Annotated in this window: 49 protein-coding genes and 2 pseudogenes (1 of these 51 only partly in view); 29 read left to right on the top strand and 22 right to left on the bottom strand. The window is 72.3% G+C overall.

Annotated features, from left to right (window positions below; genetic code table 11):
* Together ACZ3I3_RS22730 and ACZ3I3_RS22725 are read right to left on the bottom strand one after the other, a co-directional pair.
* Positions 1 to 907, bottom strand: partial view of an FAD-dependent oxidoreductase gene (locus ACZ3I3_RS22730; RefSeq protein ID WP_467367765.1) — the 5' portion only. Its footprint begins 533 nt before the window's first position; the window shows 907 of its 1,440 coding nt (coding positions 1–907); its start codon is at positions 905 to 907; the stop codon falls past the left edge of the window.
* Between the two features lie 36 nt (positions 908 to 943).
* Positions 944 to 2,188 carry a polysaccharide pyruvyl transferase family protein gene (locus tag ACZ3I3_RS22725; RefSeq protein ID WP_467367763.1) on the bottom strand — a complete coding sequence of 415 codons (1,245 nt, stop codon included), beginning with the start codon at positions 2,186 to 2,188 and terminating at the stop codon, positions 944 to 946.
* A gap of 273 nt (positions 2,189 to 2,461) precedes the next feature.
* On the opposite strand from ACZ3I3_RS22725, the gene ACZ3I3_RS22720 reads away from it, so the two are divergent.
* Both ACZ3I3_RS22720 and ACZ3I3_RS22715 read left to right on the top strand, forming a co-directional pair.
* The gene (locus ACZ3I3_RS22720; protein ID WP_467367761.1) at positions 2,462 to 3,106 is read left to right on the top strand and encodes a phosphoribosyltransferase; all 645 of its coding nucleotides are present in this window, start codon (positions 2,462 to 2,464) and stop codon (positions 3,104 to 3,106) included.
* 84 nt (positions 3,107 to 3,190) lie between these two features.
* Positions 3,191 to 4,174, top strand: coding sequence for a TerC family protein (locus ACZ3I3_RS22715; RefSeq protein ID WP_467367759.1), 984 nt, complete (start codon positions 3,191 to 3,193; stop codon positions 4,172 to 4,174).
* Between the two features lie 40 nt (positions 4,175 to 4,214).
* Here the strand turns inward: ACZ3I3_RS22715 and ACZ3I3_RS22710 are convergent, their stop codons facing one another.
* From ACZ3I3_RS22710 to ACZ3I3_RS22690, 5 genes and pseudogenes are all read right to left on the bottom strand, one after another.
* Positions 4,215 to 5,405, bottom strand: coding sequence for a CaiB/BaiF CoA transferase family protein (locus ACZ3I3_RS22710; protein WP_467367757.1), 1,191 nt, complete (start codon positions 5,403 to 5,405; stop codon positions 4,215 to 4,217).
* Between the two features lie 76 nt (positions 5,406 to 5,481).
* A pseudogene (locus tag ACZ3I3_RS22705) lies at positions 5,482 to 6,162 on the bottom strand (helix-turn-helix domain-containing protein); the annotation flags it as partial.
* 366 nt (positions 6,163 to 6,528) lie between these two features.
* Positions 6,529 to 6,831 (bottom strand): annotated as a pseudogene (locus ACZ3I3_RS22700) (helix-turn-helix domain-containing protein); the annotation flags it as partial.
* A 98-nt stretch (positions 6,832 to 6,929) separates the two neighbouring features.
* Positions 6,930 to 7,904 (bottom strand): alpha/beta hydrolase, encoded by a 975-nt coding sequence (locus ACZ3I3_RS22695; RefSeq protein ID WP_467367755.1) that lies wholly within the window; start codon positions 7,902 to 7,904, stop codon positions 6,930 to 6,932.
* The gene (locus ACZ3I3_RS22690; protein ID WP_467367753.1) at positions 7,901 to 9,202 is read right to left on the bottom strand and encodes an MFS transporter; all 1,302 of its coding nucleotides are present in this window, start codon (positions 9,200 to 9,202) and stop codon (positions 7,901 to 7,903) included. The genes ACZ3I3_RS22695 and ACZ3I3_RS22690 overlap by 4 nt, the downstream gene beginning before the upstream one ends.
* 56 nt (positions 9,203 to 9,258) lie before the next feature.
* Between ACZ3I3_RS22690 and ACZ3I3_RS22685 the strand changes: the two genes are divergently transcribed.
* Entirely contained in the window at positions 9,259 to 10,245 is a 987-nt protein-coding gene (locus tag ACZ3I3_RS22685; protein WP_467367751.1) for an ArsR/SmtB family transcription factor, read from the top strand.
* Between the two features lie 4 nt (positions 10,246 to 10,249).
* Here the strand turns inward: ACZ3I3_RS22685 and ACZ3I3_RS22680 are convergent, their stop codons facing one another.
* Positions 10,250 to 10,480 (bottom strand): hypothetical protein, encoded by a 231-nt coding sequence (locus ACZ3I3_RS22680; RefSeq protein ID WP_467367749.1) that lies wholly within the window; start codon positions 10,478 to 10,480, stop codon positions 10,250 to 10,252.
* 116 nt (positions 10,481 to 10,596) lie between these two features.
* Here ACZ3I3_RS22680 and ACZ3I3_RS22675 point away from each other — a divergent pair, with 116 nt between their 5' ends.
* Positions 10,597 to 11,502, top strand: a complete 906-nt coding sequence (locus ACZ3I3_RS22675; RefSeq protein WP_467367747.1) for a LysR family transcriptional regulator — start codon at positions 10,597 to 10,599, stop codon at positions 11,500 to 11,502.
* A gap of 60 nt (positions 11,503 to 11,562) precedes the next feature.
* Here the strand turns inward: ACZ3I3_RS22675 and ACZ3I3_RS22670 are convergent, their stop codons facing one another.
* The gene (locus tag ACZ3I3_RS22670) at positions 11,563 to 12,141 is read right to left on the bottom strand and encodes a TetR/AcrR family transcriptional regulator (protein ID WP_467367745.1); all 579 of its coding nucleotides are present in this window, start codon (positions 12,139 to 12,141) and stop codon (positions 11,563 to 11,565) included.
* Between the two features lie 243 nt (positions 12,142 to 12,384).
* Here ACZ3I3_RS22670 and ACZ3I3_RS22665 point away from each other — a divergent pair, with 243 nt between their 5' ends.
* The 4 genes from ACZ3I3_RS22665 to ACZ3I3_RS22650 are packed head-to-tail and all read left to right on the top strand — an operon-like array spanning position 12,385 to position 17,195.
* Positions 12,385 to 12,927 carry a (2Fe-2S)-binding protein gene (locus tag ACZ3I3_RS22665; protein WP_467367743.1) on the top strand — a complete coding sequence of 181 codons (543 nt, stop codon included), beginning with the start codon at positions 12,385 to 12,387 and terminating at the stop codon, positions 12,925 to 12,927.
* On the top strand, positions 12,924 to 13,916 hold the full coding sequence (locus tag ACZ3I3_RS22660; protein WP_467367741.1) for an FAD binding domain-containing protein: 993 nt from the start codon (positions 12,924 to 12,926) through the stop codon (positions 13,914 to 13,916). Before ACZ3I3_RS22665 ends, ACZ3I3_RS22660 begins: the two co-directional genes overlap by 4 nt.
* Positions 13,913 to 16,027 (top strand): xanthine dehydrogenase family protein molybdopterin-binding subunit, encoded by a 2,115-nt coding sequence (locus ACZ3I3_RS22655; protein ID WP_467367739.1) that lies wholly within the window; start codon positions 13,913 to 13,915, stop codon positions 16,025 to 16,027. Before ACZ3I3_RS22660 ends, ACZ3I3_RS22655 begins: the two co-directional genes overlap by 4 nt.
* Positions 16,020 to 17,195: an XdhC family protein gene (locus tag ACZ3I3_RS22650; protein ID WP_467367737.1), complete on the top strand. Its 1,176-nt coding sequence runs from the start codon at positions 16,020 to 16,022 to the stop codon at positions 17,193 to 17,195. Before ACZ3I3_RS22655 ends, ACZ3I3_RS22650 begins: the two co-directional genes overlap by 8 nt.
* A gap of 167 nt (positions 17,196 to 17,362) precedes the next feature.
* Here the strand turns inward: ACZ3I3_RS22650 and ACZ3I3_RS22645 are convergent, their stop codons facing one another.
* A complete protein-coding gene (locus ACZ3I3_RS22645; protein ID WP_467367735.1) occupies positions 17,363 to 17,926 on the bottom strand; it encodes an NAD(P)H-dependent oxidoreductase in 564 nt (187 codons plus the stop codon).
* Positions 17,927 to 18,055: 129 nt separating this feature from the next.
* On the opposite strand from ACZ3I3_RS22645, the gene ACZ3I3_RS22640 reads away from it, so the two are divergent.
* From ACZ3I3_RS22640 to ACZ3I3_RS22630, 3 genes are all read left to right on the top strand, one after another.
* Positions 18,056 to 18,724 carry a TetR/AcrR family transcriptional regulator gene (locus ACZ3I3_RS22640; RefSeq protein ID WP_467367733.1) on the top strand — a complete coding sequence of 223 codons (669 nt, stop codon included), beginning with the start codon at positions 18,056 to 18,058 and terminating at the stop codon, positions 18,722 to 18,724.
* Positions 18,725 to 18,805: 81 nt separating this feature from the next.
* Positions 18,806 to 19,855: a LacI family DNA-binding transcriptional regulator gene (locus tag ACZ3I3_RS22635; protein ID WP_467367731.1), complete on the top strand. Its 1,050-nt coding sequence runs from the start codon at positions 18,806 to 18,808 to the stop codon at positions 19,853 to 19,855.
* A 644-nt stretch (positions 19,856 to 20,499) separates the two neighbouring features.
* Entirely contained in the window at positions 20,500 to 21,936 is a 1,437-nt protein-coding gene (locus tag ACZ3I3_RS22630; protein WP_467367729.1) for a benzaldehyde dehydrogenase, read from the top strand.
* On the opposite strand, the gene trxA is transcribed toward ACZ3I3_RS22630, so the two are convergent.
* A complete protein-coding gene (trxA, locus tag ACZ3I3_RS22625) occupies positions 21,933 to 22,325 on the bottom strand; it encodes a thioredoxin (RefSeq protein ID WP_020273887.1) in 393 nt (130 codons plus the stop codon). The two genes, ACZ3I3_RS22630 and trxA, sit on opposite strands and share 4 nt — an antisense overlap.
* Before the next feature lie 118 nt (positions 22,326 to 22,443).
* Here trxA and ACZ3I3_RS22620 point away from each other — a divergent pair, with 118 nt between their 5' ends.
* Positions 22,444 to 23,874 carry a dihydrolipoyl dehydrogenase family protein gene (locus ACZ3I3_RS22620; RefSeq protein WP_467367726.1) on the top strand — a complete coding sequence of 477 codons (1,431 nt, stop codon included), beginning with the start codon at positions 22,444 to 22,446 and terminating at the stop codon, positions 23,872 to 23,874.
* Between the two features lie 84 nt (positions 23,875 to 23,958).
* Here the strand turns inward: ACZ3I3_RS22620 and ACZ3I3_RS22615 are convergent, their stop codons facing one another.
* Entirely contained in the window at positions 23,959 to 25,551 is a 1,593-nt protein-coding gene (locus tag ACZ3I3_RS22615) for an ABC-F family ATP-binding cassette domain-containing protein (protein WP_467367724.1), read from the bottom strand.
* 141 nt (positions 25,552 to 25,692) lie between these two features.
* Complete coding sequence (locus ACZ3I3_RS22610; protein ID WP_467367722.1) at positions 25,693 to 26,337, bottom strand: peptide deformylase; 645 nt, start codon at positions 26,335 to 26,337, stop codon at positions 25,693 to 25,695.
* A gap of 132 nt (positions 26,338 to 26,469) precedes the next feature.
* Here ACZ3I3_RS22610 and ACZ3I3_RS22605 point away from each other — a divergent pair, with 132 nt between their 5' ends.
* A complete protein-coding gene (locus tag ACZ3I3_RS22605) occupies positions 26,470 to 27,879 on the top strand; it encodes a PepSY-associated TM helix domain-containing protein (RefSeq protein WP_467367720.1) in 1,410 nt (469 codons plus the stop codon).
* 64 nt (positions 27,880 to 27,943) lie between these two features.
* On the opposite strand, the gene ACZ3I3_RS22600 is transcribed toward ACZ3I3_RS22605, so the two are convergent.
* Entirely contained in the window at positions 27,944 to 28,234 is a 291-nt protein-coding gene (locus ACZ3I3_RS22600) for a tetratricopeptide repeat protein (protein WP_467368026.1), read from the bottom strand.
* A 226-nt stretch (positions 28,235 to 28,460) separates the two neighbouring features.
* Between ACZ3I3_RS22600 and ACZ3I3_RS22595 the strand changes: the two genes are divergently transcribed.
* Together ACZ3I3_RS22595 and ACZ3I3_RS22590 are read left to right on the top strand one after the other, a co-directional pair.
* The gene (locus ACZ3I3_RS22595) at positions 28,461 to 29,426 is read left to right on the top strand and encodes a pirin family protein (protein WP_467367718.1); all 966 of its coding nucleotides are present in this window, start codon (positions 28,461 to 28,463) and stop codon (positions 29,424 to 29,426) included.
* Positions 29,427 to 29,976: 550 nt separating this feature from the next.
* Positions 29,977 to 30,591: a GOLPH3/VPS74 family protein gene (locus tag ACZ3I3_RS22590; protein ID WP_467367716.1), complete on the top strand. Its 615-nt coding sequence runs from the start codon at positions 29,977 to 29,979 to the stop codon at positions 30,589 to 30,591.
* Between the two features lie 55 nt (positions 30,592 to 30,646).
* On the opposite strand, the gene ACZ3I3_RS22585 is transcribed toward ACZ3I3_RS22590, so the two are convergent.
* The 3 genes from ACZ3I3_RS22585 to ACZ3I3_RS22575 all read right to left on the bottom strand — a co-directional run bounded on the left by ACZ3I3_RS22585 (position 30,647) and on the right by ACZ3I3_RS22575 (position 35,433).
* On the bottom strand, positions 30,647 to 31,789 hold the full coding sequence (locus tag ACZ3I3_RS22585) for an acetamidase/formamidase family protein (RefSeq protein ID WP_467367714.1): 1,143 nt from the start codon (positions 31,787 to 31,789) through the stop codon (positions 30,647 to 30,649).
* A gap of 204 nt (positions 31,790 to 31,993) precedes the next feature.
* Entirely contained in the window at positions 31,994 to 34,216 is a 2,223-nt protein-coding gene (locus ACZ3I3_RS22580) for a cytochrome P450/oxidoreductase (RefSeq protein ID WP_467367712.1), read from the bottom strand.
* A gap of 134 nt (positions 34,217 to 34,350) precedes the next feature.
* Complete coding sequence (locus tag ACZ3I3_RS22575; protein WP_467367710.1) at positions 34,351 to 35,433, bottom strand: NAD(P)-dependent alcohol dehydrogenase; 1,083 nt, start codon at positions 35,431 to 35,433, stop codon at positions 34,351 to 34,353.
* A gap of 73 nt (positions 35,434 to 35,506) precedes the next feature.
* Between ACZ3I3_RS22575 and ACZ3I3_RS22570 the strand changes: the two genes are divergently transcribed.
* The 8 genes from ACZ3I3_RS22570 to ACZ3I3_RS22535 all read left to right on the top strand — a co-directional run bounded on the left by ACZ3I3_RS22570 (position 35,507) and on the right by ACZ3I3_RS22535 (position 46,309).
* Positions 35,507 to 36,955 (top strand): aldehyde dehydrogenase family protein, encoded by a 1,449-nt coding sequence (locus ACZ3I3_RS22570; protein ID WP_467367708.1) that lies wholly within the window; start codon positions 35,507 to 35,509, stop codon positions 36,953 to 36,955.
* A gap of 10 nt (positions 36,956 to 36,965) precedes the next feature.
* On the top strand, positions 36,966 to 38,156 hold the full coding sequence (locus ACZ3I3_RS22565; protein WP_467367707.1) for a PucR family transcriptional regulator: 1,191 nt from the start codon (positions 36,966 to 36,968) through the stop codon (positions 38,154 to 38,156).
* A gap of 254 nt (positions 38,157 to 38,410) precedes the next feature.
* Positions 38,411 to 39,433 carry a quinone oxidoreductase family protein gene (locus tag ACZ3I3_RS22560; protein WP_467367705.1) on the top strand — a complete coding sequence of 341 codons (1,023 nt, stop codon included), beginning with the start codon at positions 38,411 to 38,413 and terminating at the stop codon, positions 39,431 to 39,433.
* Positions 39,430 to 40,809, top strand: a complete 1,380-nt coding sequence (locus tag ACZ3I3_RS22555; protein ID WP_467367703.1) for an amidohydrolase family protein — start codon at positions 39,430 to 39,432, stop codon at positions 40,807 to 40,809. Before ACZ3I3_RS22560 ends, ACZ3I3_RS22555 begins: the two co-directional genes overlap by 4 nt.
* Before the next feature lie 737 nt (positions 40,810 to 41,546).
* The gene (locus ACZ3I3_RS22550) at positions 41,547 to 42,635 is read left to right on the top strand and encodes a BMP family ABC transporter substrate-binding protein (RefSeq protein ID WP_467367701.1); all 1,089 of its coding nucleotides are present in this window, start codon (positions 41,547 to 41,549) and stop codon (positions 42,633 to 42,635) included.
* A gap of 28 nt (positions 42,636 to 42,663) precedes the next feature.
* The gene (locus ACZ3I3_RS22545) at positions 42,664 to 44,220 is read left to right on the top strand and encodes an ABC transporter ATP-binding protein (protein WP_467367700.1); all 1,557 of its coding nucleotides are present in this window, start codon (positions 42,664 to 42,666) and stop codon (positions 44,218 to 44,220) included.
* A complete protein-coding gene (locus ACZ3I3_RS22540; RefSeq protein ID WP_467367698.1) occupies positions 44,217 to 45,398 on the top strand; it encodes an ABC transporter permease in 1,182 nt (393 codons plus the stop codon). Before ACZ3I3_RS22545 ends, ACZ3I3_RS22540 begins: the two co-directional genes overlap by 4 nt.
* The gene (locus ACZ3I3_RS22535) at positions 45,395 to 46,309 is read left to right on the top strand and encodes an ABC transporter permease (RefSeq protein ID WP_467367696.1); all 915 of its coding nucleotides are present in this window, start codon (positions 45,395 to 45,397) and stop codon (positions 46,307 to 46,309) included. The genes ACZ3I3_RS22540 and ACZ3I3_RS22535 overlap by 4 nt, the downstream gene beginning before the upstream one ends.
* Positions 46,310 to 46,452: 143 nt before the next feature.
* On the opposite strand, the gene ACZ3I3_RS22530 is transcribed toward ACZ3I3_RS22535, so the two are convergent.
* Positions 46,453 to 46,770 carry an aldo/keto reductase gene (locus ACZ3I3_RS22530; protein ID WP_467367694.1) on the bottom strand — a complete coding sequence of 106 codons (318 nt, stop codon included), beginning with the start codon at positions 46,768 to 46,770 and terminating at the stop codon, positions 46,453 to 46,455.
* A 131-nt stretch (positions 46,771 to 46,901) separates the two neighbouring features.
* Between ACZ3I3_RS22530 and ACZ3I3_RS22525 the strand changes: the two genes are divergently transcribed.
* Positions 46,902 to 47,354, top strand: a complete 453-nt coding sequence (locus tag ACZ3I3_RS22525) for a VOC family protein (RefSeq protein WP_467367692.1) — start codon at positions 46,902 to 46,904, stop codon at positions 47,352 to 47,354.
* Complete coding sequence (locus ACZ3I3_RS22520) at positions 47,339 to 47,734, top strand: nuclear transport factor 2 family protein (RefSeq protein ID WP_467367690.1); 396 nt, start codon at positions 47,339 to 47,341, stop codon at positions 47,732 to 47,734. Before ACZ3I3_RS22525 ends, ACZ3I3_RS22520 begins: the two co-directional genes overlap by 16 nt.
* Positions 47,735 to 48,004: 270 nt before the next feature.
* Here ACZ3I3_RS22520 and ACZ3I3_RS22515 read toward each other — a convergent pair whose 3' ends face one another.
* The 3 genes from ACZ3I3_RS22515 to ACZ3I3_RS22505 form a co-directional block, all read right to left on the bottom strand.
* A complete protein-coding gene (locus tag ACZ3I3_RS22515; RefSeq protein ID WP_467367688.1) occupies positions 48,005 to 48,523 on the bottom strand; it encodes a flavin reductase family protein in 519 nt (172 codons plus the stop codon).
* A 194-nt stretch (positions 48,524 to 48,717) separates the two neighbouring features.
* Positions 48,718 to 49,383 carry a nicotinamide mononucleotide transporter family protein gene (locus tag ACZ3I3_RS22510; RefSeq protein WP_467367687.1) on the bottom strand — a complete coding sequence of 222 codons (666 nt, stop codon included), beginning with the start codon at positions 49,381 to 49,383 and terminating at the stop codon, positions 48,718 to 48,720.
* Between the two features lie 177 nt (positions 49,384 to 49,560).
* Positions 49,561 to 50,670, bottom strand: a complete 1,110-nt coding sequence (locus ACZ3I3_RS22505; protein ID WP_467367686.1) for a sugar ABC transporter substrate-binding protein — start codon at positions 50,668 to 50,670, stop codon at positions 49,561 to 49,563.
* A 231-nt stretch (positions 50,671 to 50,901) separates the two neighbouring features.
* On the opposite strand from ACZ3I3_RS22505, the gene ACZ3I3_RS22500 reads away from it, so the two are divergent.
* Genes ACZ3I3_RS22500 through ACZ3I3_RS22485 form a run of 4 tightly spaced genes read left to right on the top strand, consistent with a single transcriptional unit; the run spans position 50,902 to position 54,114 of the window.
* Positions 50,902 to 51,762, top strand: a complete 861-nt coding sequence (locus ACZ3I3_RS22500; protein ID WP_467367684.1) for a fumarylacetoacetate hydrolase family protein — start codon at positions 50,902 to 50,904, stop codon at positions 51,760 to 51,762.
* Between the two features lie 34 nt (positions 51,763 to 51,796).
* Complete coding sequence (locus ACZ3I3_RS22495; RefSeq protein ID WP_467367682.1) at positions 51,797 to 52,960, top strand: amidohydrolase family protein; 1,164 nt, start codon at positions 51,797 to 51,799, stop codon at positions 52,958 to 52,960.
* Between the two features lie 27 nt (positions 52,961 to 52,987).
* Positions 52,988 to 53,761 (top strand): HpcH/HpaI aldolase family protein, encoded by a 774-nt coding sequence (locus ACZ3I3_RS22490; RefSeq protein WP_467367680.1) that lies wholly within the window; start codon positions 52,988 to 52,990, stop codon positions 53,759 to 53,761.
* Positions 53,758 to 54,114 carry a cupin domain-containing protein gene (locus ACZ3I3_RS22485; protein ID WP_467367678.1) on the top strand — a complete coding sequence of 119 codons (357 nt, stop codon included), beginning with the start codon at positions 53,758 to 53,760 and terminating at the stop codon, positions 54,112 to 54,114. Before ACZ3I3_RS22490 ends, ACZ3I3_RS22485 begins: the two co-directional genes overlap by 4 nt.
* A gap of 75 nt (positions 54,115 to 54,189) precedes the next feature.
* Here ACZ3I3_RS22485 and ACZ3I3_RS22480 read toward each other — a convergent pair whose 3' ends face one another.
* Positions 54,190 to 54,984 (bottom strand): IclR family transcriptional regulator, encoded by a 795-nt coding sequence (locus ACZ3I3_RS22480; RefSeq protein ID WP_020277388.1) that lies wholly within the window; start codon positions 54,982 to 54,984, stop codon positions 54,190 to 54,192.
* Positions 54,985 to 55,329: the final 345 nt, after the last annotated feature.

Here is a 55,329-nt window from a genome sequence, read left to right as displayed (position 1 = left end):
CGGCCCGGGTCAGGTCCCACACGCTGGTGCCGAGCACCCTGTTCACGCGGGTGCTGTTGACGCTGACCTCGCGCGGATGCGGCGTCGCGAAGAACAGGATGTCCTCGCGCGGCAGCCGCAGATCACCGTCCGCCCGGGCCTCCTCGACCAGGTCCCACAGGCCGTGCACCCCGCGCCACTGGTCGGGGTGCTCCCGCACGTACGCCGCGAAGTCCGGCCGGGCGAAGTCCGCGACCCGGAACATCAGGGTCATCGGCTGCACCAGCCCGTCCTCCGGCCGGCCGATCTCGTACGGCGCCCCGCAGGCCGCCGCGACATCGCCGTCGCCCGTGCCGTCCACGACGACGTCGGCGTCGATCACCACAGGCCCCGACTTGGTCTCGAACACCACCCGCCAGCCGTCGTCGAGGCGCAGCGCCGTGGAGGCGAAGGCGTGGAACAGCATCCGCACGCCCGCCTCGTCCATCATCTCCAGCAGGACCAGCTTGAAGAGTTCCGGGTCGAAGGGGACCGTGTACCCGGTCCTGGGGGAGGGCTTCAGACAGCCGCCACGGCCCATGAGCCGGTCCAGCAGCTGCCACAGCACGCCCTGGACGACCGGCTCGCCCTCGCCGTGGTCGGTGGGCAGCAGCCGGGCCTCGTCCCCGGACTCGGTGAACGTGGCCTGCTTGTGCTCGTTGTGGAACGACATCAGCGGCATGACCAGCGCCGCGGTCGCGTTGCCGCCGAGGAACCCGTAGCGCTCCACCAGGACGACCTCGGCCCCGGCGTCGGCCGCCGCGACCGCCGCGGCGAACCCGGCCGGGCCGCCGCCGACCACCAGGACCTGCGTCCGGCCGCCGTGCTGGGCGGGCCGTTCGGGCAGGGTGACGGTGCGGGGCTCGCGCGGTTCTTGAAGGATCGGCATCGGTGTCCTCCAGCGGGCGGGGCCTCGGCGTCGGCGTCACACGCCCAGCGGACGGGGTTCGGCGGTGGGCGGGTGCGGTGGTTCTGCCCGCGTGTCCAGGAGGGGAGCGCTGCCGACGGCCTCCTCCGGCCCGCCGTCGACCTCGTCCAGCAGCAGTCCGCAGCGTGCGCACGTCTCCAGGGCCTGCGTGGACAGCTCCCGGACGCGGGAGTGCAGCTCCTCCCGGCGCTGCGGGTACTCGTCCCACAGCCGGTCCACCTCCGCCAGCAGCAGCCCGGCCTGCTCCCGCGCCACGCCCACCAGGGCCGGAGCGCCCATCCGGCGTGCGAAGTCGAAGACCTTGCCGGAGTAGGGCAGCGGCAGCACCGGCAGCCCGGACAGCGCCGCGAAGATCACGAAGTGCAGGCGCATGCCGACCGCCAGGTCCAGGTGGCGCATGAAGCCGAGCACCTGCCCCGGGCTGTACGCGCCGTGCAGGATCCGCCCCTTGTCGGGAGCGGTCATGTGGGACAGCACGGCGTGCGCGTGCCGCACGTCGTGCCGCTCCATCGGCAGGAACACCACGTGCGCGTCCAGCCGGCGGACGAGGAAGTCGGCGACGTCGGCGAGCAGCGCGTGGTAGTCGCCCTCGTCCAGCTTCTCGGCCGCCCGGCCCGGCTCCCGGACCGACATCCCCACCAGACGCGAGTCGGTGGGCACGCCCTCGTGGCGCATCATCTCGTCGGTGAACGGCTCCGGCTCCAGGAGCAGGGCCGGGTCGGCGGTGACGACGACGTCGCGTTCGACACCGACCTCCTCCAGCACCAGCTTGGACTCCTCGTCGCGCACCACGACGTCGTCCATGTCGGCCAGCACCGTGCGCACGGCCTCCCGGTCGTCGGCCTCGCGCAGCGGACCGGCGCCGATGGCGTAGGCGAACGTGCGGATGCCGCGCTCCTGGGCGGCCCGGACCAGGCGCAGATAGCGGCGCGCCTCGCCGTCGAAGAGGAGCCCGCCGCCGCCCAGGACCAGCACGTCCAGCGAGGCCAGGGCGTCCAGGACGTGGTTGCGGCTGACGCCCTCCCAGTCCACGACCTCGTCGGCGCCCGGGTGATGGGCCCGGGTGTGCTCGGCGTTCCGGCTGAAGACGACCAGCCGGGCCTCGGGCCGCTGGGTGCGCAGACAGCGCAGGACACAGGTCAGGATCGACTCGTCGCCGATGTTGAAGCCGCCGTACGAACCCAGCACGCCGATGCGCGGGCCTGGCCGGGCGGGCTGCGGATGGGAAGGGGCCGTGGTCATCCGGGTGCTCCCGTCGCGTCGGAGTCTGCTCGGTGGACCGGTGCGCTGCGCCGGTGGTGCGGGGAGGGCCGTGCCCGTGCGTGCGATCCGTGCCGCAGGGGCACGGGTTGCCTGCGCCGCACCGCCGGAAACACCCCGCGTTCCGAGTGTGACGGAGGTCCGGAAGGTGCGCATTGTCCGGTAGGCGAGGTGTGCATTGTCCGGTGGGCGGGGGGTACGCGGGAGCCGGACCGGCGAAGGGTCCTCTCCGCGCGGGAAGCAGAGGTGACCGTCATGCGGTTCCGTGATCGTCGGCAGGCCGGCGGGGAACTGGCCGAAACGCTGCGCACCCGGCAGAGCGAGGGGGCGCTGCCCGACTCCCTCGTCCTCGCCCTGCCCCGCGGTGGGGTCGCCGTGGCGCGCGAGGTCGCCGCGGCGCTGGACGCCCCGCTCGACGTCCTGGTCGTACGGAAGATCGGGGCGCCTTCCCAGGAGGAGTTCGGCGTCGGCGCGATGGCCGGGGACGAGGTGCCGCTCCTCGACGAGGACGCCATGCGCCACCTGGGCCTGCGGGAGGCCGCCCTCGCGCCCGTCATCGAGCGGGAACGCGCGGAGCTGCGCCGCCGCGAGGCGCTGTACAGGCAGGGCCGTCCCGCACCCGACCTGCGCGGACGCACCGTGATCGTGGTCGACGACGGGCTGGCGACCGGTTCCACGGCCCGGGCCGCGCTGCGATTCGTCCGCCGCCAGGCGCCCGAACGGGTGGTGCTGGCCGCGCCGGTGTGCTCCCCGGAGGCGGCCGAGCTGATGCGCGCCGAGGCCGACGAGGTGATCTGCCTCTACCAGCCGGCCGCGTTCATGGCCGTGGGCCTCTGGTACGAGAACTTCGACCAGCTGACGGACCAGGACGTCCTGGAGGCGCTGCACGCGCAACTGTGATCGATTGTTCATCTGACAGGTGTGGCGAAAACCAGCCACGACGGACAACGATGTCCCATCCCCACACCTGCAACAGGAGCACCAGTGAACGTCTCTCTCTCCGTGTGGCTGCTGACCGTGGCAGCTCTGTGCGTGCTCGTCGCCGTCGATTTCTTCGTCGGCCGCAAGCCTCATGACGTGTCCGTGAAGGAAGCCGGGACGTGGACGGTGGTGTGGATCGTCCTGGCGGTGCTGTTCGGGCTGGGGCTGTGGTACTTCGGTGGGAGCGGACCCACGGGTGAGTTCTTCGCCGGTTACATCACCGAGAAGTCGCTGAGTGTCGACAACCTCTTCGTGTTCGTCCTGATCATGGGGAAGTTCGCGGTGCCCTCGCAGTATCAGCAGCGGGTGCTGATGGTCGGGGTCCTGATGGCCCTGGTGCTGCGGGCCGGTTTCATCGCGGCCGGCGCGGCGATCATCACCGCTTTCTCCTGGGTGTTCTACCTCTTCGGCGCCTTCCTGATCTGGACTGCCTGGAAGCTGATCCAGGACGCGCGCAAGCAGGACCACGAGGAGGAGTACCAGGAGAACAAGCTGCTGAAGATGGCGGAGCAGCGCTTCGGCGTGGCCGACCGCTATCACGGCACGAAGCTGTTCATCACGGAGAACGGCAAGCGGATCATGACGCCGATGCTGGTCGTGATGCTCGCCATCGGCTCCACCGACGTGCTGTTCGCCCTGGACTCCATCCCCGCGATCTACGGGCTGACGCAGGACCCGTACATCGTGTTCACCGCGAACGCCTTCGCCCTGATGGGCCTGCGCCAGCTGTACTTCCTCATCGGCGGCCTGCTGAAGAAGCTGGTCCACCTCTCCTACGGCCTGTCGATCATCCTGGGCTTCATCGGCGTGAAGCTGGTGCTGCACGCCCTGCACGAGTCGGGCGTCCACGTGCCCGAGATCAGCATCCCCTTCTCGCTGAGCTTCATCGTGCTGGTCCTGGCCGTCACGACGATCACCAGCCTGCGGGCTTCGAAGAAGCAGGAGGCCGCGGCCGAGGAGGCGGAGCGGATCACCGGGTCCCGGTAGGTTCCCCCGGTCGCCGCTCGGGGACGGTCGCTCGGAGGCGTCAGACGACGCCGTCCGTGCGCAGGGCCGCCACCTCCTCGTCGGTGCGGCCCAGCTCGGCGAGGATCGCCTCGGTGTGCTCGCCGACCGCCGGTACGGGGTCCATCCGGGCGGGCAGGCCCGCGAGGTCGGCCGGCGGGAGCAGGGCCTCCACCGTCGCCCCCGGCACCCCGACCTCGGTCCAGCGGCCGCGGGCGGCCAGCACCGGGTGGTCCAGGAACGCGGCGACGTCGTTGACCCCGGCGCAGGCGATGCCGATGGCCCCCAGGCCCTTCAGGATCTCCTCGGAGCCGGAGCGGGCGAAGCGCGCGGCGACGATCGCGTTGAGCTCCTCGCGGTGGGCGACGCGGTCGGACGCGGTGGCGAAGCGCGGGTCGCCGACCAGCTCCGGCCGGCCGAGGAACTCGGCGCACAGGGCCGTCCACTCCCGCTCGTTCTGGATGGAGAACAGCACCTCCTTGCCGTCGGCGGCCTCGTACGTCCCGTACGGCGCGATGGTGGCGTGCTGCGTGCCCAGGCGCGGGGGCTGGGTGCCGCCGTGTCGGGTGTAGTAGGCGGGCTGGCCCATCCACTCCGCCAGCGCCTCGAACAGGGACACGTCCACCGGGTGGGCCTCGCCGGTGACGGCCCGGGTGTACAGGGCCGTGAGAATGCCGCTGTAGGCGTACATCCCGGCGGCGATGTCGGCGACGGAGATCCCGGTCCGGGCGGTCCCCTCCGGGGTTCCCGTCAGGGACACCAGCCCGGTCTGGCACTGCACCAGCAGGTCGTAGGCCTTGCGGTCGGCCCAGGGGCCGGTCGTGCCCCAGCCCGATATCGTGCACGGGATCAGACCGGGGCGGCGGCTGGTGACGGTGGCGGCGTCCAGACCGAGCCGGCCGGCGGCGCCCGGGGCGAGGTTCTGTACGAACACGTCGGCGCCGTCGAGGAGTTCGTGCAGGATCTCGCGGCCCCGCGGATCCTTGAGGTCCAGCGTGAGGGACTCCTTGGACCGGTTGAGCCACACGAAATAACTGGAGTGGCCGTGCACGGTCGTGTCGTACCGGCGGGCGAAGTCGCCGCCACCCGGCCGCTCCACCTTGATGACACGGGCGCCCAGGTCGGCGAGCTGCCGGGTGGCGTAGGGCGCGGCCACGGCCTGCTCCAGGCTGACCACCGTGACCCCGGCCAGGGGATACCGCTGCACGCTCATGCCTCATGCTCCTGAACCTCGTACCGGACGGCGCCCGGACAGTCTCTCCCAGGCGGACGGCGGCGGCTGAGGACCCCTAGGCCCGGGCCAGACGCCGCATCGCCAGCGCCAGTTGCAGCCGGAGCCGGCCCTGCGGGGTGCGCACCGGCCAGCCGAGCAGGTGCTCGGCGTGGGCCAGCCGGTCCTGGAGCGTCGAGTGGTGGACGTTGATCTCGGAGGCGGCCGCCCGCAGGCTCGCCGTGGCCGCGACCGCGTGCAGGGTCGCCGCCAGCCAGGGCGTGCTCGCCGCGGCCGCCTCCAGGGCACGGACGTCCTGCGGCGGTTCCGCACCCGGTACGACGAGATCGGCGAGGAGGGCGATGCCGCCCAGCTCCTCGGCGTGCACGACGCGCGGCCCGGGGTCCTGCGGGGTGCCCTCGGCGGTGAACCGCAGGGCGGTCCGGGCCTCGGCCCACGACCGGGGGAGTTCCAGCACGGGCACGGCGGGCCCCACACCGAGCCGTCCGACCGCGTCGGCCTCCGTCCCGGCGGGTACGACCCGTGGGCGCCCGTTCAGCGGGGCGAGAGCCCGGGCCGGAACGCCGGGATCGAGGCCGAGGCGGCGTGCGGCATGCAGCCGGGCCGCTTCCGGGGCCGTGCCGTCGAGCAGGGTCTCGACCTGCGCCGGATCGTCGGCCGGGGCGCGTCCGCGGGTACGGTCGAGAACGAGCCGCAGCACACCGGCGGCCCGCTCGAGAATCACCGCGTCGACCACACTGGACGCGACCCGGTCGTGTCCGAGGTCAACTCTGCGGGCCGCCGCCCTGGCGTGGTCGGCGCCGACGAGGCGGGTCGCCGTCCCGGCAGGGTCCGTGGCGGGCACGGCGCGGGGTGCCGGCCCGGTATGGCCGGTGTCCGACATGTCGTGGGCCACTGCGGCTCGGTCCGTGTCCTTGGCGTGGGTCGCCGCTCCGGCAGGGTCGATGTCGACCAGCGGGGTCGCCGCTCCGGCACGATCGATGTCGACCAGGGAGGTCGCCGCCCCATCACGGTCGACGGTGACCACTGGGGATGCCGCCCCGGCACTGTCCGCTGTCACGGCGCCGGGCGCCAACCCGGCACGGTCCGTGCCCAGCGCGCCGGACGCCGTCCCGGACCGCTCCAGCCACAGGCCCGCCGTGCCGTCCGGCGACAGCCGTGCGGACGGCCAGGCGGGGTCCGGTGGCTCGTCCGTGTCCCGTCGGGTGCCGTCGGGCTCCACCCGTACGTGCACGCGCCGATCGGGGTCCACCAGCCGGGCGGGGCAGCCGGCCAGCACGGCGGCACCGCGTACGAGTGCCTCCACACCGGCCCTGGACTCGGCCAGGCGGTCGAAATAGGCGATGACCCGGACCGCCGCACCGGCATCCGGATCGAGCGCGGTCAGGCGCCCGGCCAGCTCTTTCATAGGCCCATGGTGCGGCATGCGGCCGCCGAACGGGCCCCGGCCGCCGTCGGCTGCCCGGTACGAGGGTCAGCCGGGCGGCACGCCGGACTCCCCGCCCGTCACGCGCTCAGCAGCCTCCGCAGCCAGTTCACGTGCGCCGCCCGCGCCGACTGGGAGAGCGCCGCCTGCGGTGCGAAACCGTCGAAGCCGTGGAAACCGCCGGGCCAGACGTGCAGCTCGGCCACGCCGCCCGCCTGCCAGATGCGCGAGGCGTAGGCGACGACCTCGTCCCGGAAGGTCTCCGCGGAGCCGACGTCGAGGAACGCCGGGGGCAGCCCGGACAGGTCCTCCGCACGGGCCGGTGCCGCGTACGCCGGCACGTCGGGACCGCCGCGCCGCGAGCCCAGCAGCGCCGTCCAACCGGTCTCGTTGGCGGTGCGGTCCCACACCCCGAGGCCCGCCATCTGGTAGGTCGACGGCGTGTCGTTGCGGTCGTCGAGCATCGGGCACATCAGGACCTGCCCGATCGGCTGCGGCCCCTTGCGGTCCCGCGTGAGCAGGGCCAGGGCCGCGCACAGCCCGCCACCCGCGCTGGCACCCGCGATGACGATGCGCTCGGGGTCGGCACCGAGCTCGGCGGCGTGGTCCGCCGTCCACAGCAGCCCGGCGTACACGTCCTCGACCGGCGCGGGGTGCGGATGCTCCGGCGCCAGCCGGTACTCCACGGACACCACCACCGCGTCCAGGGCCTGCGCCCACGCCAGCGGGACGTCGACGCCGACCCGGTTGTTCCCGATGACCATGCCGCCGCCGTGCACGTGGTAGATGACGGGCCGCGCCCCGGCGCTCGCCGGAGCGGTCGGCCGGCAGATCAGCAGCGAGATGTCGGGCTCCCCCTGCGGCCCGGGGACCCGCCGGTCCTCCACCTCGAACGTCCCGCCCATCGTCAGGTCCATATCGGCCAGCAGCTGTATACCCGGGCCCTGGCGCACCTCGGCGATCTCGTCCAGGGTGAGACCCGGGCTGATCATGTCCTTGATCAGCTCCAGGGCTCCGGCGAGTTCCGGGTCGAACGGGGGCGGAACATGCGTCATGACGTCTCCTCGGGTGAGGTCGTGGCGGCTCGTGCTGCCAGGATCGGTCCCGCCGAGCCGGACCCGGGCGCCGCCGTCCGGCGGAACCTCCCCGCCGTACGGCGGGTGGCGCACCGGTGGCGGACGAGGGCCACGGCCGTGAGCGCCGCGACCAGCGCGCACACCCCGAGCCACCCGAAGCGGCCGTACGCCCGCAGGCCAAGCCACGAGCCGACGGCGCCACCAAGATACGCGCAGGTCATGTAGGCGGTGGTGAGCCGGCTGCGCACCTCGGCGCGCAGTGTCTGGATCCGCACCGTGTTGGCGACCATCCCGGACTGCATGCCGACGTCGAGCAGCAGCGTGCCCACGACCAGGGCCGCCACCCCCGCCGCACCACCGAGACCGCCCAGCGCCAGCACGGCGGCCGAGGCGCCCACCACCAGGAAGCACACCCGGTTGACGGCGTCCGGCCCCCGCCGGTCCACCTGGCGGCCCGCGACCGGCGTGCACACCATGGTCACCGCGTTGACCAGGGCGAGCAGCCCCGCGGCCCCCGCGCCCAAGCCGTACACCGGACCGGTGAGCAGCAGCGCCACACCCGTCCAGACCGCGGAGAAGCCCGCGAACACCAGGGCCTGGTACAGGCAGGAGCGGCGCAGAGCGGGCTCGGCGCGCAGCAGCCGCAGTGGCTCGGCCAGGAGCGCGCCGTAGCTCTGGGAGGAGGACGGGGACGTCGGCGGAAGCAGGCGCGCCGACAGCGCGGCCACCGCCAGGGACAGCACGGCGGCCAGGACGTACGGGGCCCGCCAGCCCAGCCAGTCGCCGAGCGCGCCGCCGGCGGTGCGCGACAGCAGCATGCCCGCGAGGGAGCCGCTCAGCAGCGTGCCGCCGGTGACACCGCGCCGCTCCCGCGGCACCAGACCGGCCGCCAGCGGCCCGGCGAGCGGGGCCGCCACCGTCGTCACCCCCACCAGGGCACTGGCGACGATCAGCGGCACCAGCCCCGGCGCGGCACTCGCCGCCGACAGCCCGAGGCCGGTGAGCGTGAGGAGGGTGACCAGCAGCGGGCGGTACGGGAAGCGGTCGCCGAGCGGGACGAGCAGGCAGATCCCGGCCGCGTAGCCGAACTGCGTCGCGGTGACGACGCCGGCGGCCGCGTCGGGCGAGACATGCAGCCCGGACGCGATCAGGGGGCTGAGGGCCTGGGGGAAGTAGACGTTGCCCACGGCCGCGCCGCAGACGAGCGCCAGGGCCAGAATCACCCGGGGACTCGCGCCCTGGTGCGCTGTAGGCTGCCGTCGATCGTGATCCGTCATGGACCGAAGTCCACGCCATGGCAGGGCGGTTGCCAAAGGATGTAGCGGGGGCCTCAATGATCAGCTTCCGGCTCGACGCCGCGGACCTCGCCGACACCCGCTTCGCGATCTCGCCCCTGCGTGAGGTGATGGGCAGCCTGCGTGCCCTGCGGGCCCCCGCGCTCTACCCCCTGCACGTCCGGTGGCGCGCCACTGTGCTCCAGCAGCTCGACCCGGCCGACGCCCGGCTGCTCGCGGCCCTGGTGGGGGACACCCTGGCCCTGCCCGACTTCCTGACCCCCAGGCCGGCGTCCTTCTCACCCGCTCTCGACGAGCAGCTGACCGTCGTACGGGCCACGCCCGCGCAGACCGTACGCCGTGATCTGCTCGCCGCCCACGCGCCCAGGCCCCTGCCGCCGGCCCTGCGGGCGGTCACCGCGCCCGGTGACGCTCCCGTCGAGGAGTTGCTGGAGGAGCTGTGCGCACTCCTGCGGCGGTACTGGGAGTCGGCGCTGCTGCCGTACTGGCCCCGGATGCGGCTCGTGCTGGAGGCCGACATCACCCATCGGGCACGGCAGCTGGCCACCGGCGGCGCCCGGCTGCTCTTCGCCGACCTGCACCGCAACCTGCGCTGGGACGACGGCGTCCTGCACGTCGACCGGATGCGCGGACACCACCACGTGGACGGCTCCGGACGCGGCCTGCGCCTGGTGCCGTCGCTGTTCGCGCACCAGCCGGCGCCGCCGGTCAGCGCCGCGGAACCGCCGATGCTCGCCTACCCCGGCCGGGGCGCCGCCACCCTGTGGGAACCGGAGCCCGAGCCGGACGCCTCCGCCCTGACGGCCCTGCTCGGCGCGCCCCGCAGCACGCTGCTGCGGCTGCTGGCCGAGCCCCTGCCGACGGTGGAGCTGGCCCGGCGCCTCGGGGTGACCCCGAGCGCCGTGTCCCAGCATCTGCGCGTCCTGCACGCGACGGGCCTGGTCACCCGCGCCCGCGACGGCCGCCACGTCCTCTACCGGCGCAGCCCGCTGGGGGAGCGGCTGGCCCGGCACGGCTCGGCCTGAGCGCTCAGTGGCTCGCGTGACCCGACCGGGCCGGAGCGGACCCGGACGGCGGCCTGCTGCGTGAGACGACGCGTGTGCCGCAGCCGTCGGCGACCCGGACCTGGAGCGAGCCGCATCCGCAGCGCGTCCACTCCGTGCGGCCTGTCGCGGTGGTGTGCCGGGACAGCACCTGGAACGGCTCGCCTCCGTCCGGCCAGCCGCAGTGCGGGCAGACGGTGCCGGTGGTGCTGGTCATGTTTCGACTCCTCGTGTGTCGTGGCTGGTTGACCGTCGCGACACAGCCAGGGTGCGTCGAAAGATCTGTACACGTCCAGGTTGACTTTGTGGACGGCATTGTGAAGCGTGGACTTCATGATTGACCTGCGCCGACTGCACGTCCTGAGGGCGGTCGCCCACTACGGCACGGTCACCGCGGCCGCCCGAGCCCTGCACTTCACCCCGTCCGCCGCCTCCCAGCAGATCCGGCAGCTCGCCCGTGACCTGGGCGTCGACCTGCTGGAGCCGCAGGGGCGCGGCGTCCGCCTCACTTCTGCCGGCGAGAGCCTGCTCGCGCACGCCGACGCCATCCAGGCCCGCTGGGACCAGGCGGAACTCGATCTGCGGGCCGACCACGGGGCGCCGTCCGGGGTGCTGCGGGTGACGGGTTTCCCCGTGGCCATCTCGGTGCTGCTGGCGCCGATGGCGGCCCGGCTGGGGGAGCGGCATCCGCGGCTGTCCGTACGGATCACCGAGGCGGGCGTCCCGGAGAGCTTCGACCTCCTCTTCGAGGGTGACATCGACCTGGCGATCGTCGAGTCGACCCCGCACAATCCGCCGCTGAGCGACACGCGATTCGACCAGCAGCCGTTGCTCGACGACCCGTTCGACCTGGTCGTCCCCGACGGGCACCGGCTGGCCGGACGGGCCCGGATCGATCTCGCGGAGGCGGCACACGAGGCGTGGATCGCGCCGGTGGAGGAGAGCGCCTGCCGCCCGCACGTCCTGTCCGCCTGCGGCGCGGCCGGTTTCAGCCCGGACGTCGTCCATCACGCCCTCGACTGGAACGTCGCCGCCCACCTCGTCGCCCACGGGCTCGGCGTCGCCCTCATCCCGCGCCTCGCGCATCTGACGCCGCATCTCCCGATCACCCGGGTGCGCTGCGAAGGCGATCCCCACCGCAAGCTCCTGACCTGCACCCGCGGCGGCGGCCACGCCCGCCCGGCGGTGGCGACGGCCCTGCGGGAACTCCGGGAACTGGCCACCACGGCAGTCGCCTGAAGCGACTCAGGGGCGGGGGAACTGCGCGAACAGCCCCCACGCACCCGCGGACGGCGACGGTCAGGCCCGGGGTGCTCCCACCCGCAGCGCGTCCATCACCAGGTCCAGCAGGCGGTCGGCGCGTGGTTGCCAGTCGGTGTGCGGGTCGATCGTCCACAGGCCGCCGACGGTCAGGAAGAGATCGTCCGCGGTGATTCCCGGGCGGATGGTGCCGGCCTTCTCGTTGGCGCGCAGGAGGAGTTCGGCCGCCTCCATCAGCGGGGTGGGGGCCGGCTTCGCCGGTTTGCCCGGCCCGCCGGTGGCCTGGCGGATCGCGTCGGCCAGACCGGCCTTCGTCATGGCGAACTGCGCGCAACGATCCAGCCACTCGCGCAGCGCCCGGTCCGGTTCCCGGCACTCCAGCAGCGGTGCCGCGGTGTCGGCGACCTGCTGCATCTCGTACCGGTAGATCTCCATGACGAGCGCCTCACGGCTCGGGAAGTGGCGGTAGAAGGTCCCCTGCCCGACGCCCGCTTTCTTGGCGATCGCGCTCAGCGGGGCGTCCGCCGCACGCGTCAGTTCGACCAGCGCAACCTCCAGGATGCGCTCGCGGTTGCGTTGCGCGTCCGAGCGCAGAGGAACGTCCTTCTTCTGCCGCACTCGCCCCTCCTCGCGGTCCTTGGCCGAAACCCGATCCTTGTTAAGCGGACAGTTGTCCGTTACGTTTTTCGGGTAACGGACAAGTGTCCGTTTGCTCCATCGTATCGGCGGGACGTCCGTGCCGACAGCCCCGGACGGCCGTGCCGCGGCCGGACTGCCCCGCATCCAGCACCGTTGCGAACCGGCCCCGCCACCCACGAACCCCCTGCCGCCCGACCTTGCGACGCGAGAAAGAAGGCTTCCATGCCCCCATCGACGTCCAGCGACCTCACCCTGTCCGTCAACGGCGAGAAGTACACGCTGACCGTCGACCACCGCACCACCCTCCTCGACGCCCTGCGCGAGCGCCTGGATCTGACCGGCACGAAGAAGGGCTGCGACCAGGGCCAGTGCGGTGCCTGCACGGTCCTGGTCGACGGCCGCCGGGCCGTGTCCTGCCTCCAGCTCGCCGTGGCCGCCGAGGGGCGTGAGATCACCACCATCGAGGGCGTGGCCGAAGGCGATCAACTGCACCCGGTGCAGCAGGCGTTCCTCGACCTCGACGGTTTCCAGTGCGGTTACTGCACGCCGGGGCAGATCTGCTCGGCCATCGCCCTGATCGAGGAGCACGCGGCGGGCTGGCCCAGCGCCGCCACCGACGACATACGCCCCGACGCGGGACCACCACCGCTGACCCCTGAGGAGATCCGGGAGCGGATGAGCGGCAACCTGTGCCGCTGCGGCGCGTACGTGTCGATCGTCCAGGCCGTGGCCCGGGCCGCCGAGACCAAGGGAGCGGCCGCATGAGGGAGTTCGGCTACCAGCGCGCCTACGACGTCTCCGGCGCCGTGGCGCTGCTCGACGGCGACGAGGAAGCCCGTTTCCTGGGCGGCGGCACCAACCTCGTCGATCTGATGAAGACCGGCGTCGAGCGGCCCGCCCTGCTCGTCGACGTCCGGGAACTGCCCCTGGACCAGATCGAGCCGACCGGCGACGGCGGGCTGCGCATCGGTGCCACCGTCACCAACAGCGACCTCGCCGCCCACCCCGAAGTCCGGCTCCGCTACCCGGCGTTGGCGCAGGCGGTGCTGGCCGGGGCCTCCGGGCAGCTGCGCAACGTGGCCACCGTCGGCGGCAACCTGCTCCAGCGCACCCGCTGCGGCTACTTCGCCGATGTCACCTCCGCCTGCAACAAACGCAACCCCGGCAGCGGCTGCCCCGCGATCACCGGTGAGCACCACAATCACGCCATCCTGGGCGCCTCCGACCACTGCGTCGCGACGCACCCCTCCGACATGGGTGTGGCGCTCACCGCCTTCGACGCCGTCGTGTCCTACGAAACGGCCGACGGCCCGGGGGAGTTGCCGCTCGCCGACTTCTACCTGCCCGTGGGGGACACCCCGCATCTGGAGACGGCGCTGCCGCCGGGCGCGCTGATCACCGGCGTCACCCTGCCGCCCACCCCGGTCGCGGCCAACTCCCGCTACCGCAAGGTGCGCGAGCGTGCCTCGTACGCCTTCGCCATCGGCTCCATCGCCGCCGCCCTCGACGTCCAGGACGGCCGCGTGCAGGACGTCCGCCTGGCCTTCGGCGCGGTCGCCTCCCGGCCCTGGCGGGCCCGCGCCGCCGAACGCGCCCTGCTCGGGGCCCCGGCCGACGCGGAGACCTTCGCGGCCGCCGCGGACGCCGAACTGGCCGAGGCGAAACCGCTGCCCCACAACGGATACAAGGTGACCCTGATGCGCAACCTCGTCGTGGCCGGCTTGAGCGAACTCGCCGAGGAGGCCGCCCGATGACCACCGCCACCCAGGGCTCCGTCGGCACTTCCCACACGCGCGTCGAAGGCCGCGACAAGGTCACCGGAGCCGCCCGCTACGCCGCCGAGATCCCGTTCGCCGAACTCGCCCACGGCTGGCTGGTCCTGTCCACGGTCGCCCGCGGCCGCATCCGCTCCGTGGACACCGAACCCGTCCTCGCCATGCCGGGCGTCCTCACCGTGCTCCACCACCACAACGCTCCGCGCGTCGACAGCGATTACATCGGCCTGCTGGGCGTCCCGCCGGACCCGAGCGTCGCCCTCTTCCAGCACGACCGGGTGGCCCACATGGGCTGGCCGGTGGCGCTGGTCGTCGCCGAGACGTCCGAGCAGGCCAGGGAGGCCGCCGAAGCCCTAGTCGTGACGTACGACGAGGAACCGCACGACGTCGCGTTCTCCGCCGAGCGGCAGACCGAGGCGTACCCGGTCGACGGCCATGCGCCGGGCGTGACGGAGAAGGGCGACCTGGAGGCCCAACTCGCCTCCTCCGCCGTCGTGGTGGACGCGGAGTACACCACTCCGGAGGAGCACCACAACCCGATGGAGCCGCACGCGGCGACGGCCCTGTGGGAGGGCGGCCGGCTGGAGGTCGTCGACTCCAACCAGGGAACCATCTGGGTCGCCGGCGAACTCGCGAACCTGTTCTCCCTCGACCCCGCCTCCGTGCGGGTGCGCTCCGAGCACGTCGGCGGCGGCTTCGGCAGCAAGGGCGTCCGTGCGCACCAGGTGGCGGCCGTGATGGCCGCCACCGCCCTGCAACGCCCGGTCAGGGTCGTCATGACCCGCCGGCAGATGTTCTCGCTCGCCGGCTACCGCAGCCCCACGGCCCAGCGGGTCAGGCTCGGCGCCGACGCGGACGGGCGGCTGCGCGCCCTGGAGCACCAGTCCCTGAACATGACCTCGTCCGTGCACGAGTTCGTGGAGCCGAGCGCCGCCGCGAGCCGGGCGATGTACGACGCCGACGCGCATCACACGGCCAGCCGGGTCGTGCGGCTCGACGTCCCGACCCCCACCTGGATGCGCGCCCCCGGGGAGGCGCCCGGCTCGTTCGCGCTGGAGTCGGCGTTCGACGAGCTCGCCGAGCGGTGCGGCATCGACCCGATCGAGCTGCGCGTGCGCAACGAGCCCGCGGCCGGCCCGGTGTCCGGGCTGCCGTTCAGCAGCCGCAACCTGATCGCCTGCTTCCGGGAAGGCGCCCGCAGGTTCGGCTGGGCCGACCGGGACCCGCGGCCCGGTGTGCGGCGAGACGGCCGCTGGCTGCTCGGCACCGGCACCGCCGCCGCCTCCTTCCCCGCGGGAGCCATGCCCTCCACGGCGGCCGTCACCGCCGAGGCGGACGGCACCTTCACGGTGGGGATCAACGCCGCGGACATCGGCACCGGCGCCCGGACCGCGCTCACCCTGGTCGCCGCCGACGCACTGGGCGTGCCGACGGACCGCGTCCGGGTGCGCCTCGGCGACAGCGACCTCGGTCCGGCGATGATCGCCGGTGGTTCGATGGGCACCCGCTCCTGGGCGTGGGCCGTCACGACGGCCGCCGAGGAGCTGCGGCAGAGCCTCGCGCCGGGCGCCGACATTCCGCCGGAGGGCATCACCGTACGGTCGAACACGGCCGAGGCCATCGGTGCCCTCGCCCAGAAGGAACGGCATTCCTTCGGAGCGCAGTTCGCCGAGGTGGCCGTCGACCCGGCCACCGGCGAGGTCCGGGTGCGGCGCATGCTGGGCATCTTCGCGGCCGGCCGGATCGTCAACCCGCTCACCGCCCGCAACCAGCTGGTCGGCGGCATGATCTGGGGCGTCTCGATGGCCCTGCACGAGGAAGCCGTCCGGGACCGGGCCACGGGCGGTCTCTACGGCGCCGACCTCGCGGGCTACCACGTCGCCGCGCACGCCGACATCCCGCACGTCGAGGCCGACTGGGTCGACGACCCCGACCCGGACGACCCGGTCGGCATCAAGGGCATCGGCGAGATCGGCATCGTGGGCGCCGCCGCGGCGGTCGCCAACGCCGTGTGGCACGCGACGGGCGTCCGCCACCGGCACCTGCCCATCCGCCCCGACCGTGTCCTGATGGCGGACGGCGATGCTTGACCTCGCCGGGCAACTGCACGCATGGGCCGAGGAGGGCCGGGACTTCGCCGTCGCCACCGTCGTGGCGGTCGGCGGCAGCGCCCCGCGCCCTCCCGGCGCCGCCCTGGCCGTCTGCGCCGACGGCACGGCCATCGGCTCGGTCTCCGGCGGCTGTGTGGAGGGCGCGGTGTACGACCTGTGCCTGCAGGCCCTCCAGGACAGGGAGACCCGGGTCGAGCGGTTCGGCTACAGCGACGAGGACGCCTTCGCGGTCGGCCTGACCTGCGGCGGGGTCATCGACATCATGGTCACCCCGTACGACGCCGACGACGCGGCTCAGACCGCCGCACTGTCGGCCGCCGCCCACGACGAGCCGGTCGCGCTCGCCCGGGTGGTCCAGGGCCCGGCCCGCCTCCTCGGCCGGTCGGTGCTCGTACGCCCCGACGGCACCCACGAGGGCGGCCTCGGCGGCCACCCCGAGCTGGACCGCACGGCGATCGCCCAGGCCCGTGCCCTGCTGGAGGCCGGCCGCACCGGCACGGTCGAGGTGTCCGCGAGCGGAGCGAGATGGGGGTCCCCCCGGACGGAGTCTGGGGGAGGCTCGCACTGCCCGGGCGCACTCACCCTGCTCGTCGAGTCGGCCGTCCCGCCGCCCCGCATGATCGTCTTCGGCGCCATCGACTTCGCGGCCGCGCTCGTACGGGCGGGCAAGTTCCTCGGTTACCACGTCACCGTGTGCGACGCCCGCCCCGTCTTTGCCACCCGCGTCCGCTTCCCCGACGCCGACGAGATCGTCGTCGACTGGCCCCACCGCTACCTGGCGAGCACGGACACCGACGGGCGCACGGTGCTGTGCGTACTCACCCACGACGCCAAGTTCGACATCCCCCTGCTGACCGAAGCCCTGCGGCTGCCCGTCGCGTACGTCGGCGCCATGGGCTCCCGCCGTACCCACGAGGACCGCGGCCGGCGGCTACGGGATGCGGGCGTGAGCGAGCACGAACTGGCCCGGCTCAGGTCACCCATCGGCCTCGACCTGGGCGCCCGTACGCCCGAGGAGACCGCCCTGTCCATCGCGGCCGAGATCGTCGCCGCGCGGCACGGCGGCACGGGCCGGCCGCTCACCGGCGCGGACACCCCGATCCACCGGGACGAGCGGGCGGCCGGACCGCTGCCGCAGCCGGTCTGAGCGCCGACCACTCCAGCGACACGGCGGAGCCGGCGAGATGCCGGAGCCGGTGAGGTGCCGGAGCCGCCGACGGCCGGTGCCCCACCGACGGGCCGGTGCCGCCGACATGCCGGAGGGCCGCGGCCGTCACCGGCCGCGGCCCCTCCGTGGCACCGTGCGCGAGCGCGTCAGGCGGCGGCCGACTCCGTGGCGTGGCCGCGCAGACGGGCGATGACCTCGGTCAGCTGCGCGGCGACCTCGGCGTCGTCGGCCGGGTGCGTCTCGGCGAAGCGGGTCACCGAGCCGGGGATGGACAGCTTGACGTCCTCCAGCACCCTGCCGCCGGCCACGCCCACGGACTTGCGGGTCTCGTCGTGCGCCCAGACGCCGCCGTACTGGCCGAACGCGGTGCCGACCACGGCCACCGGCTTGCCGCTGAGGGCACCGGCACCGTACGGGCGGGACAGCCAGTCGATGACGTTCTTCAGGACGGCCGGGATGGTGCCGTTGTACTCGGGCGTGAAGAGGATCAGGCCGTCGGCGGCGTTGGCGGCCTCGCGCAGCCTCGCGGCGGCGGCCGGGACGCTGCCCTCGACGTCGATGTCCTCGTTGTAGAAGGGGATCTCCGCCAGCCCCTCGAACAGCTCGACCTCCGCACCCTCGGGGGCGAGCTTGACGGCGGCCTCGGCGAGCTGGCGGTTGTGCGAACCCGCGCGAAGGCTGCCGACGAGGGCGAGGATACGAACAGACATGCTGACTCCCACGTAGTGAAGGACGGCTCCGAAACACTGCCGTTACGATCCGGACCGAGGTCCGTTTAATGTTGTAGCACCTAACCGGACCGCGGTCCAGTTTTGTTCCCGATGCTTTACGCTGGCTTCATGGCCACCGTCCCGCCGCCCTTCCCGACGCCTCAGGAGTCCGTCGGCCCTCCCGAGCTGCTCCAGCTGGGCACCGCCCTGGAGCCCGACGAGCCCTGCCTGCGGGCCGACGCCGCGCGCAACCGGGCCCGGCTGCTGGAGGCCGCCGCGCGGCTGGTGGCGGAGCGCGGAGCGGACGCCGTCACGATGGAGGCGGTGGCCGCCGAGGCCTGTGTGGGCAAGGGCACGGTCTTCCGCCGGTTCGGCGACCGCACCGGCCTGCTGACGGCGCTGCTCGACCACTCGGAGAAGAAGTTCCAGGCCGCGTTCCTCACCGGGCCGCCGCCGCTCGGACCCGGAGCGCCGCCCGTGGAGCGGCTGCGCGCGTTCGGCCGTGCGATGCTGCGCCGCTCGACCGACGAACTGGAGCTGCAACTGGCGGCCGAGCCGGACGCCGGCCGACGCTTCACCGTCCCGGCCCGCCGGGTGCTGCGCCACCACGTGAGCATGCTGCTGCGGCAGGCCGTCCCGGAAGCGGACTGCGAACTGCTCTCCCACACCCTGATGGGCCAGCTCGACCCGGCCCTGATCCACCACCTGACCAGGCAGTGCGGGATACCCATGGCCCGTCTGGACGACGCCTGGGTCGACCTCGTCGACCGGGTGACGGGCACGGCCACGGGCGGCTGAGCGCCCCTCCGGGGCCCCGTGACCGCTCACGGCTTCCTCACAACTCCCCCGCCCGACCGGCGCATTGGGGCTTCTGCCAAGATGCCGTACGTCATGGTGCAGATACCCAAAACGCCCGCGCCCCCGTCGCCCGCACCGTTGCGCTCCGTGCCCACGAGCGCCGATGTGGCCCGCCTGGCCGGCGTCTCGCGCGCGACCGTCTCCTACGTCCTCAACAACACCAGCGCCGTACGGATCAGCGAGCCCACCCGCCGCCGTGTCCACGAGGCCGCGAAGGAACTCGGGTACGTCCCGCACGCGGCGGCCCGCAGCCTGCGCGCCGGGCACAGCCGTATGGTCCTGATCCCCGCGCCGACCTTCCCCGTCGGCCCGCTCTACAACCGGTTCCTCACCGACCTCCAGGGCTCGCTCGGCAGCCTGGACTACACGGTGGTGCAGTACGGCACCGGTGGCCCGCACGGCGACGAAGCCGCCCGCGCCTGGGCCGAGTTGCGGCCCGTGGCCGTGCTCGTACCCGGTTCCGGGCTCGGCCCGCGCGGGGTGGCGGTGCTCAAGCGCTCAGGGGCGCGGGCCGTGGTCACCCTCGGCCCCGAGACCATCGAGGGCGCGCACGCCCTGCTCATGGACCACGACGTGGTCGGCCACAGCGCGGGCTCTCACCTCTACGACCGGGGCAGGCGCCGCATCGGCGTCGTCGTCCCGCAGGAGCCCGGCCTGGAGGCGTTCTCCGCGCCCCGGCTCGACGGTGTGCGCCAGTCCGTGCGGGGCACCGACGCCACGGTGACCGAGCTGCCGCTCGCCTACGACGAGGAGGCCGCCGCACGCCTCGCCGCCCGCTGGCGGGACCTCGGTCTGGACGCCGTGTTCACCTACAACGACGAGTACGCGATGCTGCTCACGCGGGCCCTGAAGGACGAGGGCATCCGGATCCCCGAGGAGACGGCGGTGATCGGCGCCGACGACCTCATGCTCGGCCGGCTGCTCCGGCCGAGGCTCAGCACGGTCCGCCTGGAACTGCCCTCCGGCCGCGAACTCGCCGAACTGGTCGACCGAGCCGTGCGCAAGCCCGGTACTGAGCCGGAGACGCACAAGGTCCTCGGCGCGACGGTGCTGCACCGCGAGTCGAGCTAGCCGGGCCCTGCCGGGTGCGGCTCAGCGGCGGCTGGCAGGGCTCGGGTTCGCACGGCAGCCGGTCGGTTCGCGCGGCCTCCGATCCGGGCCGGGGCCACCGATCCGGACGGCGCGGCCCTCGATCCGCCCGGGGCCCCAGGCCGGACCGCGCGGCCTCCGATCCGGGCCGGGGTCCCCGGCCCGGACTGCGCGGCTCCGGCCGGGGCACCCGGCCTCGACCGCCCCCCGGCGGACCGCGCGGCCCCCGGTCCGGACTGGGGTCCCCGGCCTGGATCGCACGGCCCCGTCGCGGGCCGCATGACCCTGGCCTGGGCCGCACGGCCCCGTCGCGGGCCGCATGAACCCGGCCCGGACCGCACGGCCCCGGCCCGGACCGCATGAATCCGGCCTGGACCGCACGGCCCCGGCCCGCCCCCCGGGCAGGGCCGCGCGGCCTCCGCGGCGGCCGACCGGCCGCCGTGGAGGCCCGCGGGATGGCTAGGATGTTGCATGCTCAACAAAACGGGGGCGCGTACGCACGTCGCCGCGGTCCGCGTGGCTGCGGCCCGGTCGGCGCGTCCCGCCCTGTGACCGCCGAACCGGCCGCACACTCACGGGAGTCCCGCTCACCCGTCAGCCGGTGACCGATCGATCGGAGAGCCGTCATGCCCTTGCTCGACACCAGGACCTGGCAGCCCCAGACCCTGACAGGCCCCGGGTACACCGTCACCGAGCCCGCCACCGGCCAAGCTCTCGGCACCCTCGCCCTCGCAGGTCCGAAGGACGTCGAGGCCGCCGCCGAGGGGGCCGCCGCCGCACAGCGCGAGTGGGCCCGCGCCCCGCACTTCGCCCGGGCCGCCGTGCTCCGCAGGGCCGGCGACCTGTTCACGGCACACGCCGCCGAACTGCGCGAATGGCTCGTCCGCGAGTCCGGTTCCGTCCCCGGCAAGGCCGACTTCGAACTGCACGTCGCCGCCCAGGAGTGCTACGAGGCCGCCGCACTCGCCTCCCGCCCGGCCGGACAGGTCCTGCCCAGCGAGGCGCCGCGCCTGTCGTACACGCGCCGCGTCCCGGCCGGTGTCGTGGGCGTGATCTCCCCGTTCAACGCCCCGCTGATCCTGTCCATCCGCTCCGTCGCACCGGCCCTGGCCCTCGGCAACGCCGTCGTCCTCAAGCCGGATCCGCGCACCGCCGTCTGTGGAGGGCTGTCCCTCGCCGCGGTCTTCGCCGCCGCGGGCCTGCCGCAGGACCTGCTGCACGTACTCCCCGGCGGCCCGGACGTCGGACAGGCCCTGGTCTCCGACCCGCGCGTGCCGGTCATCTCCTTCACCGGCTCCACCCCGGCCGGGCGGGCCGTGGGCGAGGCCGCCGGCCGCCACCTCAAGCGGGCCCACCTGGAACTCGGCGGCAACTCGGCCATGATCGTGCTGCCGGACGCCGACCTCGACGCGGTGATCTCCACCGCCGCCTGGGGCTCGTTCTTCCACCAGGGCCAGATCTGCATGACGACCGGACGACACCTGGTGCACGCGTCCCTGTACGACGAGTACGTCGAGCGGCTCGCCGCCAAGGCCGACTCGCTCGCCGTCGGCGACCCGTACCGCGAACAGGTCCACCTGGGCCCGATCATCGACTCCGGCCAGCTCGCCAAGATCAGCGGCCTGGTCGAGTCCAGCAAGGCCGCCGGCGCCAAACTCGCCGCGGGCGGCACCCACGACCGGCTCTTCTACCGGCCCACGGTCCTCGCCCACGTCGGCGACCACACCCCGGCGTACACGGAGGAGGTCTTCGGACCCGTGGCGCCCGTACGCTCCTTCACCACCACCGACGAGGCGGCGGCCCTGGCCGCGCAGAGCTCCTACGGACTCGCCCTGGGCATCGTCACCCGCGACCCGGCCCGCGGCCTGGACCTCGCCGAGCGCATCCCGACCGGCATCGTCCACATCAACGACCAGACCGTCAACGACGAGGCCGTGGCACCCTTCGGCGGAGTCGCCGCCTCCGGCACCGGCGCCCGCTTCGGCGGCGAGGCCAACCTGGAGGCCTTCACCGAACTGCGCTGGACGACGGTACGCGGAGACGTGGCTCCGTATCCGTTCTAGCCCTGCGGCGCCTGCTGGCCCTCCTGGGCCTGCTGCTCGGCGATCGCCTTGCGGACCTCGTCCATGTCGAGGTTGCGGGCCTGCCCGATGACGTCCGTCAGGGCGGCCTCGGGCAGGGCGCCCGGCTGAGCGAACACGGCGACCTGGTCACGGACGATCATCAGCGTCGGAATCGACTGGATACCGAAGGCCGCGGCCAGCTCCGGCTGCGCCTCGGTGTCCACCTTGCCGAACACGAGGTCCGGGTTCTCCTCCGCCGCCTTCTCGTAGACCGGCGCGAACTGCTTGCACGGCCCGCACCAGGACGCCCAGAAGTCGATCAGGACGAACTCGTTGTCCGTGACCGTCTGGTCGAAGTTCTCCTTGGTGAGCTCCACGGTGCTGCTCATGGCGTAAATCCCTCTTCCTGGTGTGGGTCAAGCCGTCGGCACAACACGGCCGACCTGGCACGTATTCCGCGCCCCTACCCGTGTGGCCAGCACGCACACCACCCACCAGACTGACCCCATGACGGAAACGGAAACCAACACGTACGACGTCGTGGTGCTCGGGGCCGGGCCCGTGGGGGAGAACGTCGCCGACCGCACCCGCGCGGCCGGTCTGACCACCGCGGTCGTGGAGAGCGAACTGGTCGGCGGAGAGTGCTCGTACTGGGCGTGCATGCCCAGCAAGGCCCTGCTGCGGCCGGTCATCGCCCGCGCGGACGCCCGCCGCGTGCCGGGCCTGAGCCAGTCGGTGCAGGGCCCCCTCGACGCGTCCGCGGTCCTCGCCCACCGGGACTACTACACCTCGAACTGGAAGGACGACGGACAGATCGGATGGCTCGACGGCATCGGCGCCGACCTGTACCGCGGTCACGGCCGCCTCACCGGCCCCCGCACGGTGACGGTCACCGGCCCGGACGGCGGTGACCGCGTCCTGACCGCCCGGCACGCCGTCGCCGTCTGCACCGGCACCCGCGCCGCCCTGCCCGGGATGCCCGGACTCGACGAAGTCCGGCCGTGGACCAGCCGGGAGGCCACCAGCGCCAAGCACGTGCCCGGCCGCCTGATCGTGGTCGGCGGCGGCGTCGTCGCCACCGAGATGGCCACCGTCTGGCAGGCCCTCGGCTCGAAGGTCACCATGCTGGTGCGCGGCAAGGGCCTGCTGCCCCGGATGGAACCCTTCGCCGGAGAACTCGTCGCCGAAGCGCTCACCGAGGCCGGCGCCGACGTCCGCACCGGCACGTCGGTGGAATCGGTGACCCGCGAGAACGGCAGCGTCGTCGCCGTCACGGACAACGGCGACCGCGTCGAGGCCGACGAGATCCTCTTCGCGACCGGCCGCGCACCCCGCACCGACGACCTCGGCCTGGAGACGATCGGCCTGGAACCCGGCTCCTGGCTCGACGTCGACGACAGCCTCCGCGTCACCGGCCACGACTGGCTGTACGCGGTCGGCGACGTCAACCAGCGCGCCCTCCTCACCCACCAGGGCAAGTACCAGGCCCGCATCGCGGGCGCCGCCATCGCCGCACGGGCCACCGGCGAGAACCTCCTCGCCGAGCCCTGGGGCGCCCATGCCGCGACCGCCGACCACGCCGCCGTACCGCAGGTCGTCTTCACCGACCCGGAAGCGGCGGCCGTCGGCCAGTCACTCGCCGAGGCCGAGCAGGCCGGGCACCGGGTGAAGGCCGTCGACGTGGACCTGTCCACCGTCGCGGGCGCGGGCCTGTACGCCGACGGCTACAAGGGCCGCGCCCGCATGGTCGTCGACCTGGAGGACGAGATCCTGCGAGGAGTGACCCTAGTCGGCCCCGGTGTCGGCGAGCTCATCCACTCGGCCACGATCGCCGTCGCCGGCCAGGTCCCGATCAGCCGCCTGTGGCACGCCGTCCCGTCCTACCCGACGATCAGCGAGGTGTGGCTGCGGCTGCTGGAGGCCTACCGCGACGCCTGACCTCCGGCTCGTGTGCCCCCGGGGCGGCCCCGCCAGGCGCGGGACCGCCCCGGGTTTGCGGCGGCCGGTCGGAATCCGGCACGGTCACGCGTGCGCCGGCACCACCAGCTCCCGGTAGTCGTCGCTCCACAGGTCCTCCTCCGCCTCCGGCAGCAGCAGCACCCGGTCCGGCCGCAGCGCGTCGACGGCGCCCTCGTCGTGCGTGACCATGACGATCGCGCCCGGGTACGTGCCCACCGCGGCCAGGACCTCGGCACGGGAGGCCGGGTCGAGGTTGTTGGTGGGCTCGTCGAGGAGCAGCACGTTCGCGCCCGAGTGCACCAGGCCCGCCAGGGCGAGCCGGGTCTTCTCGCCGCCGGAGAGGACACCGACGCGCTTGCCGGCGTCGTCGCCGGAGAACAGGAACGCGCCCAGGACCCGGCGGACTTCGCCGTCGGCGAGGTGCGGGGCGGCACCCGCCAGATGCTCACGCACCGTCAGTTCCGGGTCCAGCGTGTCGTGTTCCTGGGCGAAGTAGCCCAGGCGCAGGCCGTGCCCGTGGACCACCCGGCCGCCGTCCGGCTCGTCCTGCCCGGCGAGGATCCGCAACAGGGTCGTCTTTCCGGCGCCGTTGGGCCCGAGCACCACCAGGCGGCTGCCCCGGTCGACGGCGAGATCGACACCCCGCAGGACGTGCTGACCGCCGTACGACCTGGTCAGGCTGACGGCGCCGAGCGGGATCCGGCCACAGGGCGCCGGCTCGGGCAGCCGGATCCTGGCCGTCTTCTCGGCGCGCCGGGCAGGTTCGAGGTCCGCGAGCATCCGGTCGGCTCGGCGGACCATGTTCCGCGCCGCCACCGCGGTCGCGACCCGGGCCCGCATCTTGTCGGCCTGGGCGTGCAATGCCGCCGCCTTGCGCTCCGCGTTCGCCCGCTCGCGGGCCCGTCGCCGTTCGTCGGCGTCCCGCTGGGCCAGGTACTCGTCCCAGCCTGTGTTGTGGACGTCGAGCGCGGCACGCCCCGGATCCAGGTGGAAGACCCGGTTCACGGTGCCGGCCAGCAGGGACGTGTCGTGGCTGATCATCACGAGCCCGCCCTGGTAGCTGGTGAGGAACCCGCGCAGCCAGGCGACCGAGGCCGCGTCCAGATGGTTCGTCGGCTCGTCCAGCAGCAGCGTGCCGTGCCCGGCGAACAGGATGCGGGCCAGCTCGACGCGCCGTCGCTGACCGCCCGACAGGGCGCGCAGCGGCCGGTCCATCAGCCCCGAAGCCAGTCCCACTCCGGCGGCGACCCGGGCGGCCTCCGCCTCGGCCGCGTAGCCGCCGCGCGCCTGGAACTCGGCCTCGGCCCGCACATAGGCGTTCATCGACCGCTCCGTCCCGTCGGCCATCGCGGCCTCGGCGCGGCGCAGCTCCCGTACGGCGTGGTCCAGGCCGCGCGCGGACAGGATCCGGTCGGTGACGGTGACGGACTGGTCGGCGGCGCGCGAGTCCTGCGGGAGATGGCCGACGTCACCGGTGCGGGCGACGGTCCCGGCGGCGGGCCGCAGGGCGCCCGCCAGGGTGTGCAACAGGGTGGTCTTTCCCGCGCCGTTGCGGCCGACCAGGCCGATACGGTCGCCGGGGGAGACGTGGAAGGAGACGCCGGACAGCAGCAGACGCGCGCCCACGCGCACGTCGACGTCACGAACGGTGATCATGAGAAAACGCTCCGAACAAGCAAGAGGACACACGGGTGGCGTGGAAGCGGGTCCTCAGCTAGGAAATTCGGGGCGTAGACATGGACGTCACGGTAACGGAGGCGCCTGCCGTGCGCCTCTGAATTTCCGCGGCAGTCGGCGTTACGGCAGCTCGAAGCCGAGTGCCCGCGCGGCCTCCTCCGGCGTCGGCTGGGCCCAGCGCTCCGTCACCGCCTGGTTGGACGACAGCGAGCGCGACTCGGCCCGGTCGAGATACAGGACCCCGTCGAGATGGTCCGTCTCGTGCTGGACGATCCGCGCGGGCCAGCCCGCGAACACCTCGTCCAGCGCGTGCCCGTGCTCGTCCTGCCCGGTCAGCCGCACCTCGGCGGGCCGCGCCACCACCGCCTGCCAGCCCGGCACGCTCAGACAGCCCTCGAAGAACGCGGCCCGCGCGCCGCCGACGGGCTCGTAGACGGGGTTGACCAGCACCCGGAACGGCTGCGGTACCCGTCCGCGCGCCAGCCGCACCTCCTCCGGTACCGGTGCCGGATCCTCGATCACCGCGATCCTGAGCGGCACACCGACCTGAGGCGCCGCCAGACCGACCCCGGGGGCCGCGCGCATCGTGATGCGCAGGGCCTCGACGAACCGGGCCAGCAGCGCGGGCCCCAGCTGACCGTCGTAGGGCTCGGTGCCGCGCCGCAGCACCGGATCGCCGGCCGCCACGATGGTCAACGGGCCGCCACCGGCGAGGAGTTCCTCGACCCGTTCGGCCAGGGGTGCGCGATCGCTCGGAGTTCCCATCGCGTCAGGATGACACGGCACCCCCCACCCTCGTGTGCGGCACGTCACACGCACTCCCCGGGAACTGGACGCCCCTTCCGTCCGACTACTGCACCGCAACGGCCACGAAGACGTCCCCGGGAGAACCCGCCGATGACCACCGCTCCCTCGACCACCACGGACGAGGCCCCGCAATCCGCCACCCCGCCCCCGACGAAGGGCGGTTGGGCCCTCTTGCGCCCGCTCGTCCTCCGCCTGCACTTCTACGCCGGGGTACTGGTGGCCCCGTTCCTCCTCGTCGCCGCCTCCACCGGCCTGCTGTACGCCGCCTCCTTCCAGGCCGAGAAGATCGTGTACGACCACGAACTGACCGTCCCCGCGGGTGAGCGGAAGCTGCCGATCAGCGAGCAGGTGGCCGCCGCCCGCAAGGCCCACCCCGAGGGCACGGTCTCGGCCGTACGCCCCTCACCCGAGGCGGACGCGACGACCAGGGTGATGCTGTCCGGTGTCCCTGGCGTCGACGAGGGACACACACTCGCCGTGTTCGTCGACCCGTACACCGCGCAGGTGCGCGGCTCCCTAGACCAGTACGGCTCGACCGGCGCGCTGCCGCTGCGCACCTGGATCGACGAGTTCCACAGGGACCTGCACCTGGGCGAGTCGGGCCGGCTGTACAGCGAACTGGCGGCCAGCTGGCTGTGGGTGATCTCGGCCGGCGGACTGGTGCTGTGGTTCTCCCGCCGCCGTGCCCTGCGCAAGGTGCGGGGCACGAACGGACGGCGCCGCACCCTCGGGCTGCACGGCAGCGTCGGAGCGTGGGCGGCGGCCGGCTTCTTCTTCCTCTCGGCGACCGGCCTGACCTGGTCGGCCTACGCCGGGGCCAACATCGACGAGCTGCGGACCTCGCTGGGTCAGGCCACCCCGTCGGTGTCGGCCTCGGCGGGCGGTGACCACGCGGGCCACGGCTCCGCCGCAGGGCAGGCGGGAGACGCCGCGCACGGGGTGGGCCTGGACAAGGTCCTGGCCGCGGCCCGGTCCGAGGGCCTGGGCGACCCGGTGGAGATCGTGCCGCCGGCGGACGCGGAGTCGGCCTACGTCGTCAAGCAGGTGCAGCGCAGCTGGCCCGAGAAGCAGGACTCCGTCGCGGTCGACCCGGCCAGTGGTGAGGTCGTGGACGTCCTGCGGTTCGCCGACTACCCGGTGCTCGCGAAGCTCACCAGGTGGGGCATCGACCTGCACACCGGCATCCTGTTCGGCCTGGCCAACCAGATCGCCCTGATGCTGCTCGCGCTCTGCCTGATCCTGCTGATCGTGTGGGGTTACCGCATGTGGTGGCAGCGTGGCCGCGGCGCCGCCTTCGGCCGCCCGATCCCACGCGGCGCCTGGCAGCAGGTGCCGCCACAGATCCTGGTACCGCTCCTGGCGGGGGTCGCCGTACTCGGCTACTTCCTGCCCCTGTTCGGCATCCCGCTGGCGGCCTTCCTGGCCGTCGACATCCTGCTGGGAGAGATCGCCTACCGGCGGGGACGGCGGGCGTACGGGGCGGGGACGCCGGCGCAGTAGCGGACTCGCCCACGCACAGGTGCCCGGCTCCGTGTGGAGCCGGGCACCGTCAGGTACGTACCGGTCAGCCCTGCTCGAAGTCACCCGCGAGCGCGGAGGCGATCCGCAGGTGCGACTCCGCCTCCTCGTGCCGGTTCTGCCGCTGGAGCGTGCGGCCGAGCATGAGCCGGGCGTAGTGCTCGACCGGGTCCCGCTCGACGATCGTCCGCAACTCGGCCTCTGCGCGCCCCAGTTGAGCCGAGTGGTAGTAGGAGCGCGCCAGCAGCAGCCGCGGCCCGGTCTGCTCGGGCACCTCCTCGACCAGCCCGCCCAGGACCCGCGCGGCGGCGGCGTAGTCCTTGGCGTCGAAGAACATCTGCGCGCGCTCCCAGCGTTCCGCCGGTGTCCCGTGGGCGTAGTACGTCGCATCGTAGGTCGTGTTCACTCGTGCCTCCTTCGAGGCCGACAACCGAACAGGTTGGTTGAATATTCCACTACAGAGCGGACCGTCACTCGGTGGGGGCGGCCGACCGACGCGGGCGCCCGGGCGCGACCCGAATGACGCGCGACGCGGGCCCTGCCACCGGACTAGGTTGTGAGCCATGAGCAATCTTGAGCGCGAGGCGGCTCCCTCCCTGTGCGGTGGCCGCGGCTTCGTCGTGGCCGAGCCGGTTCGCGAACTCCTCAGTCCTCGCCACGTCAAGCTGGGCGAATCCAGCGAGGTCCGCAGGCTGCTGCCCAACCTCGGCCGCCGTATGGTCGGGGCCTGGTGCTTCGTCGACCACTACGGCCCCGACGACATCGCCGACGAACCCGGCATGCAGGTGCCGCCGCATCCCCACATGGGCCTCCAGACGGTGAGCTGGCTGCACGAGGGGGAGGTGCTGCACCGCGACTCCACCGGCAGTCTCCAGACGATCCGGCCGCGCGAACTGGGTCTGATGACCTCCGGCCGGGCGATCAGCCACTCCGAGGAGAGTCCGCGCTCGCACGCCCGTTTCCTGCACGGCGCGCAACTGTGGGTCGCCCTCCCGGACGGCCACCGCCACACCGACCCGCGCTTCGAACACCACGCCGACCTGCCGGTCGTCACGGCACCCGGCGTCAAGGCGACGCTGATCCTCGGTGACCTCGACGGCGCGACCTCGCCCGGTACGGCGTACACCCCGATCACCGGCGCCGACCTGGCCCTCACCCGGGGCGCGGACGTACGCCTCCCCCTGGAACCGGACTTCGAGTACGCCGTCCTGTCCATGTCCGGCGAGGCCCACGTGGACGGCGTCCCGGTCCTGCCCGGCTCGATGCTCTACCTCGGCTGCGGCCGCAGCGAACTGCCGCTGCGGGCCGAGTCGGACGCGGGCCTGATGCTCCTGGGCGGCGAGCCGTTCGAGGAGGAACTGATCATGTTCTGGAACTGGATCGGACGGTCCCAGGAGGAGATCGAGCAGGCGCGGCGGGACTGGATGGAGGGGACTCGGTTCGGGGAGGTGAAGGGGTACGACGGGGATCCGCTGCCTGCCCCCGAGCTGCCGGCGACCCGTCTGAAACCGCGGGGAAGAGTCCGTTGACCCGCAGGAATACCTGAAGTCACGCGGTTGACGAGCGGGAGGCGGTCGGGCGCTGCTTCCCGCTTCTAGGTTGTTGGAGGGAGCGCGCAAAGAGGGGGTCGGGAGTGGTTTCAGGTGGCGGACGATTCCCACGGTGCACGTCGTCTCGGGTGCGGCGCGGGATGCCCTGGCCAAAGAGCTGCTCCGGGCCGAGGAGGAGGGGCGGACCTCCCGGGATTTCACCGATGCTACGACGAGGGCCTCTACCTGGACCGGGACGGCAGGAGGGCGGGGGTCCGCGAGAAGCTGGAGTTCTACGGCGCTCCCCATGCCGCCTTCCTGTTCATGCCGGCCCTCGGTGACGGGGTGCGGACGGCCGTACCAACCTGCACAGGGCCCGGCGTAATCCGTGTCCAGGCACGTTTTGCATACCGGGACGGTGTCTCGCATTGACGAAGGCGCTGCCTGACCTCCATAGTGCTGTCTCGGACCCTTCGGGGATCTGGTTCGGCTGCCCGGTCCGGAAGCACCCGGAAGCCCGAGCCGACGCGCCGCGAAGGGGAGAACGGGAATGAAAGCCGGTTCTACGACGAGCCTCGCGGGCGACTTCATGCTGGCCGTGTACCTGGACGGACAGGGGCGTGTGCCCAGCTATCGCACCGGTCTCGACTTCGGTCTGAGCGGTGCGATGCTGATGGAACTGGCTCTGGACGGCCTCATCCACACAGTTGACGGACACATTGTCGCCGCCCAGGGCGCGCAGTCGCGCGACCGGGTGCTCGGCGAGGTCCTCGTGCAGATCCAGTCGTCGCGCAGGCTTCGCACAGCATCGCACTGGGTCAGAGCCCTGAGCGGCAGCGCGCACAAGCGTCTCGCGGCCGGGTTGACCACTGACGGCATCCTTGTTCGCACGCCGCGGCGGTTGCCTTTGCCGACCGATTCGGCCCGTCGCTACGACATCCTGTGCGAGGAGCAACGGAGCGCTGCGGTCCGGTCTCTGCGCAGCGGGGCCGATGAGCGCTCCGCCGTGCTGGCCGCGCTGGCGACGGCCTGCGGAGTGACCTCTGGGGATCAGGGTGGGAGCGAGTACGGGCCGATGGGGCGGTCCCCGCGACCGGCCTGTACCCAGATCCTGGCCGCGGTCGCCGCGTGCGTGTTGCCCGTAGCGCTCTGCTCCTGGGCCTGAACGCACCGCCCCGGCGTATCCCCGTGCCGGGGCGGAAATCGGCGCGACCCACCGGTCAATCCGGTCGGCCGACCTCGCAGAAGTCCGACTTTCGGATCTTCCCGTGAACGCCCTTCACGCCGTCGACGACCTGGGAGACCGCGAAGTCACCTGCCGCGCTGAGGTACGCCATCGCCACATGGCGGTCGATGCCGTAGTCGGTCGCGAGCAGGTGCAGCGCGCAGCGCACGCAGTCGCGCATCGCCTCGTCCAGGTCCTCGTCCAGACCGATCGGCACGAGGTAGTCGTCCGTCTCGGCGAACGGGGCGACGCGGCCGTGACCAGGGCGCGCAGCCGCACCACCCGGCACCACCTCGAGCTTCACGGTGGCGCGCAGCGACGCCTCGAACGCTGTCAGGGCGACTTCACCATCACCCTGCGCGAAGTGGGGGTCCCCGAAGTAGACCAGCGCGTCGTCGACCTGTACCGGAAGGAACAGCGTGGCGCCCTCGCCGAGCAGGGAGACGTCGATGTTGCCCCCGTGCCGGCCCGGCGGGACCGAGTGCGGTCGCCTGTCCCCGGGCACCGCCACGCCCATGACGCCGAGGAACGGCCGCAGCGGGAAGCGCAGTGAGCCGCGGGAGGAGTCCGTCGGGTCGACCGCGATCCGGCCCCACGCGCCGTGGCGAGCCGCGTGTGCCGTCGCGAAGGTGAACACGGGGCCAGGCAGCGACGGCATCTCGCCGGGGAGCGCGCCGAAGCCGTGGCGTGCGGAGACCATGCCGTACGGGACTCGCGGGGTGAGGTCGAGGACGGTCACGGCGAGCAGATCGCCCGGCCTGGCGCTGGCCACGGCGATCGGCCCGGTGACGAGGTGCGGCCCGTCGTTGTCGAAGTCGTGCGGCATTCCGGATTCCGCCACCTGCTGGGCGTCGTCGAGCACGTGGCCGCCGCTGACGCCGTAGCGGCCGAAGAACTCGCGTGGGTTGCGGCCCTGGTCCTCCAGAACTCCCTCGTGACTGATCGTGTCGACCGTGATGACGGAGCCCGGTTGCACGACGGCACACGGTGAATCCGCCTCGCACGGAAGGCGACCCCACAGGGTGTTCCCGGGCGTGGCCGGGAGGTAGGTCGTCGACGCGATCGCCCCGCGACCGGGCTGGAGGATCGGGAAGCCGGTCGCGGCAACGTCGAGCAGGGGCGAGTCGGTTACGGACATGGCCCACCTTTTCTGTAAGCGATGCCCCGACGCTAGGAACGCCCTGTTGCCGTGGTGTTTCACCCAGAGGGCCAGGTGGTAAAAGGGTCTCGCATTGCAATATGCCATCTCGTCAAAGGGGATGACGGTGTTCGTTCGTCCGGCAGTGGGGCGGGCACACCGACGATGGGCCCCGACCGGTGTCCGGACGGAGCCCATGTGCCCTCAGAGGTCGAGGACGAGCCGTTCGCCCTGACAGCGGCCGACGCAGATCATCATCGTGCGTCCGGCAAGACGTTCCTCGTCGGTGAGGACGGAGTCCCGGTGTTCGGGTGTCCCGGCGAGGACACGGGTCTCGCAGGCGCCGCAGTAGCCCTTCTCGCAGTCGTAGGACAGGCCGCTGACGGCATCGCGCAGAACCTCGATGAGGCGGCGGTCGGCCGGCACGGGGAGCGTGACTCCCGTGCGCGCGAGCTGAACCTCGAAGGTCCGGTTCTCAGCGGCGTCGAACGCCGTCTCGAGGTCGTCCCCGGCGGCGAAGCGTTCCAGGTGCAGCCGGTCGGTGAGGTCCAGGCGGGCACACTCGCGCTCGACGGCCGCCAGCATCGGCCCCGGCCCGCACGCGTAGACGGCGGTGTCCGCGTCCAGGCGGCCCAGCAGCCGGGGGAGGTCCGGCAACCCGGCCTCGTCCTGCGGGAGCAGGGTGAGCGCGTCCCCGGCGATGGCGGCCAGTTCGTCGGCGAACGCCATCGTCGAGCGGGTGCGTCCGCCGTAGACGACGGTGAAGGGCGTGCCGCGTCCGGCGGCCTCGCGGACCATGGCGAGGATCGGGGTGACGCCGATGCCGCCGGCGAGGAACAGGTAGGACGACGCCGGCGTGAGCGGGAAGTGGTTGCGCGGCCCGCGCACCGCGAAGGTGACTCCGGGGCGGGCGAGTTCGTGGAGTTCGACCGATCCGCCCCGGCCCTTCGGCTCGTGCAGGACGCCGATGCGCCACGTCGCGGCGTCGGCGGGGTCGCCGCACAGCGAGTACTGGCGCAGCCTGCCCGAGGGCAGACGCAACTCGACGTGCGCGCCGGGCTGCCAGGCGGGCAGTTCCCCTCCGTCCGGCAGGCCGAGGCCGACGGCGACGACACCGTCGGCCGCCGCGCGCACCTCGGTCACCCGCAGCGGGGTGGGCGTGGTCAGCGCGCGGATCGATCCTGCCGCCGCGGTCGCCCGGGAACCGGACGTGAAGACCGCCGGGATCGCGTCCCAGCCGGACTGGTTGCCGCGCGTCGGGTAGGGAACGAGTCCCTCCTCGATCACCCAGTAGTCGGGCAGCCGGGTCAGGACCTGCGTCATCATCGCGCGGAACATGGCTCGGGCGAGGTGCGCGCCGGCGCACCGGTGCGAGCCGATCCCGAAGCTGAGGTGCCGGCTGGCGTCGCGGTCGAGTCGTACCTGCTCGGGGTCGGGGAACACGGCGGGGTCGTGGTTCGCGGCGACCCAGGGGATCAGCACGCGGTCGCCCGCGTGCATCGGACAGCCGCCGACCTCGACGTCCCGGGTGACCGTGCGCGCCATCGACTGCGACGGGGCGAACGCGCGGAGGAACTCCTCGGTCGCGGCGTCCAGCAGATCGGTGGAGTCGATCAGCTTCTGGCGCTGGTCGGGGTGGCGAGCGAGGTGAACGAGCGTCGACCCGGTCAGGGAGGTGGTGGTGTCGACGCCGCCGGCGATGAGCAGGCCGATCACCGACACCAGCTCGTCGTCACCGAACTCGCTGCCGTCGGCGCGCCGGCCGGCCACCAGCGTGCTGACCCCGTCGGGCCGCGGCTCTGACCGGCGCTCGGCGATCAGCTCGCGGATGCGCCGGTCCATGTAGGCCAGCCCGGCGGCCCCGCGCACGGCGCGTTCGCTGCCCGCCGGCGCGGCGAAGATGTCGTGGATCGGCCCCGCCAGCTTCGCCCAGTCCTCCTCGGGGAAACCGAGCCAGTCCAAGGTGACCGCGGCCGGCAGCGGGTTGGTGAGGTCGCGGACGAAGTCACAGGAGCCGAGCTCGATGAAGTCGTCCACGACGCGGGCGGCGTGGCGCTCGATCATGGGCACCAGGTGCTCGACCGCCTCCGGGGTCAGCAGCGGGTTGATCAGCGTCCGGTACTCGGTCGCACGCGGCGGGTCGAGCTCGATCGGATACTGCTCCAGCCCCGGTCCTTTGGGGATGACGATGCCGACCCCGGGGCCGCCGTGGTCGCTGCGAGCGGAGGAGAACGTCTCGTCGTCGCGGGCGATGCGGGCCACGTCGGCATACCGCGTCGTGTACTGGAACCCGCCATGGGCGGCGGAGCGGCCTACCGGACAGCTCTCGCGGAAGCGCGCGTAGTAGGCGACCGGATCGGCGTTGGCCTCGTCGGAGTGGTGGTCGAAGTCGGTGTCACCGGGCATGAAGTCGATGTCGGCGGACATGGTGGGCACGCTCCACGTGCTCGAACCTTGTGCGCGGTGTTGTCCGGCCGCGCCACCGGATGTCTGCGAGCCTCATCGGCGTCGGCCCACCCTAAGGTGTCGCGCCGCGTGCGACAACGTCTCGTGGAAGACGCTCAGAAGGTCAGTACGGCCTTACCGACCGTGCCGGACCGGACCGCCGCGACGGCCTCGTTGATCTGCTCGAACGGGAAGTAGGTGATCATCTTCTCGACCGGGAAGCGGCCCTTGGCGTTGAGGTCGAGCAGCCGCGGCAGGAACAGCTGCGGCAGGCTGGACCCGGCGATGATGCCGGTGACGGAGCGCCCGTTGAGGATGCTGCGCCACTCGAAGCTCATCGACTCGCTCGGGCCGATGCCGATGACACCCGCGCGACCGAGCGGTCCGAGAGCCTCCACGGCGGTGCGCAGGACGTCCTCGCGCCCGGTCGTGTCGACCACGAAGTCGAACCCCTCCGGGACCAGGGCGGCCAGCTGCTCGGCGGCCTCCCCGGCCGAGGAGTCGACGGTGTGCGTGGCTCCGTAGCCGCGGGCCGCCTGGAGCTTGGCCGGGTTCACGTCGACGGCGGCGACGACCTCGCAGCCGCTCAAGCCGGCGGCGATGACAGCGGCCACGCCGACAGCCCCCGCCCCGAAGACCGCGATGGACGAGCCGGGGCGCGGCTGCAGGACGTTGAGCACGCCGCCGGCTCCGGTCTGGAAACCGCATCCGAAGGGGCCGGCCCGCAGCAGGTCCAGCGACGGGTCGATCCTCACGACCGCCCGCTCCGGTGCGACGGCATGGCTGGCGAACGACGACTGTCCGAGGAAGTGGGCGTTGACCTCCCGCCCCTCGTGGGTCACCGCGGTGGAGCCGTCAGGTCGGCGGCCGGAGAAGTTCACCGCGTCGAAGCCGCGGCAGTAGGCGGGAGAGCCGGTGCGGCACAGCGCGCACGTGCCGCAGGACGCGAACGACATGGCGACGTGGTCGCCCGGTCGTACGGAGGTGACGTGGGCGCCGACCTTCTCGACGACGCCCGACCCCTCGTGCCCGAGCAGCGCGGGCGTGGGAAAGAAGGTGGCGAACTCGAGGTCGGTACCGCAGATGCCGACGCCCGCGACGCGGACGAGCACCTCGTCCGGGCGGGGATCGTCCAGGTCCACCTCTGTCAGGACGAATGGCTGTCCGGCTTGCTCCAGCAGAGCGGCGGTGGCACGCACAGGGCCTCCTCGTTGCCTCACATTGCGAGACCGCATATTGACATGCGCGACAAGGTCGGTCAAGGTTCGCCCTATGGCGGCTGTTGACTTTCCTTCTTCCCAGCACTTCATCGACGGCGAGTGGGTTGCGGCCCGCGACGGCGGCACACTGGGCATCCTCGATCCGGCCACGCAGCAGGTGATCACCGAGGTGGCCCGGGCGGGCGGCGCCGATGTCGACGACGCGGTCGCCGCGGCGCGCCGCGCGTTCCCTGCCTGGGCGGCGACCAACCCGAGCGAACGCGGGGCGCTGATCCGGCGCTGGGCCGACCTCGTCATCGCCGAGGTCGAGGCCCTCGCGGCGGTCGAGGCCCAGGACGTGGGCAAGCCCCTGTCGGGCGGCCGGACGAACATCTACATCGCGCACGGCATCATCGACTACTTCGCCGGCGCGGCCGACAAGCTCACCGGCGTCACGCTGCCCACCCGCAGCCCCGACTACCTGGGCTACACGGTGCCCGAGCCGTACGGCGTGTGCGCCGTCGTCATCCCGTGGAACGTCCCCGCCGTGCTCACCGCCGCCAATGTCGCGCCGGCGCTCGCCGCGGGCAACACGGTCGTGCTCAAGCCGTCCGAGATCGCGCCGCTGGCACCGTTCGCCCTCGTCGAACTCGCCCGCCGCGCGGGCTTCCCGCCGGGGGTGATCAACGTCGTCGCGGGCCTCGGCCCCGAGGCGGGCGTCGCACTCACCACGCACCCGGGCGTCGACCACATCAGCTTCGTCGGCTCCACCGCCACGGGGCGGGCGATCATGGCGGCCGCCGCACAGAACCTCGTCCCGGTGAAGCTGGAACTCGGCGGCAAGTCGCCGAACGTGCTCTTCGCCGACGCCGACCTCGACACGGCGATCCCGGCGATCGTCGCCTCGATCACCGAGAACGCGGGGCAGAACTGCTACGCCGGTTCCCGGCTGCTCGTTCAGGCATCGGTGCACGACGAGGTCGTGGAGCGGGTCGCCGCCGGCATGGCCGACGTCAAGACCGGGCCCTGGGAAGCCGACCTGGACATGGGGCCGCTCGTCAGTGCCGCACAGTTCGCCCGCGTCAGCGGCTTCCTCGAGGAGGCGCCTCGCGAGGGGGCGCGGCTGGTCACCGGTGGCGGGCCCACCGGCGACGGGTGGTTCGTCCGGCCGACCGTGTACGACCGTGTGGACGCGGGCATGCGCGTCGCCCGGGAGGAGGTGTTCGGCCCGGTGCTCGCCGTGCAGTCGTTCCGCGACACCGCCGAGGCGACCGGGCTGATGAACGCGACGGACTTCGGCCTGCTGGCCTGCGTCTGGACCAACGACATCTCCCGGGCGCTCCGGCTGGCGAAGGACGTCCGCTCCGGGCAGGTGGCGGTCAACCAGTTCCACGACGCCGGAGTGATCGGCTTCCCGTTCAACATGCAGAAGGACAGCGGCTTCAGCCGGGGCGGCGGATACGCGGCGCTGCGCGAGTACACCCAGGAGAAGGGCGTGGCCATCCGGCTGCTGGCCCGCTGAGAGCGACACCATGGGAACCATTGCCGGGGCACGGTCGGAACCGGCCCGGGAAGGACCGGGGCCGGAGGCCTTGCTGGAGCGGGAACTCACCGAGGCGGTGCTCGCCGGCGCCGCGCGCTCGGACATACTGCACGCGCTTCGGCGGGCGACCGGTCGGCACGTGCGCCTGCTGTCCGCCGAAGGCGCGCCACTGGCCGCCACCGACAGCGGCGCGGGAGTGCCGCCCGCGGTGGCGGACGGCGTGCTCGCCGACGCGACCGGACCGGTGGTCCACACGCTGGACGGGCTGCGGGCCACGGCCCTGCCCGTGCGAGCGGGGACGACAGTGGCCGGTGTGCTGCTGACCGTCGGCCCCGGTGATCCGCGCGTGCGGGCGCTGGCCGGTGCCGCCGTCACCGCGCTGCTCATCGACGCCGTACGCGCGGGGGACAGCCCTGCCGAGGTCTCGTCGCAGCACACACCGGCCGACGTCATCGCCGCGCTGCGGTCAGGGACGGTGAGCCCCGAGGTGTGCACGGCGGCCGCGGGGCTGGGCATCGATCTCCGGCGACCGCCGACCGGTGCCGTACTGCACTACGGCGGTTCCCGTCTGCGTGCCTGGTCCACCGCCCTCACCTGGCTGGAGCACCCGGTGCGGCAGGAGGGTCGCACCGCGTGGACGGTGGTGCCCGACGAGGCCGTGCTCGACCGCCTGCGCAACCGGCTGCGTCTCATGACCGACGACGACTCCGCCGACCACGTCATGGCAGCGAGCGGTTCCCGTCCCGACTCGCCGACAGGCCTGGCGCGGTCCTTCACGGAGGCCGAGAGGCTGCTCGGACTCGCCCGGATCCGGACGGTCCCGCTGCTCACCTTCGACCGCTGCGGGGTCGTCCAGGTACTCCTGCCCCTCCCGCGCGCGCAGCTCGAGGCCTACGCCGAGGCGCATCTCGGGCCGATCCGGCAGCGTCCGGAGCTGATGGCGACCCTGCGTGCCTGGCTGGCCGAGAGGGGCAGCCGGCAGAGCGTCTCCACACAACTGCATCTGCACCGCAACTCGGTGGGCTACCGGGTGCGCCAGATCAAGAGCCTCCTGGGCACCGACCCCCTGCTTCCCGCCGCCTCGGCGCAGCTGCACCTGGCGCTCGCGGCCCTGGACCTGCTCGCCGCTGACGACCAGCGGCTGCACGGCGACGACGAGCCGGTGCCGACCGGGCGCTGAGCCGCCACCATGCCGCGCCGTCGCACGGCGCGGTGAGGCCTTCCACCGCGGTCGCCCTCACCTGCCTCCGCACCCTCACCCACCTGCCCCGGCCTGGGCTGTCAGCCCTCTGAATGGGCGATACACCAATGAAACCAAGATGTTCCCAGGGGGCGTTGACAGCACCGGCCGACGGGGGCAGAGTACCTCGCATTACGTTCCACCGCCTCGCAATGCGAGACGGCCCAGGGTAAGGAGGCAGTGCGGTGCGAGCCATGGTTCAGACGGATTTCGGCGGACCCGAGGCCGTGTCCCTCCGGGATGTCCCCGAGCCGGTCTGCGGACCGCGCGACGTTCTCGTCAAGGTCGTGTACTGCGGGCTGAACCGCCTGGACCTGCTGCAGCGCCAGGGGCCGGGCCTGGTCCCCGGGTTCCGGCTTCCGCACGTGCCGGGCATGGACTTCGCCGGGACGGTGGTCGCGACCGGATCCGCGGTCGGCTCGGTCGTCCCCGGTGACCGGGTCGTCGCGGATCCCACCCAGGGGTGCGGCAGTTGCTCCCGGTGCGCGGTGGGCGATCGTGCGTACTGCTCCTGCCCCCGGGTCCTCGGCGGCAACGCCCCCGGCGCTCTGGCCGAGTACGTACTGGCCTCTGCAGAATCGATTGTTCAGGTCCCCGAGTCCTTGCCGCTCGCGGCAGCCGTCACCCTGCCGACCGCCGCCGCGACGGCGTGGCACGCGGTGCACTCGGTCGGGTCACTCGCCGCGGGTGAGACCCTCGTCGTACACGCCGGCGCCAGCGCCGTGAGCCTGGCGGCCATCGCGCTGGCCAAGCGGGCCGGTGCCTCAGTCGTCGCGTTCGCCGGCAGCGAGGCCAAGCGGGACGCGGCCCGCACCGCCGGTGCCGACCTGGTACTGCCCAACGAGGACCCCGACGCGGCGAAAACGGTGTCGGTGTTCACCGGCGGCGCCGGAGCGGACCTGGTCCTGGACCACGTCGGCACCCACACCTGGCGCACCTCACTGGACTGCCTGGGCATCCGCGGGCGTCTGCTCCTGATGGGCAACACCAGTGGCGACCAGGTCTCGTTCTCGCTCCAGGAGGTCTTCCACCGCGGCCTGAAACTCCTGGGCACCGGCGGCTACACCTCGGCCGACTTCGTCGCGGCCACCTCAGCCTGCTTCGCCGACGGCCTGCACCTGCCCACCGCCGCGCGGCTCCCGCTCGAGGACCTGGCCGACGCCTGGGACGTGCTCGCCGCTCGCGAGACGATCGGAAAGGTCGTGATCGAGCCATGACGGACCTTCTGATCGTGGGTGGCGACGTCGTCACGATGGACCCCGCCCGCCGCGTCCTCACCGGTGCGACGGTCGCCGTGTCCGGGGACAGCATCGCCGCACTCGGCACCACCGAGGAACTACGTGCCCTCTTCCCGGGCGCACGGGAGATCGACGCGTCTGGCTGTGTCGTGATCCCGGGCCTCGTCAACGCCCACCAGCACACCACCGTCGACCCCCTCGTGCGCAGCACGATCCCGGACCACATCGGCTCGCAGGAGTCGATCTTCGACTGGATCGTCCCGCTGCACGCCCACGCCGACGGTGACGACGACGAACTGGCCGCGACCATCACCGCGATCGACTGCCTGTCGCGGGGCGTCACCACGGTGCTGGAACCGGGCACGGTGGCCTACCCGGAACGAGTCGCCGCCGGGCTCGGCACCGCCGGTGTCCGCGCGCGGGTCGGCGGCTGGGGCTGGGACGCCGAGGGCGTGCCGTTCGCCGCGCCCGCCGGGGAGGTGCTCGCCCGGCAGGAGGACATCGTCCGGTCCCTGCCGGCCACCGGGCCGGTCACCGGCTGGGTGACGCTCGTCGGCCACGACCTGGCCAGCGACGAGCTCTTCGCCGGGGCGGCGAGCCTGGCCGAGCGGCTCGATGTCGGACTGACCTGGCACATCTCGCCGGGACCCGCCGACATCGAGGCGTACGCCCTGCGCTGCGGACGCCGGCCGGTGGTGCACTTCCGCGAGCTGGGAGTACTCGGCCCGCGCCTGTTGCTGGGGCACGCCGTGTGGCTCGACGACGCCGAGGTCGACGCCGTCGTCGAGACCGGAACCGCGGTCGCCGCGTGCCCGGGGGCCTACCTGCGTCTTGCCCAGGGGTACACACGCGCCTCCCGCCACGCCGAACTGGTGCGGCGGGGCGGCCGGGTCGCCCTGGGCTGCGACGCGCACAACGCCGGAGACGGCCCGGACGTCCTCCTCGCCGCCTATCTGTTCGCCGCTCTCGAACGCGACCGTGATCTGCCCGACCCGGTCCGCGCCGAGCAGGCGTTCGCCCTCGCGACGATCGACGGCGCCCGGGCGATCGGTCTGGGTGAACGGATCGGCTCCCTCGAAGTGGGCAAGGCGGCCGACATCGTCGTGCTCGACGCGCGCGACCCCGCCTGGGTGCCCCGGGGCGACCTCGCCCGCCAGCTCGTATGGGGCCATGTGTCGCGCACCGTCCGAGACGTGCTGGTCGACGGCCGCGTGGTCGTCCGCGACCGGCGACCGACCGGCGTCGACCTCGCGGCCGTCGCCGCGGCCGCCGCCGAACGATCCGCCGCCCTCCTCAGGCGCGCCGGCATCACGCCCCGCCCCACCTGGCCCATGGAGCGGGCTGCCGACCGGTAAGGAGACCCGCCGTTGAACGTCATCGACAAGTCCGGGCTGCCGCCGGCGAAGAAGCAGGGCCCGCCGTCGCGACCGATGGTCGCCGGCCCGGACGACACGACCCGTCCGACGCGACTCCGACACAGGGGGCGATGCCGCGCCGTACGGCTGCCGCACACAGGTCAGCGAGGGCCGCCGTCGATCACGGTCATTCCCTCGGCGCCCGGCGGCCGGACACCCCGGAGCCGAAGGACGCCTGTCGACACCGAGCACACCGCCGCGTTCGTACGGAACGTCACGACCGGCGAGATTCCCGAGCACATCGAGGCGCTGTCCCTCGCACACTGAAACTGCGTCAGCACATGGCCGTCGCCGACCGGCGAACCCGCCCTCGCAGATCGCCGGCACGCCGTCGCCGGCCTTCATCCCCGCCCTGTGGAGCGCCGCGCGCACGAGGCGAAGACCGCGGCGGCCACAGCCCCTGCTTCCCGGACGCGCACATCGCGCTCGCGGACGCCGTCAGCATCACCCCCGACCTTCGGTCACGTCCGCCCCTGGCCACATCGACCCCACCCGGGTCCGAGCAGTCGGGCGGATGGCTCCCGTGGTTCGTCGCCGCGGGTGAGGAGCCCTTTCCCCACCAGGACCGTGTCCCCTGCGCCGGACTCGACCGGGCCGTCAGCCCCGCCCACTGATCCCCCCTACGCCACCTCACCGCCCCGCCGGGGCAGTGCCACTCAGCGAATGGAACCACGCACATGACTGCGAAAAGCACGCTCCGTCGTCCTCGGGCCGCGGTCGGCCTCGCCCTCGCAGGGGCCCTCGCGCTCTCCGGCTGTGCCGGCAACGCGGCGACGGCGCCCAAGGCGAACGCCCAGCCGAGCGGTGGCAGCGGCTCGGGCCTCAAGGAGCCCGATGTCAACGGCGACGGCAAGGTCGTCATCGGAGTCCTCAGCCCCGGCGACATCAACGACCACGGCTACTACCAGAGCTTCGTCGACTCGGCGGACGCCTTCGCCAAGGAGAAGGGCTGGACAGTCATCAAGCGTGGCAGCGTGCCCCCGAACGACGCGCTCAACGCGGCACGCGCACTGTGTCAGCAGCACGTCGACATGGTCGCGCTCGCCGCGAGTGAGCTCAAGACCGCCGTACCCGCCGCCCAGGACCCGGTCTGCGCCAAGACCGCCTGGTACATGCCGGGGCAGGCGGGTTCCGCCCCGATCCCGCGGGTTCTGATGTCCACCGACGACCCCAACCAAAGTATGTTCGCCGCCGGCTACGCCGCGGGCTTGAAGATGAAGGCAGCCGGCTACACCAAGGCTGGGTTCATCACCGGCACCAAGGCCGACTTCAGCGTCGCCGCCGCCAAGGCCTTCCTGGCCGGGATCCGGGAGGTCGTCCCGAAGGCCAAGCTGACGAGCACCTACACCGGCGACTTCAACGACTCGGCGAAGGCCAAGGAAGCCACTCAGGCACAGATCAGCCAGGGCGCCAAGGTCATCTACCCCTATCTCGGCGGCGCGACCGACGCGTCGGCGAAGCTCGCGAACGCCAACGGCGTGCTCACCCTCACCCCCGGCACCGACCGGTGTGACTCGGCCGGCCCGAAGTTCGACTTCTCGGTGATCTTCGACCCGGGTGACTACTTCCGCGCCGCGCTGGAGGAGTTCGCCAAGGACAACCTGAAGATGGGCACGACGCGGGTGTGGCAGCTGGGCGTCGACCCCTACCCGACCGTCAAGATCTGCGACCCCAAGGGCGACGAGAGCAAGCAGCTGGCGCAGTTCCTGAACAAGATCGGCAGCAAGAAGATCGACACGGCGGCCGAGGTCAAGCGCCTCGGCTGACGGCCGACACCGACGAGGAAGATCAGTCATGACACCGACAGCCTCAGCGGTTCCGTTTCTCGAGCTGCGCGGCATCACAAAGTCCTACGGATCCGTCACGGCCTGCGACGCCGTGGACCTCAGGGTCGACGCCGGCGAGATCCACGGACTCCTTGGTGAGAACGGGGCGGGCAAGTCCAGCCTCATGAAGGTCCTGCTCGGGCTGGTCCGGCGCGACGCCGGCACCGTCCTGGTGCGCGGCGAGGAGGTCGCGCTGAACAGCCCGCAGGAAGCGGCCGAACTGGGCATCGGCATGGTGCACCAGCACTTCAGCCTCATCAACGGGCTGACCGTGTGGGAGAACGTGGCGCTCGGCGACACCGGCAAGGTGAACAAGCACGCCCTCTGTGCCGGCATCGCCGAGGTCTCCGCGCGGTACGGGCTGCCGATCGACCCCGAGGCCCGCGTCGACGCGCTGTCTGCCGGTGAACGGCAGCGGGTCGAGGTGGTCAAGTGCCTGCGGCGCGACCCTCAGATCCTGATCCTGGACGAGCCCACCTCGGTGCTGACCCAGGCCGAGTCGGAGGAGTTGTTCGCCGTGCTCGGCCGCGTGGTGCAGGAGGAGGGGCGCGCTGTCATCCTCATCAGCCACAAGCTCGCCGAGATCGCCCAGGCCACGGACCGGGTGACGGTCCTGCGCAAGGGCCGTGTCGCCTTCCGGGCGGTCACCTCCGAGACCACTCCCCAGCTCCTCGCCCAGCAGATGGTGGGCCGCGAGGTGTCATTGGGCGAGGAGGGCGCCGCCCTCGGCCTGCTGCCGGTGCAGGAGGCACGCACCGGCGGGAGCGGGGCCCAGGACCGGCAGCAGCCCGTCCTGCGCCTCACCGGCCTCACCGTCGAGCAGCGTGGTGTCAGGGTTCTCGAAGGAGTCGACCTGACCGTGGGCGCGGGTGAGATCGTCGCCCTCTACGGCGTCGAGGGCAACGGCCAGGCGACGCTCGGCGATGTCCTCGCCGGGCTGGTCGCGCCGAACGCCGGCACCGTCGAAGTCGCCGGGAGCAGGGTCGACGTGACCCGGCCCGGCGCGCTCGCCAGGGCCGGTCTCGGCATCGTGCCCGAGGACCGGCACCAAAGCGGCGTCGTCCTCGACATGAGTGTCGCCGAGAACCTGACGATGAAGTCGCTCGACAAGGTCAGCGGCCGGTTCCTGCTGCGGCGGGGCGTGATGCTCGCCGAGGCCCGTCGCCTCGCGGACGAGTTCAACATCATCACACCGTCGCTGGACGCGCCGGTGCGCAGCCTGTCCGGCGGCAACCAGCAGCGGGTCGTACTCGCCCGGGAACTGTCCGGTGACACCCGCGTCCTGGTGGCCGCGCAGCCCACTCACGGGCTGGACGTCGGTGCCATCGAGGACATGTATGCGCGGCTGCGCAAGGCGGCCGACGAAGGCGTCGGAGTGCTGCTCGTCTCCACCGAATTCGAGGAAGTCATGGCCCTTGCGACCCGGATCGCGGTGATCTCCTCCGGGCGGATCACCGGAGTACTCTCCGCCTTGGAGGCGACCTCCGAGCGGCTCGGCATGCTGGTCGGCGGTGAGGCCGCATGAGTGCCGCCTCACTGATCAATCCGGACGACCTCGCCCGGCGCTTCCTCGCCCGGCTCCGGCCAGGCCGCGACGGCTGGGTGACAGCCGGCCTCACCGTCGCTTTCGTCGCCGTCGCCCTGGGCGCGTCCGCGCTGCTGCTCATGCTGACCGGTGCCTCGCCGAGCGCCTCCCTGTCCGCGATATGGACCGGGTCGGTGGCCAACGCCACCGGATGGACGACGACGCTGCTCAACATGGCGCCGCTGTTGCTGGTCGCGGTCGGCGCGTGCGTCTGCTCGTCCGCCGGCACGTTCAACATCGGCCAGGAGGGGCAGGTGCTCGTCGGAGGCCTGGCCGGAGCCTGGGTCGGGCTGCGGCTGGCCATGCCCGGCCCCATGCTGATCGTCGTGGTGCTGATCGCCGCCGCGGTCGGTGGTGGCGCCTGGGCCGCGCTCAGCGCTCTGATGCTCCGCTACCGCGGCGTCAACGTTCCGGTGAGCACCCTGCTGATGACGTTCCTCGCCATCCAGCTCGTCACGTTCGCGGTCAGCACACCGTGGGGCCTGCAGGAGACCGCGCAGGGCTCCTCGGGCATCGCCGACGCCCAGTCCAACCCCCTGCCGGCGAACGCCCAGCTCGCCAGCTTCGGGCAGTACCCTTCGCTCCAGCTCAACACGGGCCTGTTCATCGCGCTCGTCGCCGCGGTCGGCGTCGCCCTCGTCCTGACCCGCAGTCGGTGGGGCTTCAGGGTCCGCATGGTCGGACTGAATCCGCTGACGGCCAAGCACGCCGGTGTCCGGGTGGGCGCGCTCGGCGGATTCACCCTGGCACTGTCGGGCGCCTTCGCGGGGCTGGCGGGAGGGCTGCTGCTGGCCAGCCCGGTCAGTACCAACCGGCTGCAGACCGGACTCTCGGACAACGTCGGCTGGGACGGCCTGCTCGTCGCGCTCGTCGCGCGCAACCGGCCCATGGCCGCGATCCCGGTGTCGTTCGTGTTCGCCGTGCTGCGTGCGGGCGGCGACTTCCTCTCGGCCACCGGCGTGCCGTCGTATCTCGTCGACATCGTCAAGGCGTTGCTCGTCCTCGCCTTCGTCGCACCGCCCGTCCTCGTCGACCTCTTCCACGGGCGTCGCGGTGCCACCCCGCGGGCGGCGCCCGCCCTTTCCGTTGTCCCGGCCAAGACGGAGGCAGCCGCGTGAGCGTTCTGGACAGCACCACGACCATTCTCGCGAGCGGCGTCCGGCTGACCGTGCCGTTGGCCTTCGCCGCCTGCGGTGAGTACCTGGCCGAGCGCGCCGGCGCGATGAACATCTCCGTCGAGGCGATGATGCTCAGCGCCGCCTTCACCTCGGTCGCCGCAGCCAGCGCGACCGGCAATGCCACCGTCGGCCTCATGGCCGGCGTCATGACCGGCCTCGTCGTCGGTTTCGTGCACGGCAACCTCTCCCACCGGGCCCAGATCAACACCTTCGTCGTCGGCCTCGTGCTGAACGCGCTCGTGCTCGGGCTGACGAGCTACCTGATCACGACCGAGCAGTTCGCCTCGCACCAGGTCGGGGTGCTGTCGATCCCGCTGCTCGAGGACATCCCGCTCATCGGCAAGCCGCTGTTCTCCGAACGCTGGCCCGCCTACCTCCTGATCCTGCTCGTGCCGCTGACCTGGTGGCTGGTGGAGCGCAGCCGCTGGGGTCTGGAACTGCGGGCGGTGGGGGAGAATCCGCAGGCCGCCGACGTCACGGGCATCAAGGTGAACGTGCGCCGCCGGCAGGCCCTGCTGTGGTGCGGCGCGCTGGCCGGCCTCGGCGGCGCGTACCTCGCGGTCGGCGAGGTCGGATCGTTCAACCAGAACATGACCGCCGGACGCGGCTACATCGTCATCGCCGCGGTGATCTTCGGAGCCTGGCGGCTCGGCCGGACCATGCTCGGCTGCCTGGTGTTCGGCCTCTCCGACGCGATGCGCCTGGCGCTCCCCGCGCTCGGTGTCACCCTCAACGCCCAACTGCTCGTCGCGGCCCCGTATTTGCTTGCGCTCCTCGCCATGCTGCTGTTCACCACCCAGCACCGGGAACCCGCTGCGCTCGGCCGACCCTTCGCACGCGGGTCGGCCTGACGGCAGGACCCGAACAAGGCCCCCATCGGCCACGCCGCGTGCAGGCCCTCGTACGTCCAGTACGAGGGCCTGCACGGGCACGCCGAGAGCACGTGTCGAAAACGCCCCTTCCCATGACCGGCCTGCGTCGTGGCGCAGCGGTGTCAGCGGCGGCGGAGCGCCGCGGTCTCCAGCGCCGGAGGAGTATGGCCGACGTCGCGTGGATTGAGCACGCGGCCCGGCGCGACGAGTTCGTCGATCCGGTCCAGCGCCTCGGCCGACAGCGGCCGGTCCACCGCGGTGAGCTGCGTCAGGAGCTGGTCATGGGTGCGCGGGCCCATGAGGGCCGATGTGACGCCGGGACGGGCGGGCTCGCCCAAGGCGTACACGTCGGCCGTGTCGACGAAGTTGACCCCCGCCTCCAGCGCCGTCGACACGATGCGCCGGCACTCCGCCTCGTCGGTGTTGCCCCAGGCTTCCACCGCGGCGGGCGCGGAACCGATGTCGCGCGGGGTCAGTGTTCTCGGCGTACGCGTTGTGTCCGCAGCACATCGACCTCCGGGCGCGCGCAGACCTAGGCTCGAGGAAAACCGCACCACTCACTGGAGGTACCGTGGCCACCGGTCTCACCTCGGCCCGCTGGACTCACGTCGCGCTGCCGACCGGCGATCTCGACAAGGCGATCGAGTTCTATACCTCGCTGACTCCCCTGGTCGTCGTCGAGCGTTTCAAGGACGCCGACGGCGAAAGCGTCTGGCTCTCCAACGACAAGCAGGTCGAGACGCCCTTCGTGCTCGTCCTGGTGTCGTTCAACAAGGACAAGGGCACCCAGCAGGGCCTGCTGCACCCGTTCGCGCACATCGGCATCGAGGTGCCGACGCGCGGGGACGTCGACGCGCTCGCGGACAGGGCCCGCGAACTGGGCTGCCTGCACTGGGAGCCCCGGCAGATGCCCGACCCGATCGGCTACATCTGCGCTCTGAAGGACCCCGATGGCAACGTCATCGAGATCTCCCACGACCAGCGTGTTTTCGACACGGTCCGGCAGAAGTGGGGTTCGTCCTGAACGAAACCCGCGCCACGGTCCAGGCATACCTGGCGGCATTGAACGCACATGACGCCGACGCCGTGGCCGCCTGCGTGGCCGAGGACTTCGTCAACGAACACACCTCGTCGACGGGGCAGAGCCGCAGGGGCCGCGCCGCTTACCGCGCCGCGCTGACCGGGTTCCTCGAGGATTTCGTGGACCTGCACTATGCGCCCGAGCGCTTTCTCGTCGACGGCGAGTCGGCCGCGGTGCCTTACGTCATGACCTTCCGCATGCGCTCGGCGGGCGACCGCCCCGTGAGCGTCCGAGGCGTCTTCGTGTTCACCGTCGCCGACGGTCTCATCACCCGCCGAACGGACTACTGGGACAGCGGCGAGGTGCAGCGGCAGCTCGCGTGACGTCCCGGCCGGCAGGCCCGGAATCGACGCCTTGAGCCGGCAGCCTGCCCCCGTGACACCCCGCCCGCTCCTCTGCGGACGGGGTGTCAGGCTTTCCCGGACGGGCGATTCTCGTCTGTGCCCAGCTCGTCCGGATCTCCCGTGACAGAGACTCGGTCCACGCCGCGCCGCCGGTCGCGGAGCCGCCCCACCGACTGGTTGATGCCGGTCGGCAGGGCGACGAGTTCTTGCGTGACGTCCGGACTTTCCGGCCGGCTCCCGTGCGGCTGGCTACAGCGGGTTCAGCGTGTGGAACCGGCGTCCCTGATAGGTGAGCGGCTCCCCTCCGCCGACCACCACACCGGCCACCTCGATCAGGATGATCGTGTGGTCGCCGGCGGTGAGGCGCTGGTGCACGACGCCCTCGAGCGACACGGTGGCCCCGTCGAGAAGGGGTGGACCGAGCTCACCCGGACTGAAGTGCGCCACAGCGAACCTGTCGGCGCCGACCGTCGCGAACGCCTGCGCCACGGGGTGCTGGTCGGCCGCGAGGACGTTGACGGCGACCGACTCGGCCTGGCTGAAGGCCGGGTGGACGTCTGCGGTGTCGGCCAGACAGACCGAGATCAGCGGGGGGTCCATCGACACGCTGGTCACCGAGTTGGCGGTGAAGCCGTACCGCTGCCCGGCCACTTCGGTGGTGACTACACATACGGACGTGACCATCGAGGACAGTCCGTCGCGGTACGCCTGCGGGTCGTGGTGGGGGACCGGCCCGGAGGCCGACGGGGAGGAAGCAGATCTCATCATGTCTTGCCTTCGTTGAGGGATGCCCCGACGCTAAGATGGGGTGTCTCGTATGTCAACACGCCATCTCGCATGGATAGGGCAGTCGCTGGGCCGCGCGGGGCCCTGAGGGTGTAGGCGAGGCGTCCATGCGTCGGTTTTCGCTCGCCGCCCGAGTAGAGAGCGGCGATCCCCGTAGCGCGAGTCTCGACCGCCCGCTACTGCGGCACTCCCTCGGGCGCGTGCGCATCGGGCTGTTCCAGGGCGGGCTGCGGTCGGCTGCGGGAGCGCAGCCACCAGTCGCGCATGCCCCACAGGACGAGCGCGCCGTAGATGACGTAGACGAAGCCGGAGAAGGCGTAACCGTTGGCGAAGGCCAGTGGGACGCCGACCAGGTCGACCAGCAGCCAGGCGATCCAGAACTCGACCATGCCGCGGGCCTGGGCGTACATCGCGACGACCGTGCCGACGAAGATGTAGGCGTCCGGCCAGGGGTCCCAGGACAGAGTCGGGTAGGCCTTGAACAGGAGGGCCACAGCGACCGTGCAGACGGTGACGGCGCCGACCATCGCCGCACGCTCGCGCCAGGTGGCGAACCGCGGGGTGATCTGGCCGCTTCCGGACCGGCCCTGGTCGCGGTTCCACCGCCACCAGCCGTACAGGGCCACGGTCATGACGACGGCCTGCTTGCCCGCGCTGCCGGTCAGGTGGCCGAAAAAGGCCCCGAAGAGGATGAGGCCGGACAGGAACTGCACCGGCCAGGTCCACAGGGAGCGGCGCCAGCCGAGGGCGAGGGCGGCCAGGCCGAGGATGTTGCCGATCATGTCCGACCACAGGATGTGCTGGTCGAACAGGACGAACGCCTCGGAGTTAAGCCCGTTCACCGGGCGGCCGGGCCGGTTACGGACGAGTGAGGCGCGAACCTGCCGTCCGGCAGGTCGTCGGGTATCGGGTTTCGGGAGCGATCCATAGGCGACAGCTTCGGGCCGCCATATCCATATTGTCTAGACTTAAACTTAGAAGGCCTCACATGGGGCAAGGCGCCCGGTGTCGTCGGTGGCTTACTTCTTCAGGCCTGTCGCCGTGCAGTCGGCCGCGAGTGCGGGCGTGCATATGTCGGACACCTTGTACATGCCGTCCTCGATGACCGTGTCCTTGATGTTGTCCTTCGTCAGGGCGACAACGGGCACGAGATGTGCGGGGATGCCCTTGCGGTGGGGACTGTCGGCCCTGTCACGTGTGAGGGCGGCAAACTGTATGTCTCTGCCCTGGGCCCTCGCCACGGCCATCTCCGCGGCGCGTTCGGCCTCCTGCGGGTACGGCTTGTACACGCTCATGTACTGCTCGCCGGTGACGATCCGCCGCACCGCCGGGAGTTCGGCGTCCTGTCCGGTGATCGGCGGCAGGTCGGTCACGCCTGCGGCCTTCAGCGCCTCGATGATGCCGCCCGCCAGACCGTCGTTGGCGGCGTAGACGGCCTTGATGTCGTTCTTGCCGATTTCGTTGATCGCCTCGGTCATGTTCATCTCGGCGGTCTGCGGCTTCCAGTCCTTGGTGTCGAACGACTTGGCGATCGTCACCTTGCCGTCGAGCGCGAGGAGCGCGCCCGCCTTGAACTGCTGGGCGTTCGGGTCGGTGGGAGAACCGTTCATCATGACGATCTTGTCGGAGATGCCGGCGTCCTCACCGAGGGCCTGCAGCAGGGAACGGCCCTGCACCTCGCCGACGAGCTCGTTGTCGAAGGTGATGTACGCGTCGATCGGGCCCTCGGCCAGCCGGTCGTACGCGATGACAGGAATACCGGCCTCCTTGGCCTTCCTCACTCCGCCGGCGATGGCCTGCGCGTCGACGGGGTCCAGCAGGATCACATCGACCTGTGCGTTGATCATCTGCTGCAGTTGTCGTGTCTGCTCGCCCGCGTCCGCATCGGCGTTGGCGTACTCGACCCGGCCCTGGCCGCGGGTGAGGGACGCGACCTTCGCCTTGATGACGGGGTAGTGGAACTGCTCGTACTGGGGGTTCGCATTCTCGGGCAGCAGCAGCCCCACGGTGATGTCGTCGCCTTTGGTCGGGCTCGCGTCGCCGCTGCTCCCCGTCACGTTGAGCCCGCCGCAGCCGACGAGTGAGACGGAGAGCGTTGTGGTGGCTGCGGACATGGCGATACGACGCATCGGGAGCTCACTTCAGGCGCGATCCGGGCGTGGGTGCCGCATCGCGGCCCACCTGACTGAAAGCCGACACGGAGGCGCCCTCGGTGTCGAGCGGAGCCACTCTACGAGATGAGAGACAGCATCTCGCAATGTGTCCGATGGGGTGATGGTCGGACGGTGCCATCGGGCTTCCGCACCCCACACATCCGTATCGCTTGACACGATGCCATCTCGCATTGAAAGATGCCCGCCATGCGAGTAGTGACCACGGACGCCGGCCTGGGCCGGATCGAGGACGGGGCTGTCGCCCTGTTGAACACTGCTTTTCCGCACGTCGGAGCGCTCATCGAACAGGAGGGTTCGCTGCGGTGCCTGGCGTCGTGCGCGGTGCGCCGACGCATCCCGCTCGAAGAGGCCACGCTCGTGGCACCCCTGGGCCGCCCCCGCGCGGTGTGGGGCGTCGGGCTCAACTACGTGTCGAAGGCGGCCCGCACCGGACGCGGACTGCCCGAGCAGCCGATCCTCTACCTGGCCGCGTCGTCCGGCGTCGCGGCACCCGGCGCGCGGGTGGAGATTCCGCAGTCCGCGACCGAACCCGACTACGAGGGCGAGATCGCGGTGGTCGTCGGGCGCCGGCTGTGCCGGGCGACCGAGTCCGAGGTCTGGCCGGCGATCGCCGGTGTCACCGCGGCCAACGACATGACGGCACGCGACATCATGCGCGCCACAGGCACTCCCGCCCTCGCCAAGAGCCACCCGGGCTTCACTCCGCTCGGCCCGTCGGTCCGCACTCCCGAGGAATTCACCGACCGGGACGCGATCCGCCTGCGGACCCGGGTCAACGGTGAGCTCGTGCAGGACGACACGAGCGACGGGATGATCTTTCCGGTTCCCGATCTGCTCAGCAGGCTGTCGTGGTTCGCCGCGCTCGAACCCGGCGACGTGGTCCTCACCGGGACCCCGGCCGGCACCGGCCAGGACCGCGCTTGCTTCCTCGCCGACGGCGACGAAGTACGCGTCGAGGTGGACGGCGTGCTGCCCCTCGTCACCCGCATCGTGCGCCCCACGGACGCCTCACGACACGACCACCGGCTGACCGAACCGGTCAGCTGACCGTTCCCCAACCTCCACCCTGGAGCACACTTCGATGTCCATCTCCTCCCTGTCGTCGTACGACCTCGTCCTCGCCGGCGGCACCGTCATCGACCCGGCGTCGGACACCCACGCCCGGCTCGACGTGGCGGTCACCGGTGACCGCATCGCCGCTGTCGGGGAGGGCCTGTCGGAGAACGCGGCCCGCACGATCGACGTCACCGGCTCCACCGTCCTGCCGGGCCTCGTCGAGGGCCACACCCACATCTTCCAGTACGTCTCCGCCGTCGGGGCCCCCGCCGAGGAGGCCCACCTGCGCCGCGGCGTGGTCGCCGCGGCGGATGCCGGCACGGCCGGCGCCTCGACGTTCGCGGCCTTCCGCAAGCTGGTGGTCGAGGCCAACCCGCTGCGCATCGTCAACTTCCTCAACGTCTCGGTGCTTGGCCTGATCGACTTCAGGTTCGGTGAGCTGCTGAACCCCGACACCCTGGTCCCCGAGGACGCGCTCGCGACCGCCGAGGCCCACCCCGACATCGTCCGTGGCTTCAAGATCCGTCTCTCCGAGGACGTCGTCGGCGAGAACTGGGAGTCGCTGCTGAAGAAGTCCGTGGCGCTGGCCGAACAGGCCGGTCTGCCGCTGATGCTGCACATCGGTGAGACCTCGGAGCCGCTTCCCGTCGTCCTGGACCACCTGCGCCCCGGCGACATCGTGGCGCACTGCTACACCGGCAAGCCGTACGGCATCCTCGACGGCGACCACGTCCAGCCCGCCGTCACCGCGGCCCGTGAGCGCGGTGTCCTGTTCGACTCCGCCCACGGCAGGAGCAATCTCAGCTTCGAGGTGGCGCGCCGGGCGATCGCCGACGGATTCCTGCCCGACGTCCTCAGCTCCGACACCAGCGCCCGCAACTGGCGCGGCCCGGTGTTCGACCTGCTCACCAGCATCTCCAAGCTGGTCGCGCTGGGCGCGCCGCTTCAGGAGTGCGTCCGGCGGGCCACCGTGGCGCCGGCCCAGCTGCTCGGGCTCGACGCCGAGGGCTACGGACGCCTGGAGGTCGGTGGGCGGGCCGACGTCACGGTCGTCGACTGGACCGACGAGGTCACCCTGCCCGACGCCGCCGGCAACACGATCGTCGCGCCGCGCCTGGAGCCGACCGTGGTGCTGCACGGCGGCAAGGAGGTCGACATCGTGCCGTGGCGGGGTCTGAAGTCGGCGTGACACGCCCGCACATCCCAGGAGGACTCCATGAGTGTCGGTGACGTCCATCTGCTGCGGCGTCGGCTGCGCATGGCCCTGACGGCGGAGCGGCCCGCCGTCGGCACGTTCGTCAAGCTGGCCTCGCCCGACGTGGTGGAACTGGCCGAGGCGGCCGGGTTCGCGTTCGTGGTCGTCGATCTCGAGCACTCCACCCTCACCGAGCGAGACGCCCTCGACCTGGTGCGCCACGCCGATGTGTGCGGGCTGCCGGCCCTGGTGCGCGTGCCCGAGGTGGACGCCGCCGCGGTCAACCGGCTCCTGGAGGCGGGGGCAGCGGGCATCCAGCTCTCCATGCTCACCCGCCTCGCCCAGTCCGAGGCACTCCTGGCGGCGACCCGGTTCGCTCCGGCCGGCAGCCGGTCCGTGAGCCTGGCCAACAGGGCCGCCCGGTTCGGCGCGGCCCCGCTGGCCAGGTTCCTGCGCGCCGAGCAGGACGACCCGCCGGTGCTGGTGGGTCAGATCGAGACGGCGCGGACGGATCCGCTGCCGGAACTGGTCGCCGCCCTCGACGTGTGCTTCGTCGGCAGCACCGACCTCGCGGTCGACCTCGGCCTGCCGGCGGACCCGGCGGTGCTGGGCGCCGCGGTGGACCGGGTGAGGGACGCCGCCCGCTCCGCCGGGGTGGCGTTCGGCGGCTGGGCGCCGAACCGGAACGCCGCGTCGGACCTGGGACTCGGTGACGCCGACTGCCTGGTCGTCGGATCGGATCTGCAGATGCTGGCGGCCGGCCTGCGGGCGGCCGCCGGAGAGGAGAACCAGTGAGCACACGCAACGCGGCCCTGTTCCACACCGTCGTCAACTGGGACGAGATGCCGGTGACCCAGGTACGGCCGGGGGTCCGCCGTCGCGTCTACGCGACGGACGAGGTGATGATCTGCCACCACGAGCTCGAGGTCGGCATGACCCTGAACCCTCACCGGCACGAGGACTTCGACCAGCTGGTCCACATCGCCGAGGGGCGTGCGAACTACTACGTGGACGGGGTCGCACACGACATGCGTGCCGGATCCTTCCTGCTGGTTCCCCGTGGCAGCGAGCACTACGTGGAGCCGACAGAGGCCCCGTGCGTGAACATCGACTTCTTCGTCCCGCCGCGGGCCGACCTGCTTCCCTGAGCGGCGGAGCTCGTGCAAGAACGAAAGAGGGCCCACCGCATCGGCGGTGGGCCCTCCAGTGTCGCCGCAGCCGGGTCAGCCGCCGTTGGGCGCGTCTTCGGAGGTGCCCAGCCGCTGCGAGAGCGCGCGGGCGGTCTCCAGCAGCGCCTGGGCCATCGGCGACGTGACGTCGTCGGAAACGGTCGCCGTCGTGCCGACGATCGCCAGCGTTCCGCTGATCGTGTCGCCCTCGAAGATGGGCGCCGCGACCGTGCGGACACCGTTGACGGTGGGGGAGTTGACCGACAGGCCATGCTTCCGGATGGCTTCGAGCTCCTCGTTCAGCTCGGATTTGCGGACCGAGCGCGGCAGCGTCGGCACCTGCTCCGGGGGCAGGAACGCGAGGAAGACGCGTCCCTGCGCCGAGGACGTGAGGTTCAGGCGCGAGCCGACGCGGACGCTGATGCGCACCATGTGGTCGGTGTTGTCCACCGAGCGCACCACAGTCGCCGACTCGCCGTCCCACACCGACAGCACGATGGTCTCGTCGATGCGCCTGACGAGTTCCTCCATGTACGGCTCGGCGGCGGCGACGATCGGCAGGCCGGCCCGTGCCGCCGTGGCGAGCGTGAGTACCTGGGGGCCAAGGGAGTACAGCGAAGTGCGCTCGTCGTACCGCAGCAGGTTCGCCGCCCGCAGTGCCTTCGTGTAGCGGTGCGCGGTCGCCTTGCTCGCACCGAGACGCGCGGTGATCTCGTTGAGGCTCATGTGCGGCTTGCCGACCGTGAACGAGCCGAGGATCAGCGCCGCACGCTGCACCGTCTGGATCGTCGGCGCGGTCCTGTCCGGACCGTCCTGCTCGCCGGTACCGCCCTGCGCCTTCGTGGCCATGGAATTCTCGCTCCTGTCCGCGCCCAGTCAACGATGGGGACGTCAAATGAAACGCCGTCTTGAATGAAGCAATGGTAAGGGTCGTGTCATGGTGGTTCAAAGAGCGCTGGTACGCGCATCCACGTGAGCCGTGGGGGGGGGGGGGGGGGGGGGGGGGGGGGGGGGCGGCGCCCCCCCCCCCCCCCCCCCCCCGGGGGGCCCCCCCCCCCCCCCCGGGGGGGGGGGGGGGGGGGGGGGGGGGGGGGGGGGGGGGGTCGGTGATCTCGCCGCGAGGGCCCGTGCCGCCCTGTGCGCGGGTGGCGATGTGTTCGTCCGGCTGGCGGGGGACGCGGACGCCGGAGTGCG

The organism is Streptomyces sp. NPDC016851, assembly GCF_055562795.1.
The sequence above is the reverse complement of the archived record's forward strand: the minus strand, read 5'-3'. Positions and strand labels throughout refer to the sequence as shown.

What these genes read in the sequence shown, in the direction of transcription:
- ACZ3I3_RS22690 (WP_467367753.1), bottom strand. Translation starts at nt 9,202, where the DNA reads ATGACGGATCACGATCGACGGCAGCCTACAGCGCACCAGGGCGCGAGT.
- ACZ3I3_RS22720 (WP_467367761.1), top strand. Translation starts at nt 2,462, where the DNA reads ATGCGGTTCCGTGATCGTCGGCAGGCCGGCGGGGAACTGGCCGAAACG.
- ACZ3I3_RS22480 (WP_020277388.1), bottom strand. Translation starts at nt 54,984, where the DNA reads ATGGCCACGAAGGCGCAGGGCGGTACCGGCGAGCAGGACGGTCCGGAC.
- ACZ3I3_RS22495 (WP_467367682.1), top strand. Translation starts at nt 51,797, where the DNA reads ATGTCCATCTCCTCCCTGTCGTCGTACGACCTCGTCCTCGCCGGCGGC.
- ACZ3I3_RS22515 (WP_467367688.1), bottom strand. Translation starts at nt 48,523, where the DNA reads ATGATGAGATCTGCTTCCTCCCCGTCGGCCTCCGGGCCGGTCCCCCAC.
- ACZ3I3_RS22545 (WP_467367700.1), top strand. Translation starts at nt 42,664, where the DNA reads ATGACACCGACAGCCTCAGCGGTTCCGTTTCTCGAGCTGCGCGGCATC.
- ACZ3I3_RS22565 (WP_467367707.1), top strand. Translation starts at nt 36,966, where the DNA reads ATGGGAACCATTGCCGGGGCACGGTCGGAACCGGCCCGGGAAGGACCG.
- ACZ3I3_RS22560 (WP_467367705.1), top strand. Translation starts at nt 38,411, where the DNA reads ATGGTTCAGACGGATTTCGGCGGACCCGAGGCCGTGTCCCTCCGGGAT.
- ACZ3I3_RS22630 (WP_467367729.1), top strand. Translation starts at nt 20,500, where the DNA reads ATGCCCTTGCTCGACACCAGGACCTGGCAGCCCCAGACCCTGACAGGC.
- ACZ3I3_RS22660 (WP_467367741.1), top strand. Translation starts at nt 12,924, where the DNA reads ATGAGGGAGTTCGGCTACCAGCGCGCCTACGACGTCTCCGGCGCCGTG.
- ACZ3I3_RS22675 (WP_467367747.1), top strand. Translation starts at nt 10,597, where the DNA reads ATGATTGACCTGCGCCGACTGCACGTCCTGAGGGCGGTCGCCCACTAC.
- ACZ3I3_RS22665 (WP_467367743.1), top strand. Translation starts at nt 12,385, where the DNA reads ATGCCCCCATCGACGTCCAGCGACCTCACCCTGTCCGTCAACGGCGAG.
- ACZ3I3_RS22725 (WP_467367763.1), bottom strand. Translation starts at nt 2,188, where the DNA reads ATGACCACGGCCCCTTCCCATCCGCAGCCCGCCCGGCCAGGCCCGCGC.
- ACZ3I3_RS22640 (WP_467367733.1), top strand. Translation starts at nt 18,056, where the DNA reads ATGGCCACCGTCCCGCCGCCCTTCCCGACGCCTCAGGAGTCCGTCGGC.
- ACZ3I3_RS22540 (WP_467367698.1), top strand. Translation starts at nt 44,217, where the DNA reads ATGAGTGCCGCCTCACTGATCAATCCGGACGACCTCGCCCGGCGCTTC.
- ACZ3I3_RS22600 (WP_467368026.1), bottom strand. Translation starts at nt 28,234, where the DNA reads ATGTTCTTCGACGCCAAGGACTACGCCGCCGCCGCGCGGGTCCTGGGC.
- trxA (WP_020273887.1), bottom strand. Translation starts at nt 22,325, where the DNA reads ATGAGCAGCACCGTGGAGCTCACCAAGGAGAACTTCGACCAGACGGTC.
- ACZ3I3_RS22505 (WP_467367686.1), bottom strand. Translation starts at nt 50,670, where the DNA reads ATGCGTCGTATCGCCATGTCCGCAGCCACCACAACGCTCTCCGTCTCA.
- ACZ3I3_RS22645 (WP_467367735.1), bottom strand. Translation starts at nt 17,926, where the DNA reads ATGTCTGTTCGTATCCTCGCCCTCGTCGGCAGCCTTCGCGCGGGTTCG.
- ACZ3I3_RS22590 (WP_467367716.1), top strand. Translation starts at nt 29,977, where the DNA reads ATGAAAGCCGGTTCTACGACGAGCCTCGCGGGCGACTTCATGCTGGCC.
- ACZ3I3_RS22595 (WP_467367718.1), top strand. Translation starts at nt 28,461, where the DNA reads ATGAGCAATCTTGAGCGCGAGGCGGCTCCCTCCCTGTGCGGTGGCCGC.
- ACZ3I3_RS22580 (WP_467367712.1), bottom strand. Translation starts at nt 34,216, where the DNA reads ATGTCCGCCGACATCGACTTCATGCCCGGTGACACCGACTTCGACCAC.
- ACZ3I3_RS22615 (WP_467367724.1), bottom strand. Translation starts at nt 25,551, where the DNA reads ATGATCACCGTTCGTGACGTCGACGTGCGCGTGGGCGCGCGTCTGCTG.
- ACZ3I3_RS22655 (WP_467367739.1), top strand. Translation starts at nt 13,913, where the DNA reads ATGACCACCGCCACCCAGGGCTCCGTCGGCACTTCCCACACGCGCGTC.
- ACZ3I3_RS22710 (WP_467367757.1), bottom strand. Translation starts at nt 5,405, where the DNA reads ATGAGCGTGCAGCGGTATCCCCTGGCCGGGGTCACGGTGGTCAGCCTG.
- ACZ3I3_RS22585 (WP_467367714.1), bottom strand. Translation starts at nt 31,789, where the DNA reads ATGTCCGTAACCGACTCGCCCCTGCTCGACGTTGCCGCGACCGGCTTC.
- ACZ3I3_RS22695 (WP_467367755.1), bottom strand. Translation starts at nt 7,904, where the DNA reads ATGACGCATGTTCCGCCCCCGTTCGACCCGGAACTCGCCGGAGCCCTG.
- ACZ3I3_RS22550 (WP_467367701.1), top strand. Translation starts at nt 41,547, where the DNA reads ATGACTGCGAAAAGCACGCTCCGTCGTCCTCGGGCCGCGGTCGGCCTC.
- ACZ3I3_RS22685 (WP_467367751.1), top strand. Translation starts at nt 9,259, where the DNA reads ATGATCAGCTTCCGGCTCGACGCCGCGGACCTCGCCGACACCCGCTTC.
- ACZ3I3_RS22490 (WP_467367680.1), top strand. Translation starts at nt 52,988, where the DNA reads ATGAGTGTCGGTGACGTCCATCTGCTGCGGCGTCGGCTGCGCATGGCC.
- ACZ3I3_RS22650 (WP_467367737.1), top strand. Translation starts at nt 16,020, where the DNA reads ATGCTTGACCTCGCCGGGCAACTGCACGCATGGGCCGAGGAGGGCCGG.
- ACZ3I3_RS22635 (WP_467367731.1), top strand. Translation starts at nt 18,806, where the DNA reads ATGCCGTACGTCATGGTGCAGATACCCAAAACGCCCGCGCCCCCGTCG.
- ACZ3I3_RS22680 (WP_467367749.1), bottom strand. Translation starts at nt 10,480, where the DNA reads ATGACCAGCACCACCGGCACCGTCTGCCCGCACTGCGGCTGGCCGGAC.
- ACZ3I3_RS22610 (WP_467367722.1), bottom strand. Translation starts at nt 26,337, where the DNA reads ATGGGAACTCCGAGCGATCGCGCACCCCTGGCCGAACGGGTCGAGGAA.
- ACZ3I3_RS22500 (WP_467367684.1), top strand. Translation starts at nt 50,902, where the DNA reads ATGCGAGTAGTGACCACGGACGCCGGCCTGGGCCGGATCGAGGACGGG.
- ACZ3I3_RS22620 (WP_467367726.1), top strand. Translation starts at nt 22,444, where the DNA reads ATGACGGAAACGGAAACCAACACGTACGACGTCGTGGTGCTCGGGGCC.
- ACZ3I3_RS22605 (WP_467367720.1), top strand. Translation starts at nt 26,470, where the DNA reads ATGACCACCGCTCCCTCGACCACCACGGACGAGGCCCCGCAATCCGCC.
- ACZ3I3_RS22555 (WP_467367703.1), top strand. Translation starts at nt 39,430, where the DNA reads ATGACGGACCTTCTGATCGTGGGTGGCGACGTCGTCACGATGGACCCC.
- ACZ3I3_RS22570 (WP_467367708.1), top strand. Translation starts at nt 35,507, where the DNA reads ATGGCGGCTGTTGACTTTCCTTCTTCCCAGCACTTCATCGACGGCGAG.